This window comes from Clostridium sp. YIM B02506 (assembly GCF_022324845.1).
Lineage (GTDB): Bacteria > Bacillota > Clostridia > Clostridiales > Clostridiaceae > Clostridium_T > Clostridium_T intestinale.
The window spans coordinates 1-57,671 of sequence record NZ_JAKGTG010000017.1; the positions used below are offsets into that span (position 1 = coordinate 1).

Here is a 57,671-nt window from a genome sequence, read left to right on the forward strand (position 1 = left end):
TGGTTGAATGGTTGAATGGTTGAATGGTTGAATGGTTGAATGGTTGAATGGTTGAATGGTTGAATGGTTGAATATCATCCTTGGAATTTAACAGGAATATAATGGAGATGATATAAATTTAGTATAATAGTATTGACAAGTTTATTAGTGAATGCTAATATTTATTTAAACGTTTTATTAATACTATTTAGTAATATTATTAAAGTAAATATCAGGATTGTTACTCTCTTAGAGGCATTACCAAAACGACAATTATTTTGTCTTATTTGGAATACCTAGGAGAGTTTTTTTGTTTGTAAAGGAGAAAAATATGTTTGATATATTTAAAAAGAAAAAAGATAATGATTTATACGCACCAGTAACAGGAGAAACTATTGCACTAGAAAATGTACCAGATAAAATGTTTGCAGGTAAGCTTATGGGAGAAGGTATAGGATTTAGATTTGATGGAAATATAGTGTGTGCACCTTGTGATGGAGAAATTTCAATGATTGCGAATACTTTACATGCTTTTGGAATTACTACTACAAATGGAGCAGAGATTTTAGTACATATTGGTCTTGATACAGTGGAGTTAAATGGAAAAGGATTTAAAGTAATATCAGAAGCTGGTAAGAAGGTTAAAAAGGGAACCCCTATTATTGAAATAGATAGAGAGTTTATGGAACAAAATAATATTAACTTAATTACACCTATGATTATAACAAATAGTGACAATTTCAATTTTGATATTGAAGAAGGGGATAAACAAGTTATAGCTGGAGAGAGCAAGGTGATTCACTTTAAATAATAGGAGGATTATTCATGAAGGTTATCAAAAAAATCAATAATAATGTAGCTGTTTGCTTGGATAAGAAAGGTCATGAACTAATTGCCTTTGGAAAAGGAATAGGATTTCCCTCAATGCCTTATCATATAACAGATCTCAGCTCTATTTCTATGACATTTTATAAAATGGATAAAAGTTATTATAAGCTACTACAAGAAATACCGGAAGAAATATTTGAAGTATCAGCTATAATTGCTAAAAAAGCTCAGATGACTCTTGATTGTAATTTAAATCCTAATCTATTACCTGGGCTTGCAGATCACATAAATTTTGCATTAAAGCGTATGGAAAAGTTTAAAGAGATGAAGATGTTATTTTCTTATGATGTAGAAAAGTTATATCCATTAGAGACATCTCTAGGAAGATATGCAGTTAAACTAGTTCAAGAAAAATTGTCAGTGAAATTACCTGAGAGTGAAATAACTAATATAGCAATGCATTTTGTAAATGCGGAAGAAGAAAGTGTTAATGAGAAGGCGACTTTAGATGCAGAGCAATTAATTGAACAGATAACAGAAATTATTGAAGGTGAATTTGATACCAAGATTAATCGGAAAGGGTTTAATTACAATAGATTTGTAATACATTTAAGATATTATTTAAAACGAATCGAAGAAAAGAAACAATTTATAGATGATAATGGGGTACTTTTTAGAACTATGAAAGAAGAACTCCCTAAGATATATGAATGTGCAGTTAAGATCAGTACAGTTATTGATAAAAGACTGAATTCAAAAATTACTGAAGATGAAACATTGTATTTAATGATGCATATTAATCGTATTATAAAAAACAACACAATAATTTGAGGATTGTAACTCTAGCGGAGGCATTACCGAATTTGACACGAAAAATAATTGTGTCATTTCGGTTTTTATTTTACGTCAAAATAATTATTGTTTGTAAAATATAAATAAAAAGAGGAGAAGAAACATGGCGAAGAGAGAAAGATATGAAGAACTTGCAACAAAGGTTTTAGAGTTAGTGGGCGGAAAGGATAATATAAGTCATTTGGGTCATTGTATGACACGCTTAAGATTTAGTTTAAAAGATACTAGTGTTGTTGACTTGAACGAGATTCAAAAAATAAACGGGGTAATTGGAGCACAATGGTCTAATGATCAATTACAAATTATTATAGGACAATCGGTTGGAGATGCTTATAAATTAGTCTGCTTAAAAGCTGGAATATCAGCTGAAAAAGCTATAGATGAAAATTTAGATACTAAAAAGAAGTTTGGATTCGGAGCAGTTATAGATGGTATTTCTGGAAGCTTGATGCCATTAATACCAGCGTTAATTGGTGCTGGTATGTTAAAAGTTATTATCATTTTAGGTGAGATGGCTGGATTTTTAACTAAAGATATGCCTACTTATAATGTGCTAGCCTTTGCTGCTGATGCAGGATTTTATTTTCTTCCTATATTTTTAGGAGCAACAGCTGCAAATAAGTTTAAAACTAATATGGGTCTAGGAATGTTATTAGGTGCAATCTTAATACATCCTACGATTGTAGCTAATGTTGCAGGTGGAGTAGGAATGTCTATATTCGGTATTCCCGTTTATGGAGCAACCTATGCAAGTACTATTTTCCCTATAATTATGGCTGTATTTGTAATGTCATATGTTGAAAAATTCTTTCAAAAAATATCACCAGATTCAGTCAAAGCAATAGTAGTACCATTAGGAACTATTTTAATAATGTTACCACTAACACTATGCCTAATTGGACCAGCGGGTGCTTTTTTAGGAACTTATTTAGCAAAAGCAATTATGTGGTTATATAATACAACAGGTTTCTTTGGAGTTGCGCTTTTAGCAGCTGTATATCCAGTTTTAGTTATAACAGGTATGCATGGAGCGTTAGTTCCTTATATGTTCCAATCATTTGCATCATTTGGATATGAGCCGATTGTTTGTGTTGCAGGTGTGCTTTCTAACATTAATCAAGGAGCAGCAGCTGCCGCTGTAGCAGTAAAGTGTAAAAATAAAAGTACAAAATCAACAGCAGCATCTAGTGCCATTACAGCAGTTGTAGGTGGAGTAACAGAGCCTGCAATGTTTGGTATTAATATGAGATTAAAGAAACCATTATATGCAGCAATGATAGGAAATTTCTGTGGAGCAGCTTTTGCAGGTTTAATGAAAGTATACACATATGCATTTGCAGGAAGTGCGGGAATTTTTGGAGTTGCAGGTTTTATAGGACCAACAAAAATGAATGTGATTTATATGGGAATAAGTGTTTTAATTGGATTTGTAGTAACATTTATTGTAACCTTATTTATCTACAAAGGTGAAGATATATATTAAATAGATGGAGGAAAGAAAAATGAGTTTTCCAAAGGAATTTTTTTGGGGTGGAGCTACAGCTGCTAATCAATTTGAAGGTGGATGGAATGAAGATGGAAAGGGAGATAGTGTCTGCGATCATATGACAGGTGGTACTGTAGACAAACATCGTTATTTTACTAATGAAATAAAGAGCGACACACATTATCCATCACATGAAGCGATAGATTTTTATCATAGATATAAAGAGGACATAGCATTATTTGCTGAGATGGGATTTCGTATGTTTCGTATGTCCATAAACTGGACACGAATATTTCCAAATGGAGATGATGAAGTGCCTAATCAAAAAGGGATAGATTTTTATAGATCTGTTTTTGAGGAATGCAAAAAGTATGGAATTGAACCACTAGTAACTATTTCACATTATGAATTACCTTATAATTTAATGAAAAAATATGATGGATGGCTAAATCGTAAGTGTATTGACTTTTATATTAGATATTGTAATACACTATTTACAGAGTATAAAGATTTGGTTAAGTATTGGCTTACTTTTAATGAAATAAATTGTCTTACAATGAGTATAGGAGATATATTATCTGGTGGGTTTAAGTGTGAAGATGGTCCTGCGCAGGTAATGGGGCTTCCTGATACAAAAGAGCAGGTTGCAAAAAGATATCAGGCGTTGCATCATCAATTTATAGCTAGTGCAAAGGCAGTAAAGTTAGGTCATGAAATTAATCCTGAATTTAAAATAGGGTGTATGATTGCAGGGGGTTGTATATATCCATATAGTTGTAATCCTGATGATGTATTATTAGCTCAAAAGGAAATGAGGATGAACTATTTTTGTGGAGATGTACAAGTAAGAGGAGAATATCCACATTTTACAAAACGTATGTTTGAGGATTTAGATATTTCAATTCTTGAAGAAGAAGGCGATAGAGATATTCTAAAGAGTGGAAAGGTAGATTTCTATAGTCTTAGTTATTATATGAGTACTTGTAGTACTGTTGATGAAAACACATTAAAAACTTCAGGAAATGTTGTTATGGGAGTTAAAAATCCATATTTAAAATCAAGTGATTGGGGATGGCAAATCGATCCTAAAGGACTAAGATATTTATTAAATGAGTTATATGGTAGATATCAAATACCAATTATGGTAGTAGAAAATGGTCTAGGAGCAATCGATAAAGTTGAATCAGATGGGTCTATTCATGATAGTTACAGAATTGATTACTTACGTAATCATATAAATCAAATGAAGGAAGCAATCAATGATGGAGTGGAATTAGTTGGATTTACTCCTTGGGGATGTATTGATTTAGTTAGTATATCAACAGGGGAAATGAAAAAAAGATATGGGTTTATTTATGTAGATAAAGATAATGAGGGAAAAGGAACATTGAATAGACTACGTAAAGATTCATTTTATTGGTATAAAAAAGTGATTTCATCTAATGGAGAAGAGCTTGATTAATTATTTCTAAGAATTAAAAATAATAATTTATATATTAAGGAGTTGTAGCTTTAAGTTAATTAGGGCTCAGCTCCTTTTTGTTTTTTATAAAAGATGAATAATGAGTGAGAAGAAAAAGTAGACTACCCTATGTCAAAGTGTCAAAGTGTCAAAGTGTCAAAGTGTCATTATGTTGTTGTTTTGTACTTAGAAGGAATTTGATGAAACTCTAGAGCGAAGAGTTTTTAAAAATTATTTTGCGCAATTGCGCAAAACATCAAAACGACAATTGCGCAAAACCACAATTGATCAAGTTAATTAATTCAGAGAAGAAAATTTTGAGAAGGATGACTTTTTTAATCCCATCTTTCCTAGAGGGATACTTAAACTATGAAAACAAACCTTTAAATATAGAAGAGGTTGGTATAAAATGAGTATAGTGAGTTTCCTTAAAAGGAGAGAAAAGAATGATTCAGCTAATCGGAATATTAAAAGGAACAAGTGTAGATATAAGAGAAAAGTTTGTTATTAGAGATAAATATATATTAGATAAAGTTATTAATATTAAGGAATTCTGTAATGAAGTATTGATAATAAATACATGTAATAGAACAGAAATATACTTTGACTCTGAGGATTCAAGTCATGAGATTTTATATAAGATATTTGAAACTTTAGAATGGGATAAAGAATTAAGAGAATATATATTTCATATTAAAGAGGAAAAGGTTGTTAAGCATATAATGGAGCTTGCATGTGGCCTTCACTCTAAAATTTTAGGGGAAGATCAGATTCTTTCTCAGATTAAAGAAGCCTATGATAATTCTCTAAATGTAAAAGGGCTTCATGGAAATCTTCAACGTTTATTTCAAGAAGCGATAACTTGCGGTAAGGAATTTAGAAATGAGGCTAAGTTATATGAAATACCAGTATCTTATCCATCTATAGCCGTAAATAAGGCTGTTAAAGAAGGAATTAGAGACTTCATGGTAATAGGCTATGGAGACATGGGAAGCTTGTCTGTAAAGTATATACTAACTCATAATATAGATAGTTTATATATAGTAGTCAGAAATAAAAGCTCAGTAAAAAACATAGATGACAGCAGGGTCAAAGTTATAACTTTTGAGGAGAAAAATGAAGTGTTGAGGGATGTTAAGTGTATAATAGGGTGCACATCTGCTCCCCATACAGTATTAAAAAATAGAGAATTACCAAAAGGGGAAAGATATTTAATATTTGACCTCGCCATGCCTAGAGATATTGAAGAGAGTATAGCGTTAAGAGATGATGCTGAGGTTTATGACATAGACAGTATAGCTCTTATAGATGAAGAAAATAAAAAACTTAGAAAAGAAAAGATGAATAAAAATAGATTCATAATAGATAGATATATAGAGAGTTTTGAAACTTGGAAAGACATTAGGGAAATAACTCCTTACATAAAAAAGATGAAGGAAAATGCTAATAAGATAGCTGAAGAGAGAATAGAGTCTTTTAATAATAAGCTTTCATCTAAAGATCCTAAAAGGTTAGCAGATAATCTTATAAAAAGTACTTCACATTACTATGTAAATAGAGCTATTGAAGTTCTTAAAGAAGAGCGTTTAAAGGGAAGTGATGAGGAATGTCTAAGGATAATAGAGAAGATATTCATGAGTTAGAGTTTATGTTTCTTTCCCTGATTCCTAAAAAAATTAAAGTAGGGATTATAGGGGGAGGAAGAGCTGCGGCTATAAAGACAGCTAGTTTTTTAGAACGTGGATGTAATGTTGATGTTTTAGCAAAAGATTTTATTAATGGTTTTGAAAATTTTAATGAAGTTGAGCTTATAGTAGGTTCATATCAATCTGATTTTATTAAAGATAAACATATAATAGTAATAGCTATAGATGATGAGAAAGCTGCTAAGGAAATAATTTCCCAATGTGAAGAGCAGGCTAAGATATTTATAAATGCAGGCAATTACAGACATGGAAATGCTGCCATGTCTATTCAAGATTCCCTGGGAAATATTAATTTTGCTTTAAATACTAAAGGTGGAAATCCTAAAGCTTCTCTTATGATAAAAGAGGAAATAAAAAATAACCTTAAAGAATATGATGAATTTATTGGATTTATAAATAAACTTAGGAGTAAGGCTAAAGAATTTAATGAATATAAACAGGAAATAATAAGCTTTATTGCTACAGAAGATTATAAGTTTATGTGGGAAAAAAGAAAAGAAAAAGAATGTTTACTTTTATTTTTTAAAGAAGAGTTAGTACATAGATTATTTAATTAAGTGGAGGATATTATGAGTTTAATTATTGCTACTAGAAAAAGTAAGCTAGCTCAAGCACAGACGGAGCTGGTTATGGAATTATTGAATAAAACTCATGGAATTAATAGTGAAAAACTTCTTATAGTTACAGAAGGAGATAGAAGACTAGATGTAACTTTAGATAAGATTGGTGGAAAAGGGGTTTTTGTTAAGGATATAGAATTGGCTTTATTAGAAGAGAGAGCTCATGGAGCTGTTCATAGTATGAAGGATGTTCCTTATGCACTAGATGATGCCTTTATGATTGCAGCTGTTCCAGAAAGAGAAGATGTAAGAGATGTTTTTATATCAAGAGAAGGAATAGATTTTAAAGAGCTTAAAACAGGAGCTAAAATAGGAACCAGTAGTATAAGAAGAGCAGGTCAGCTCAAAAACTTACGTAATGATTTAGATATAGTTCCTATTAGAGGGAATGTTCAAACAAGATTAGAGAAAATGAAGACTCAAAACTTAGATGGAATAATATTAGCAGCTGCTGGATTAAAGAGATTAGGTTTAGAGGATATTATAACTACTTATTTTGATCCTAAGGAGATGTTACCAGCAGTAGGGCAAGGGGCATTAGGAATAGAGGTTCTTAAAAATAGTGATAAGAGAGCCTTGTTTGAAGCTTTAGACAATAAAGAAGTTAGATGTGTTTTAGAGGCTGAAAGAAGCTTTATGAGGACATTAAATGGGGATTGCCACACCTTAATAGGTGTATATAGCGAAGTTAAAGGGGATGACCTTTACCTAATTGGAACCTATGATATTGATGGAAAGATAATTAAAAAAGATATATTAGGAAATAAAGAAGATAACATAGACTTAGGAAAAAGATTGGCTAATCTTATATTAAAAGCTTAAGGAGGAGAACATGAGTAAAGTTTATTTAATTGGGGCAGGTCCTGGAGATGAGGAACTTATAACTGTGAAAGCTGTAAGAAAGTTAAAGGAATGTACAGCTGTTCTTTATGATAGATTAGTAGGAAATAATGTTTTAAATTATATAAATGATGATTGTGAAGTTTACTATTGCGGAAAAGAGCCGGGTTCACATTATAAAACTCAAGATGAAATAAATCAAACTTTAGTTAAATTAGCTAAAGAGGGGCATATAGTTGGAAGAGTTAAGGGGGGAGACCCTTATGTTTTTGGAAGAGGTGGGGAGGAAGCTTTAGAGTTAGTTAAAGAAAACATAGACTTTGAAGTAATTCCTGGTGTTACCTCTGCTATTTCTGTACTTAATTATGGTGGAATTCCTATAACTCAAAGAGAGATGTCTCAAAGTTTTCATGTAGTTACTGGAATGTCAGCAAGTTCACTAAAAGTTAATTGGGAGGCTTTAGCTAAGGAAAACGGAACCTTAGTATTTTTAATGGGGTTAGAAAATCTTGAGGATATAGTAGAAAGATTATTAGCTAATGGAAAGAGTAAGGAGTCTAAGGCAGCTATAATTATGAGAGGAACATCTTCTAAACAAAAGAAGGTAGTTGGAACCTTAGAAGATATACACTCTAAAAGTGTAGAAGCTGGATTAAAGTCACCATGTATAATTGTAGTAGGGGATGTTGTAGAGCTTAATGAAAGTTTAGACTGGTATGGAAATAAACCTTTATTTGGAGCTAATATTTGTGTTACACGTTCTAGAAATCAAGCATCTAAGCTTAGAGAAACTCTAAAGGATTTAGGCGCAGAGGTTACTGAAATAAACTCCATAAGATTTAGGGATACTTCAGATAACTTAAATCCTTATATAAATAAATTAGAAGATTACAATCATATAGTTTTTACTTCTGTAAATGGGGTAAATTACTTTTTTGATTATTTAAGAAATATAAAATTTGATGTTAGAAAACTAAAAGCTAGCTTTAGCGTTGTAGGAAAAGCAACTTCAAAGGCGTTAACGGATAGAGGAATAATTCCAGAGCTTATGGCTAGAGAATTTTTAGGCGAAGGATTGTTTAAGGTTTTAGAACCTAAATTAAATAAAGGGGAGAAGGTATTAATACCATGTTCTCTTCAAGCTAGGGATTACTTATCAGAAGAAATAAGAAAGCTTGGATTAGAAGTAGATAAAGTTTCTATGTATGAAACAATAAAAGGAGAAATCAAAAATCCAAGAGCATTTGAAGAAGTTGATATGGTACTATTTACAAGCCCTAGTACAGTAAACAGCATGATAGAAATGGTAGGAATAGAAGCTTTAAAAGATAAAAAGGTTGTAGCTATAGGACCAATAACTTTAAAAACACTTATTGAAAATAAAATAGATGCTGTAGTATGCAAGGAACATAGTGATGATGGACTTATAGAAGAGATAAAAGAAATATGGAGGAAGTTAAAGTGATAAAGAGAGGAAGAAGATTAAGAGTAAATAAAGCTACTAGAGCACTAGTTAGAGAAAACAGCTTAAGCTCAGATGATTTTATATACCCTATATTTGTAGTAGAAGGAGAAAATATAAAAAATGAAATAAGCTCTCTTCCTGGGAATTATCATTACTCTATAGATAGATTAGAAGAGGTAGTTAAAGAAGTTAAGGAAGCTAAAGTAAGAGGTTTAATGCTTTTTGGTATACCAGAACATAAGGATGCTTGTGGTTCAGAAGCTTATAATGAGGAAGGAATTGTTCAAAAAGCTATAAGAAAAATAAAAGAATTAGATAAAGATATATTAGTTATAACAGATGTTTGTATGTGTGAGTATACAGATCACGGGCATTGTGGGATAATACATGGAACTGATGTTGATAATGATGAGACTATAGAGTATATAGGGAAAATAGCCTTATCTCATGTTGAAGCTGGTGCTGATATGGTGGCTCCTTCTGATATGATGGATGGAAGAATAGGTAAGATAAGAGAGGTATTAGACAAAAATAATTATAAACATATACCTATAATGGCTTATTCGGCTAAATATTGTTCAGCTTTTTATGGACCATTTAGAGAAGCTGCAAATTCAGCACCTCAATTTGGAGATAGAAAAACCTATCAAATGGATCCAGCAAATTTAAGGGAAGCTATAAGAGAAATGGAGCAGGATATTGAAGAGGGAGCAGACATAATAATGGTTAAACCTGCTTTATCTTATTTAGATGTTATAAGAAAGGCTAGAGATAATTTTGACTATCCTATAGCAGCCTATAATGTAAGTGGTGAATATGCTATGGTTAAAGCAGCAGCTAAAATGGGATGGATAGATGAAAAAAGGATAGCTCTTGAGATGCTTTTATCTATGAAAAGAGCAGGAGCAGATATAATAATAACCTATTATTCTCTAGAAGCAGCTAAATGGCTTAAAGAAATGTAATTTTGCTAATAAAGGAGTGGTATTGTGAGTAACAAAGAAATATTTGAAACCTCAAAAGAATATATGCCTGGTGGAGTTAACAGTCCAGTTAGAGCTTTTAATAATGTAGGGATGAATCCTCCTATAATAAAAGAGGGCAAGGGAGTTTACATATATGATGAAGATGAAAAAGAGTATGTGGATTTTGTTTTAGCTTGGGGGCCTATGTTTTTAGGACATTGTGATGAAGATGTAGTTGAAGCTATTAATAACACTTCAAAAAGTGCTATAGCTTTTGGTGCACCTACAAAGCTTGAATTAGATTTAGCTAAGTTTATGTGTGAAACCCTAGATAATGTAGAAATGGTGAGAATGGTTAACTCAGGTACAGAGGCAACCATGAGCGCTGTTAAGCTTGCTAGAGGATACACAAAAAGAGATAAGATACTTAAATTCTCAGGCTGTTATCATGGACATTTTGAAGGATTTTTAGTGGAGGCAGGTTCTGGGGTACTTACTACTGGGATTGCAGGAAGTGCAGGTATTCCAAGAGAAAACATAGAAAATACCTTGGTAGCTGAATATAACAATATAGATAGTATTAGAACTGTATTTAATGAAAAAGGAAAAGATATTGGTGCTGTTATTATAGAACCTGTAGCAGGAAATATGGGAGTTATAAAGGCTAATGATGAGTTTATGGTTGAACTTAGAAGTCTTTGTGATGAATACGGAACTCTATTAATATTTGATGAAGTAATGAGTGGATTTAGGGTAGCTTATAAGGGTGCACAAAGTTTATTTAAGGTAAAGCCTGACCTTGTAACTTACGCAAAGATAATGGGTGGAGGACTTCCTTGTGGTGCTTACACAGGAAGAAAAGAGATAATGGAGATGCTTTCCCCAATGGGACCAGTATATCAGGCAGGAACAATGTCTGGAAATCCTATAGTTATGGCAGCTGGTTTAGCAACTTTAAAGAAGCTTCATAATAATCCAGAATACTATAATCATATAAATGCCTTGGGTGAGAGATTAGAAAAAGGAATTAAAGAAGCTTCAAAAGAAAATGGAGTTCCAGTAGTTATAAATAGGGCTGGAGGAATGCTTACTTTGTTTTTCACAGAAGGAGAAAAAGTTGAAACCTATGAAGATGTTAAAAAGTGCGATAAAGAAAGATTTGTAAGATACTTTAAACATATGCTTGAGCATGGTATCTATCTTCCACCATCACAGTTTGAAGCTTTATTTTTATCTGTAAAACATGAAGAAGCTCATATAGATAAGTTTATTGAAGCCTTTAAATCCTTTAGAGGGTAAAACCATGAAAGCTATATTAGTAGTAACTCATGGAACAGCTAATCTAGAGGGAGTAAATTCATCGTTAAAGCCATTGATTAAAGAGATTAAAAAAGAGTTTTCAGGGGATGAAGTTAGACTTGCATTTACTTCAAAATTTATTATTAATAAGCTTTTTAAACAATCAGGGATAAAGGTAAATAATCTTGAGGAAGAGCTTGAAGCTTTAATTGAACTAGGATGCACAGAAGTCTTTATACTTCCACTCCATCTTATACCAGGAAAAGAGTATCTTGATTTATTAGACGTTGTAGAAAGCTATAGAAATAGAATTACAGCAGTAGTAGCTACACCTTTATTAAGTGAGGATGAGGACTATATGAATCTAATAAACTCACTTGATCCATCAAAAGAGCTTAATTACGTCTATATGGCTCATGGAACTAATCATGAAGGAAATAGCAGCTATTTAAAACTTCAACAGGAGTTTATTAATAAAGGTTATGGAAAAGTTCTTATAGGAACCTTAGAAGGTACTACTACCTTAGAAGACATTATATATATGCTTAAGTCTAGGAATATAAATAAAATAGTCCTACAGCCACTGCTTTTAATGAGAGGTAAACATGGAACTAAGGATTTAGATTCTTGGGAAGAACTCCTTATTAATAATGGTTTTGAAGTTGAAAAAATTGATAAATCATTAGGTGAAATAGAAGAAGTAAGAAAACTATATATAAATAAGTTAAACAGCCTCTATAATTAATAGGGGCTGTTTTTATTAAAATAAATATCTTAAATTAAATCAAAAAAATCAAAAACACTTTGTATAAATACAGCTGGACCTATCCACAAAACATCTTCATCAACAGTAAATTTCGGGTGATGATGTGGATAAATAATTTTCTTTTGTGGATTATTTGAGCCTAAGAAAAAGAAAGTTCCTGGAACTTCTTCTAAATAATAAGCCATATCTTCTGAAACCATAGTAGGATTTTCTAAAATAAGAAGTTTTTCATTGCCTACTATTTTTTCAGCGGACTTAATTAGGAGATCGGTAGTATTAGGATTATTATTTACAGAGGGACAGATTCTTTCATATAAAGCCTTAACTTCTGCACCATTTGCTTTACCAACTCCTTCACAAATCTCAACTACTCTTTTTTCTAACATATCTCTATCTTCAGGATATATGCTTCTTATAGTACCTTCAAAAGTTACTTTTTCAGGTATGATGTTCCAGCTAGAGCCACCATTTATTGATCCTATAGTCACAACAACAGGATGATGTGGATTTGTCTCTCTACTTACTATTTTTTGTAATGAAGATATTATTTCAGATGCAATTAAGATAGGATCTACAGAGAGGTGAGGCATAGCACCATGACCACCTTTTCCTTTCACAGTTACAGATATTTTATCTACAGCTGAAGTTATATAACCAGATTTAACCCCAATCATACCAAGTTTAACCTCAGGGAATAAGGCTCCTATATGAAGACCTAATATAAAATCAACCTTAGGATTTTCTAACACTCCTTCCTTTATCATAGCTTCTGCTCCAGAAGAAATTTCTTCAGCCGGTTGAAATATAAGTTTTACATTCCCTTTTAATAAATTTTTATTTTCAGATAAAATTTTTGCTGTTGCTAAAAGCATGGAAGTATGAGCATCATGACCACAGGCATGCATACAATTATTTTTAGATGAAAAAGGTAATTTAGTTTTTTCTTTAATAGGAAGTCCATCCATATCAGCTCTTATTGCTATAGTTGGTCCATCTGAAATTCCTTCTATTATAGCTACAATTCCAGTTTTACTTATGGTTTTGTAGGAAATGTTCATCTTAGTAAGTTCGTCAGTTACATATTTGTGTGTTTTTTCTAATTCCATTCCGAGTTCAGGTATCTCATGAAGATCTCTTCTCCATTTAACTATATCAGCTTGAATACCCATACATATATCAATTACGTTCATAAATATCAGCCCCTTAAATATTTAGTTATTTCGGTAAATTATACTATAAGATAAATTAATTTGTAAATTTAAAAAAATCTATAACACATACTATGCTAAAACTCAGGACAGGATATATTTATATGGATTTAAGAGGTGAAGGAAATGAAAAAAACTTTAGCTAGAATATTATTTTTAATTTTAATAGTTATAAATATTCCTAAAATTACATCAGCTACGGAAGAGCGAGATTATTTAATAACAATGAAACAAGATTTACTTACCTTAAAACTTGCATATCCTGAACATGTAAAGTCAGTAGAAAAAAATGGTGATAAAGTTTATTTAATTATGAAATCAGGAAAAAAGGTCTTATATGATGATAAAAGAAATAAAACCCATGATGACAAACTTCAAGATCCAGATTTACAGGATATGATGGAACAAATATATCCTTTAGAAATGCCTAAAGAAATAATGAAAAAAGATTTTGATCCAGGAAGAGCAAGGTCTTATGAGATTTTTAATGAAGTATATGGAGATTCTAAAAAGGCTATAGAAACTAATCTAATAGCGCTTCAATATGGGTATACCAATTATCAATTTAATAGTAAAAATGGTGCAAAAACTTCTTTAGAAACAGCGCTAAAAGAAGTTATGCCCTTAGCAAAAAGCAGAGGAGATATAGGAGGTATACTTTATCCTGCAAGTGGAACCTTTAACTATAGAGTTATATCAGGTACAGGAAGATTAAGTCCGCATTCTTATGGAATAGCAATAGATTTAAAAAGCGATAAAAGAGATTATTGGAAATGGAGTTCAGAAAAGGATGGTAACTCTAGACTTCTACAATATCCTAAAGAATTAGTTGAGGCTTTTGAAAAAAATAATTTTGTTTGGGGAGGAAAATGGGGACATTTTGATATTTTACATTTTGAATATAGGCCTGAAATTATATTAAAAGCTAAATATTTTGGTAGTTGGAGTGGTGAAGAGGGAAGTTGGTATAAGGGAGCTCCAGAAGATGAAGCCACTAAGGAATTTATAGAAATTATAAATGATAATTTAAAATAAACAGGTTAAGAAAGGAGAAGTATCTATGAGCTTGCCTATAAAACGATACAGGAAAGCAGTAAATAAGTTTATAGTTTTCACATTATTTCTTTCTCTAATTAAATTAAATATTCCACAGGCAGCAAATACAGAAAGTGTAGACCAAGAAGTTTTAGACTTTGTGGAAACCATATTTGTAAGTAAAAATAAGGCTGTTTTAGAAAAAGATTTAGAGCTTATAGATACCTTATATGCAACTGATACAAAATACGGTCAATGGGCATATGAGTATGAGGAGAGAAAGGTTAAGTATATAAATAACTGGGCAGAAAAACAAGGAATAAAATTTGTAGATATAATACCTAAAATAGTAGTTAGAAGTTCTAAAAAAAATGGAACTGAAAAATGTTATTTTAATATACTTTGTAATACTGAATATAGGTATGTGTATGAGGATAAACCCGATGAGGTTAATAGCTCTAGAATAGGAACATATCATTCGATGACATTAACAAATAGAGATGGTCAATGGATAATAACAAAAGAGTGGTATACAGACCCCTTTGCTGATTCATTAAGTTTAGAAAATATAAAAGCTCAAGATATTAAGGAGTATATAGCAGCTCAGCCAGGGAGAGACATGTCAGAAATAAATGAGAGAAGAAAAAATGCAGTAGCTTATGCTATGCAATACTGTGGTGCAGCTACAGCTCCTGAATATGGATTTAAGTATAATAAGAAATACAGAGACTTTAATCCTGAGGGTGGAGACTGCGCAAATTTTGCTTCTCAGATATTAAGTGAAGGTGGAAAATTTAAAAAGAATGGTACTTGGAATTATGATAAAGGAAGTGCTACTGGTCCTTGGGTAAATGCAGATAAATTTACATCTTATATGATAAATAGCGGTAGAGCTTCAATTATAGCTAAAGGTAGTTATGAGAAGGTTTATAAAGCATCTTATAAACTACTGCCAGGAGATTTTGTGGCTTATGAGAAGAAGGGTGATATAACTCATATTTCAACAGTAACTGGAGCAGATTCGAAAGGATATTCCTTAGTTACATGTCATAATACAGATAGAAACAATGTACCATGGGATCTTGGATGGAGTGATAAAAAAATAAAATTTTGGTTAGTAAGAGTACATTATTAGAGTTAAGTTAATAGTTAAAAGAGAATGGTTAAAAGTTATTGTTGAAATTCAGCTTAGCTGAATTTCTTCATTTACTATTCACTTTTAACTATATAAATATTAACTGTTACCCCTAAAAGGAGATTTTATAAAAAGAGATATAATTAGACCTATTAAAGATAAAATAGCTGAGATAATAAAGGTTAATTTTAAGTTTCCGGCTGCGGCCGATATAAGTGGACCAACTAAGGCTGCTATACCATAAGCTTGATACATTAAGCCATAGTTTGAACCTAGGTTTTTAAGCCCAAAAAAGTCCCCGGTTATAGTAGGATACACAGATAAAAAACCTCCAAAGCAGAAGGTTACTCCTCCCAAAGTTAAAAAGTAACTTATTATATTAAGGGTTAAAACACTCTTAAGTATCATGCATACTGTAGTGATTCCAAATAATATGGTTATTACCTTTATTCTTCCTATCTTATCTGAGAGAGTTCCCCAAAAAAGTCTTCCAGTAGCATTAAATATAGCAACAGCAGATACAGCAGTAGCGGCTGCTTTAGAAGAAAGACCAGCTAATTCAATTCCTATGTCCCTAGCTAAGCCAATTACTAAAAGTCCACTCATAGTTCCAAATAAATAAGCTATCCATAGAAGAGGGAAATTCTTAGTTTTCACCATTTCCATAGGTGTATAGTTTTTATTAATGGCTACAACCTTGTTTTTAATAGTTAATGACTCATCAGGTAAAGATAATAAGTTAGAGCCTATAAAAATCAAAACTAAATTTATTATAGATAAAAACAAAAACGTCTTAGAGATTCCCAGAGAAGCTAATAAAGCTTGAATTAATGGGTTGAAAACTAAACTTCCAAGGCCAAAAGCTCCAACAGAAATTCCAGTAACTAATCCTTTATGATTTGGGAACCATTTTATGCAAGTTGATAAAGGGCATACATAAACGAAGCCAATACCTATACCAGCAACAAAGCCGTAGTATATATAGAAATCTAAAAGAGAGGTTGATTTTGAACATAAAAACAAACCAATAGAATAAAAAGCTCCACCAATCATTGCTACAGGCTTAGGACCAATTTTGTCTTGAAGTTTTCCAGAAAATATAGTCACAAAAGCAAACACAAATACCGTTATAGAAAAAGTGAGGACAACCTTGCTTTTTGAAATATCAAGATAGGTAGCAATAGGTTCATTAAAAAGACTCCATGAATAAATAGAGCCAATACACAATTGAAGCAAAACAGCTCCAAGTACTACTAAAAAGCCTTTTGTTTTTAATTGTTTCATATAAAACTCCTTATTATTGATAAGATTAGTTAATATATTATCATAAAATTATGGATTGTAATATATTTTTTAATAATTATTTAAGGATAATTATTGTCTATTTTAAGTTATAATAATGAAATATAAGGAAATAAATATAATTCTTAGGGGGATGAAGATGGAAGAAAGAGAGACATACGTGTATATTGAAAAGGATCAAGAAGTTAATGAGTTTAAAAATGTAGATAAAAAAGCAGTAAAGTCCTGGAGGACAGCAAGAGTTATAACATTCCTAATATTTTTAGCAATATTTATAGGGGTAAGAATATTTATAAAAAACTGGGATGAGACTTTTGTTTTAGTAGCTACTATAATTCAAGGGGTTATACTACTCTTGCTTGCTCTAAATGCTTTTTTATATCCTAAAATAGAGTACAGGCAGTGGAAATATAGTATTACAGAAGATAAAATTGAGTTTTATCATGGAATATTTTTTGTACAGCACACTATTATACCAATGCTTAGAATCCAACACATAACCGTTAATCAAGGTCCTATAAATAAGCTATATAAAATAGCTACTGTAAGTATATCAACAGCTGGAGGAGTATTTGGATTAGTAGGACTTCCAAAAGAAACAGCAGATGAAATTTGTGATTACATAAATAATAGGGTAATTAAAAAACTCAAGGATAGAGCAAATGAGCAAGAGCAAGTACTAGAGGAAGAGATACTATTAGAACCCCAGGAAACGGGGGTAGATAATAATGGATAAACCTCAAAGAAATCACCCATCAACCATAATATCTCAGACGTTTAAATACATAAAAGGTAACTTTTTTATTTTTATACCCATGGTTTTAAATAATGAAATTTTAGTTAGCATTGCTATTGGAGCAGGCATATGCATGCTGATGGCAATATACAGTATATTAGTTTGGTATACTAAAAAGTTTTATTTAAAAGAGAACATGCTATATTATCAAACAGGAATAATCAGTAAAAAAGTATTAACTTTATCTAAAAATAATATTTCAACCATAGATATAGGACAAAGTTTTCTTCAGAGAATCATAGGTATTTACAGGCTTAAGGTTGATAGTGGAAGTACTACTTTAGGAAAAGCCGAAGTAGATATAGTTTTAAATAAAGAGCGAATAGAATATATAAAAAGTGTAATAGAAACAACTACAGATTCAAAAATTCAGAAAGCTAACACTGTGCAAGACAAAGAGAGATCAAAAGAATTTAAATGCACTAATAGAGAACTATTTATATTGGCTTTAACAAAAAATAAACTTGGCTTAATAGTAACACTTATTGTATCTTCCTTTACATTTTTGGATGATTTATTAGATACACTAAAACTAGACATAAGCAAATATGTAGATAAGTACTTTAACATAGAAGATGTAATTAAAAAATCTATGGGAGAATTGGTTGTATTTTCAATTCAATTATTTACAGTAATTTATATCCTCTCATTTATAGTATCTGTCATAGTAACATTTATTAGATACTACAACTTTATAATATATGAACAAGATAATAAACTAAACATCCAATATGGTTTAATAAGCTTAAAAAAATACACATTACCTATTAAAAATATACAAGCTATAAAATTAAAGCAAACGCTTATAAATCAGTGGTTTAAGCAATATAAGGTTGAAGTGGTTACAGCAGGTTATGGAGATGAAGAAAAGGAAGAAGCAATTTTTTATCCCTTAACTGATAAAGGGAAGTTAAACATATTAATAGATACTTTAATTCCAAATTTTAATTTTGAAAATATTGAGCTAAAGTATCCTCCTAAAAAAGCAATGAAAAGATTCTTTATATTTCCAGTAATTTTTAGTATTATGATTTTTCTAGTGATAAGTTTCATATTCCACAAAGCAGTTTTTATATTTATGTTTATGCCAATAATAATATTTAGTTGTTATATAGAATATAGAAACAACACAATGGGATATGATGAAAGGATATTTTATGGAAGCTTTGGAGCCTTTAGCAAAACCTCCATAATAATTAAGATGAATAGTGTTCAATCAATAACAGAAACAACAAACTATTTCCAAAGAAAAATGGGAGTGTGCAATTATAAGATAGATTTCTATTCGAGTAAATTAATAGACATATTAGCAATAAAAAATATGCACATAAGCCACTTCAGAGGTATAGAGAAAAATATAGAATTTTAGTGGATAATATTGACATATAAATAATAAACTGATACTATTACGTTATACGATATAAAGTATAACGTAATAAGGCGGTGAGTTTATGAATTTAGAAGAAATGGGTAAGTTCAAGGATATTTCTTTATTAATACTAATTAGCCTAGCAGAAGAGGATAAGCATGGTTATGCCATTATGGAAGATCTGAAAAATAATTTCTCTATCGAGCTAGGGGCAGGGACATTATATGGAGCTATATCAAGATTAGAAAAAAATAATCTTATAAAGCCTGTGATAACCGAGGATAGGAAAATTCCTTATACAATAACAGAAGAAGGAAAGAGACTTTTAAGTTTTCAGCTAGAGCATATAAATAAGATAATATCTACTGGAAAAAGTAGATTGAGGTTAACATGAGGCTTATAGACCTCTTAATTCTTCTTTATCCTAAGGAATGGAGAGAGAGGTATGGAGAGGAGATTAAGGACGTAATTAAAGAGTCAGGAAATATAAATATAGCTCTAATATTTGATATATTAAAAAATGCTATAAGTACTCATCTTCATCCTGAATCTTATAAAAGGATTAATCCTCAAGGCAGACATCATGATTTAAAACTTAATATAAGAAAGTTAATAGCATCCTTTGGGTTAGGTTTTATATTAATGACCGTAGGAATATTAGTTGCAATGGGTATTTCATCAAGATATCCTTATAGGATACAAGATGTTCTTTTAATAGAAGGATTAATAGTAACTGTAATAGGCTTTTTCTTAGTTATGGGAGGTAACTCATCAGGATTAGACATGACATCCTTAGGATCTCAAGGATCTCAATACTCATCCTATATGAACTTAAGAGCTACAGAAAAAGAACGAAGTACAACTAAATTTTATGAGAACTTTACTAAGCAGGGTATTATTAGTACTACCTTTAATGGACTAACCATTCCACTTGGAGGAATATTAATTGTAGTCATAAGTTATCTAATTTAAAAGTATGTAAAAAAAGCTTTGCATCAGCAGCTTTAAACTACTAATGCAAAGTTTTCTATTTTAAGCTTTCAGCGGCCTTTTTAGCCCATTCAGAGTCTTTATATATAGCTCTTCCCACACCAATAAGATCAGCTTTCTCTTCTTGTAAAAGTTTCTCTGCTGCTTCAGGGGTAACTATACCACCTGTAAGAACTACTGGAATAGATAATGCTTCTTTAAGAGCTTCAGTAAGTGGCCAGAAATAACCTTCTTCATTAGCTCCAGGAACAACAAATCCTCTAACTCCACCTGAAACATCTAGAATGTTTATTCCTGCCTTTTCAAACTCAACTCCAGCTACTAAGCTGTCTTCAATAGTAACTCCACCTTCTGTATAGTCCGAAGCACCTAATCTTAATAATATAGGGAAGTTTTCCCCCACAGCTTTTCTAACAGCCTCAATAACTTCAAGATGAATTCTTATTCTATTTTTTACATCTCCACCATAAGAATCAGTTCTTTTATTAGTTAATGGTGTAAAGAATTGATGTAGTAAATATCCATGAGCTGCATGAATTTCTACCCCATCGAATCCAGCCGCTTTTACTCTAGAAGCAGCTTCTCCAAAAGCTTTAACTATACCTTTTATTTCATCTACAGAAAGCTCTTTAGCTACAACACCTTTAGAGTTAGCAACAGAAGAAGGCCCTACTGAAGGGAAGCCAGTAACTTCCTCTGAGGTTTGAATTCCTGCATGGTTAATCTGCATAACAGCCTTTGAACCATTTTTATGGATGATATCAACTAAGGCTTTTAGTTTATCTATATCAACGCCTTCACTTACCGAAAGTTGATTTTTGTGAGCTTTTCCTTTAGGGCTAATATAGCTATGTTCTATTACAATTAGGCCTATATAACCTCCTTGAGATTTATCATCATAGTATTTTAATATATCTTCAGTAACATTTCCGTCCGGAGCTTTTCCAGTTGCCATAGGTGGCATAACTAATCTACTGTTTAAATTTAAAGAACCTATTTGTATTGAGTTAAATAATTTTGACATATGATACCTCCATTAAAGAAATTTTATGCAAACACCACTTGGAACAGTGTATTCTTGATCAAGTTTAGTCATTTTTCCAGTATTTTTGTCTCTAGAGAATATAGTCATATTATCGCTACCTTCATGAGGAACAATAACATAATTTCCTGTAGGATCTATGATGAAATCTCTAGGGTATTTACCTTTAGTTTCTGTTATTTCTACTAAAGATAAAAGAGAAGTTTCAGAATCTACAGCAAATACAGCTATAGAATCATATCCACGATTGGAAGTATATAAAAATCTTCCGTCAGATGAAATATGTATAGCAGATGCTTTGCTTTTACCATTAAAGTTTTCAGGTAAAGCAGATATCTTTTGAACAATTTCAAAAACATTATTAGAAGGATTATACTTTAGTACAAATACTTCAGAAGTTAGCTCACTAAGTAAAAAAGCAAAGTTTTTATTAGGATGGAAGGTCATGTGTCTTGGGCCAGAGCCACCTTCAAACTTTACAGTAAGAGAAGAATCCTCAACAAGATTCCCATCTTTATAATCATAAACTACCATTTTATCAATACCTAAATCTATGGCAAGAAGTTTTTCTTCATTAGGAGTAAGACCTACAAAATGAGCATGAGCTTTCTCTTGTCTATCCTTGTTTGGACCAGTTCCTTCATGAAAAACTCTAGATGAAGGATCACATAAAGAACCATCCTCATTTAATGGATAGCAGTTTATCTCACCAGTGTGATAATTAGCAGAAAATAAATAAGAATCATCTTTATTAGTAATTAGATGACAAGGGGAAGATCCAGGGAAAAGTTTATAGTTTAGAAGAGATAGGCTTAAATCATCTTTATTTATTAAATAAGCAGCAACTCCACCCATATCTCCATCTTTCATTACTGAATATAAATATTTTTTGTTTGATGATATAGCTATATAAGTTGGATTACTAAGCTCTCCAGCTACATTTATATTATTTACTTCTCCTAAATTTGCATTAAAAGAAAAATTATAAATACCCTTGCTATCACCTTTAGTATATGTTCCTATAAATCCTTTTAAAATTTCCGTGTTTATTTCCATAGAAAATACCTCCCATAAAATATATAATCTAATTATATCATAGTAAAAATTTGAGGTGACTACAATGAGAGAATGTAATTGTGGAAATTGTAAAAATGAATTATGCGTAAGGAAGGTTCCTATATTTTCATTTCTTTCAGATGAGGAACTACTTGCCATAAAAAATTTGACAGGACATAGAGAATATAAAAATGGTGAAGCTCTTTGTCATGAAGGGGAAAAATCAGAAACTTTATTTATAATAAATGACGGAAAAGTCAAACTTTCTAAAATAACTAAAGATGGTAAAGAGCAGATAATACATATTTTATCTAGTGGAGACTTCTTTGGTGAATTAAGCCTTTTTAATGAAGGAGAAACCCATAACTTCTCTGCATTTGCTATAAGTAAGGTGAAAATATGTACCTTAACTAAAGAAGATATGCACCAAATTATACTGAAGAATCCTGAGATTTCTTTAAAAATCCTTACTGAGGTTACAAAAAAGCTAGCTCAGACAGAAAATTTAGCTCAAACCTTAGCTACAAATGATGCTGAGATAAGAATAGCTCATATGCTTCTGGAATTTTCTAAAGACTATGGAGCAAAAAAAGAAGATGGTATAGAAATAAAACTTCCGATAAATAGAGAAGAGATGGCTAACTATACAGGACTTACAAGAGAAACTATAAGTAGAAAGTTATCTAAGCTTGAGGAATTAGAAGTAATTAAGATGGTTGGAAACAAAATAATCTTTATAAAGGATGAAGAAGGACTTAGGGATTACGTAGAATAATTATTAAGGAGGAGACCAGTGAAGAGAGGGTTTTATTTATTAATTGTTTTAATAATACCTTTAATTTTGACTTCATGCAGCTCAAAAGAACCTAAATTATCTATAAAAACGGACATAAAAACCTACATGTTAGAATTATCTTCAGTACAGGGAATTACAATGACTCCAGAGCTAGAGATAAAAGAACAAACTAAAGATATAGAATACACTTGGAGCACCACAGAGGGTGGGTTTATAAATACAATAAAAAATGAATCTAAAAAAGAAATAACTAATACAGGTGAAGCTGTATTATGGAGTCCAACTTTAGATACAAAAAAAGAAAAATCAAGTTTAATTGAAGTTACTTTAAAAGCAAAGAAAAATGATAAAGTTATAGCTGAAAGTAAAATAACCATCGAAGAAACAAAGGGAGTATATAAGGTAATTGAATAAAATAAATTTTAAATTTAAGTAACCAGCAAAATTTGCTGGTTACTTTTTTATGATTCTAATGAAACTCTTGAGAAGAAGAGTTTCTACACATCTATTCGGTAGACGCTCTTCTCAGCGTCAGTCTAATCATTTTTTTGAGAGAAGTCAAAAGGAATTTAATGGAGCTGAAGAACGCTCCTACAGAATAGAAGTGTACAAATTTAGAAACGTAGAAACGTACAAAATTAGAAGGAATTTAATGGAGCTTGGGAAGAAGCTCCTACAGGGCAGAAGTGTATAATTGCGCAATTGCGCAAAACATCAATTGCGCAATTGCGCAAAAGAGCAAAAGAATTTAAATTTTATAGCTTTTTTAAAATTGTGACTTGAATCATATTTTAATCTTTTAATACAAGTTATTATTAGTTCATAGAAAACAAGAATTTTTGGAGGGTGTTAAAAATGAGTAGAGTTATAAATGCGAATCAAAAACTTGGAGAGGTTGTTTCAATATTTCCTGATTCTAGTAAGATATTTAACGAAGTAAAGATAGATTATTGCTGTGGAGGACATGATAGTTTAGGTGCTGCACTTAAAGATAAAGGATTAAATGTTGATTTGTTTGTTGATAAGTTAAATGATGAATACGAGAAGTTTTTAGAAAGCAATAAAGAGTATAAGGATTGGAGAAAAGAAAAACCATTAGACCTAATAAAGCATATAGTAGATACACATCATCAATATACTTATAGAGAAATAAAAGAAATTGATGGACTATTATTGAAAATTTTAAAAGTACATTTTAACCATAATGGAGAAGAACTTCTAAAACTGCACAAACTATTTGGAAGTTTAAAAACTGAGCTAGAGGAACATTTAATTAAAGAGGAAGAAAATTTATTTCCACTTATGGAAGAGTATTTTTACAGTAAAGATGAAGTTAAAAAAGCAGAATTAATTAAATATATTGAGGAAACAGAATCAGAACATGATGGAGCTGGGGACATTCTTAAGGAAATGGAAGAACTTACAAGAGACTTTACTCCACCAGCAGGTGCTTGCACAACTTTTAAACTTGCATATCATAAGTTACATGAATTAGAAAAAAACTTGTTTATGCATATCTACAAAGAAAACAGTGTTTTATTTGAAATGATTTAATTAGGAGGGGTTTGAGATGAATAAAGAGAGGGTAGAAAACTTATCGCATATATTAAAGCGATTAAATACAGAAGGTGCCACAGAAGAAGTTAGAGGGGAAGCTTTAAAGATAGTAAAAGAAATCACTCCTATGGAATTATCTGTAGCAGAACAAAACTTAATTGAAGAAGGAATGAAACCAGAGGATTTAAGAGGACTATGTGAGATTCACATGGAAGTGTTAAAGGATGAACTTGAGAAGTTAAAGACAAAAATATATCCAGGACACGTAGTTAATACTATGGTGGAAGAACATGATGTTATATTAGGCTTTTTAACAGAATTAGAAGAGTTAAATAAAGCCATACAAGGGTTTAAGGACTATGATTCTACTAAGGAAGAATTCGCAAAAATTATAACTTTAGCAGATAATATATTAGAGGCAGAAAATCACCATCAAAGAGAAGAAAATGTATTGTTTTTAGAGATGGAGAAGGAAGGCATAACTGGACCTACTAGAATTATGAAGATGGAACATGAGGATTTAAGAGCTAAAAAGAGAAGGTTAAAATCTTTAGGAGAAAATATAAAGTATATTAATTTTGAGGCATTTAAAGCAGATTTAGATGAAACAGCTAAATACATTATATTTAACTTAAGAGATCATATATTTAAAGAAAACTATATATTATATCCATCAGCTTTAGAGGCAATAAAAGATGAAGCAAGATGGACAAATATGAAGGAAAAGTGTGATGAAGTGGGATATTGTGGATTTACTCCTAACTTTTAAAAGGTTGACATGATAAAAAATTAACTATATAATTTGTTTATAAAATTGTATAAGGTCTTCAGGGCAGGGTGAAATTCCCTACCGGTGGTAAAGCCCACGAGCTAATTTTTAGCATGATTCGGTGAAATTCCGAGGCCGACAGTAAAGTCTGGATGGAAGAAGATGAGTAAAAGGTATTATTAAGCTTACTTAATAATACGGCTATTTCGCATTTATAAGCTCTGAAATTTTAGGATTTCAGAGCTTTTTTATTTGTTGTAATAGGCTTTATTTACTTTTGGTTTGTTGTGCCCTGAGCGTTTGCTTGGGGTATTTTTTATTGTCTGAATCATTACTTGCCTTGAGATTTTTGTTAGGAGGAATGTTATGGATGAAAAGTTTATGAAAAGAGCACTAGAGTTAGCTAAGGAAGGAGAAGGAAAAGTAAATCCTAATCCTCAAGTTGGTGCAGTAATAGTAAAGAATAACAAAATAATTGGAGAAGGATACCATGAGTTTTATGGTGGAAATCACGCAGAGATAAATGCAATAAAAGATTCTAAGGAATCCCTTAAAGGTGCAACTATATACGTAACATTAGAACCTTGTCATCACTACGGCAAGACACCTCCATGTGTTGATTCCATTATAGAACATGGATTTTCTAAAGTTGTTATAGGACAAATAGATCCTAATCCATTAGTTGCAGGAAAAAGTATAGAAAAGCTTAAGAAAGCTGGAATAGAGGTTAAGGTTGGGGTCTTAGAAGAGGAATGCATAAAACTTAATGAAGTGTTTAATAAATACATTTTAAGTAATGAGCCTTACGTGCTACTTAAAGCAGCTATGAGTTTAGATGGAAAAATAGCCACAACTTCTGGGGAATCTATGTGGATAACTGGAGAAATTGCAAGAGAAAATGTGCATAAACTTAGAAATAAATATTCAGCCATTATGGTTGGAGTAAATACAGTTATTAAAGATAATCCTTCACTAACATGTAGAGTGCCTAATGGTAGAAATCCAATAAGAATAATAGTTGATAGTAAGCTTAGAATTCCAATAGACAGTAGGGTTTTAGATATTAGTAATGAATCCAGATGTTTGATAGCAACTACAAAAAAAGCTCCAAAAGATAAGATAAAACAATTAAAAGATAGAGGAATAGAGGTATTAATATTACAGGATAAAGATGAGCGAGTTGATATAAGGAAACTTATAGAAGAGCTTGGAAAATTAAAAATAGATAGTGTTTTGTTGGAGGGAGGAGGAACCTTAAACTTTTCTTTTCTAGAAGCAGGATTAGTAGACAAGGTAGAGTTTTATATAGCCCCTAAAATAATAGGTGGAGATAAGGCTAAAACACCAGTTGAAGGGGTTGGAATTGGAGCCTTAAGTGAATCTTTTAATATTAAGAACATATCAACAAAGTTTTTGGGTGAAGATTTATTAATTGAGGGATATTTAAGGAGGGGAAGGTATGTTTACAGGAATAGTTGAAGAAATAGGAACTGTTGTAGATTTTGAAGCCTCACAGAATGTTTTGAGAATAAAAGTACAAGCTTCTAAGGTCCTTGAGGAAACTTATTTAGGAGATAGTATAAGTACGAATGGGGTTTGCCTCACTGTTACAGATATAGGGAAAAATTATTTTTATGCAGATGTTATGGGTGAAACTGTTAGAAGAAGTAACTTAGGAACTCTTAAAAAAGGAGATAAAGTTAATCTTGAAAGAGCCATGGCTGCAAATAGCAGATTTGGAGGACACATAGTAAGTGGACATATAGATGGAAAAGGAAAGATAACATCCTATGAGAAAGAAGGAAATGCTGTTTGGATCACCATAGATGCTGATAGAGAAATCTTGAAATATGTTGTTGAGAAAGGTTCGATAGCAATAGACGGAATAAGTTTAACGGTAGCTTATGTTGATGAAAAGAAGTTTAAGGTATCTATAATACCTCATACAAGCGAAGAAACTACTTTACTTAAAAAGAAAATAGGTGAAGAAGTAAATCTTGAGTGTGATGTTATAGGAAAGTATGTAGAAAAGTTACTTGGATTTAACAAAAAGAATGATGAAAAGAAATCTATAACCATGGATTTTCTAATAAATAACGGATTCTAAGGGAGGGTTAGATATGTACAAATTTAATACTATTGAGGAAGCAATACAGGATATTAAAGAGGGTAAGATAATAATAGTTGTTGATGATGAAGATAGGGAAAATGAAGGGGACTTACTTATGGCTGCTGAAAAAGTAGAAGGTGAGCATATTAATTTTATGGCAACCTTCGGAAAAGGACTTATATGTGTGCCAGCAGAAGAAACTTTATTAAGAAAATTAGATATTAATGAGATGGTTGAAAAAAATACTGATAATCATGAAACTGCTTTTACTGTTTCTATTGACCATAAGGATACAACCACTGGTATTTCTGCATTTGAAAGAGCAGATACTATAAAACATTTATTAAATAAAGAATCAAAGGCAGAGGATTTTAGAAGACCAGGACATATATTTCCATTGATTTCAAAAAAAGGTGGAGTTCTAAAAAGAATAGGACATACAGAGGCAGCGGTGGATTTAGCAAAGTTAGCAGGATTTAAAGGCGCTGGGGTTATATGTGAAATAATGAAGGATGACGGAACAATGGCAAGAGTTCCAGACTTAATGGAATTCTCCTCAAAGCATAATCTAAAAATAATAACCATTGCTGATTTAGTAGAGTATAGAAGACATAGAGAAAAACTTATAGATAAGGTTGTAGAAACTTCAATGCCTACAAAGTATGGAGATTTTAAGATAGTAGGGTTTATAAATAAGTTAAATGGAGAACATCATGTAGCACTAGTTATGGGAGACGTAAAAGAAGGTGAGCCTGTTTTGGTTAGGGTTCATTCTGAGTGTTTAACAGGAGATGCCTTGGGTTCAAAAAGATGTGACTGTGGAGAGCAATACGATGCTGCAATGAAAAAAATAGCTGAGGAAGGTAAGGGAATTCTTCTTTATATGAGACAAGAAGGAAGAGGGATAGGACTTATCAATAAATTAAAAGCGTACAAGCTTCAAGATGAAGGATTAGATACAGTCGAGGCAAACTTAGCATTAGGATTTCCAGAAGATATGAGGGACTATGGTATAGGAGCTCAAATACTTAAAGAACTTGGAGCAACAAAGTTAAGATTAATGACTAACAACCCAAGAAAAATATCAGCACTTAACGGCTATGACTTAGAGGTAGTTGAGAGAGTACCAATTCAAATGAACCATAATGAAAAAAATAAATATTACTTAGAAACAAAAAAAGAAAAAATGGGTCACTTATTAAATATTTAAATATAAGGAGAGAATAAAAATGATAAATTATGAAGGAAATTTAGTAGCAGAAGGATTAAAATTTAGTATAGTTGTAGGAAGATTTAATGAGTTTATAGTATCTAAACTTTTAGGTGGAGCTATAGATGGACTTAAAAGACATGGTGTAAAAGAGGAAGATATTGAAATAGCTTGGGTTCCAGGAGCTTTTGAAATACCATTAGTAGCTAAAAAGATGGTTGAAAAAAATAAATATGATGGAGTTATATGTTTAGGAGCTGTAATAAGAGGAGCTACACCACATTTTGATTATGTATGTGCAGAAACCTCTAAAGGAATAGCCAATGTTTCTTTAAACTCAGGAATTCCTGTAATATTTGGTGTACTTACAACAGATAGTATAGAACAAGCTATAGAGAGAGCAGGAACTAAGGCTGGAAACAAGGGATATGATTCAGCAGTTTCAGCAATTGAGATGGCTAATTTATTAAAAGAAATAGGTTAGGAACATCATAAGAACCGATGTAATAAATAATTAAGAGTATATGTTTTAATATGAGGGTTAGCTTTAAATAGCTGACCCTTTATTTTATTAAATTTGTATTAAATTAGCGGCTAATATGTTTGCTTAAGAGTATAATATGAATAAAGTGATTACGTATTTATTAATATCTGTCTTATGGGAGGAGTAAAAGTGGAAAAATATATAGAATTAAAAGATGTTAAGAAAAGCTATAAAATGGGAGAAGTAGAGATAAAAGCAGTTGATGGTGTTAACTTTTCTATAGATAAAGGTGAATTTGTAATAGTTGTAGGGCCAAGTGGAGCAGGTAAGACAACTGTACTTAATATTTTAGGGGGAATGGATTTCCCAACCAGTGGAGAAATAACAGTAGATGGCAGTGAAATAGAGAAATATAATTCTAGGCAGTTAACTACCTATAGAAGACATGATATAGGTTTTGTGTTTCAATTTTATAACTTAGTTCAAAATCTTACAGCTATTGAAAATGTGGAATTAGCTTCTCAAATATGTAAAAATCCATTAGATCCAGAAAAAGTATTAGATCAAGTGGGGCTTAAGGAGAGAAAATTTAATTTTCCGGCTCAATTATCAGGTGGAGAGCAGCAAAGAGTTGCTATAGCTAGGGCGTTAGCTAAAAACCCTAAACTTTTGTTATGTGATGAGCCTACAGGAGCATTAGATTATAATACTGGAAAATCTATATTAAAACTTCTTCAAGATACTTGTAGAGATCATGGAATGACTATTATTGTTATTACTCATAACTCAGCTATTGCACCAATGGCTGATAAAGTAATAAAGGTGAGAAATGGAAAAGTTCATAGCGTAACAACAAATGATAATCCAATACCTGTAGAAAGGATTGAATGGTAGGAATGAAAAGAGCATATAGAAAAAATATATTAAAGGATATAACTACGAGTAAATCAAGATTTTTATCTATATTCATTATTGTAGCTATTGGGGTGTCCTTTTTTGCAGGGGTTAGAGCAACTAGCCCTGATATGAAAATTACTGCAGATAAGTATTTAGATGATAGCAATGCATCAGATTTAGATATTTATTCGGCTACTGGTTTCAAGAAGTCTGACATAGAGAAGGTAGAAAATACAGATGGAGTTGAGAAGGTTTATGCAGGTTATACTTTTGATGCTTTGGCTGTTAATGGGGAAAGTGAAATACCTATAAAAGTACATTCCTTAAAGATAGGAGAGGAAACTGTAAATAATCCTATATTAGTAGATGGAAAACTTCCAGAGAATAATGAGGAAGCAGTAACAGAGAAAAGATTTCTTGAAAAAGAAGGTTTAAAAATAGGAAGTTCAATAGAACTTAAAACAAAAAATGAAGTTAAGAAATTTAAAATAGTAGGGACTGTTAATTCATCTTTGTATATGAATAAGAGTCAAAGGGGAAATAATTCTTTAGGAAATGGAACTACTCAAGCTTTTTTTCAGATTGGTGAAGAAGCAGCCTATGAATTAGCCATTCCTAAGATGCCTAACATTCCTGGATTAGAAGTAGAAAAAATATATAATGAACTATCAGTAATAGTTAAAGATGCTAAGGCTGAAAATTATTTTACAGATAAATATAATGATATAGTTAATCCGGTAAAAGAAAAAATTAAGGATATAAATAAGGATTGGTACGTACTTGGAAGAGATACCAATATAGGAATAAGAGGGTTTAGCGATGATTCAGAAAGAATAGGAGCAATAGGTAATGTATTTCCATTAATTTTCTTTTTAGTTGCAACCCTTGTCTGTTTAACTAGTATGACTAGAATGGTTGAGGAGCAAAGAACCCAGATAGGAACATTTAAAGCCTTAGGATATGGAAAGGGATCTATAATCTTTCATTATTTCTTATATTCTTTTCTGGCAAGTATAGGAGGAAGTGTTTTAGGGGTATTAGTAGGCTTTAGACTTTTCCCTAATGTAATCTTTAATGCTTATAGAATCATGTATGAGATTCCTGACATTATATCACCTTTTAATGTAGAGTTAGCTGTTACTTCTACAATAGTTGCAGTTTTATGTACTACACTTGCGGCTATTTTTGCCTGTGCCAAGGAGTTAATAGCAGTTCCAGCAGTACTTATGAGACCTAGAACTCCTAAGGCTGGGAAGAGAATACTATTAGAGCGAGTAGGTTTTATATGGGGAAGGATGTCTTTCACCAGTAAGGTTACAGCGAGAAATATACTTAGATATAAGAAGAGATTTTTTATGACAATAATAGGTATATCAGGATGTACTGCATTATTAGTAACAGGTTTTGGACTTAAAAATTCAATTATGTCAATAACAGACAAACAATTTAATGAGATATATAAATATGACATGATTGTTCAGTTAAAATCGGAGATTGAGGAAAGTAAATTTCTTAATTTTAAAGAAGACTTAAAGGATTATAAAACCTTAGATAATACTTTGATGATTTTCCAAAAGAATATTGAAACAACTAATGAGAATGATAAGGAAGTGGACAGTTATTTATTTATACCAGAAAATAAGAGTGAAATTAAGAACTTCATTAAGTTAGCTCATAATAATGAAGACATTGAACTTCCCTCAGATGGAGTAGTAATTACTGAAAAGCTCTCTAAACTTTTAGAGGTGTCTAAAGGAGATAATATTGAGATAAACTTAAATGATAAAAAAGTTAAAGTAAAGATAAGTGGAATTACGGAGCACTATGTAATGAACTATATATACATGTCTCCAGAATATTATAAGGAGCTATTTGATGTCCCAGTTAAATATAATGGATTTGTAGGAACCACTACAGATAAGAGTAAAGATGGAGAAGACTTTTTATCTAAAGACCTTATGAAGAATACTGATATAGGTTCTGTTAGCTTTATAACAAATACCAGTGAACGTTTCCAACAGACTATGGGAAGCATAGATTCAGTGGTGGTGGTTTTAATAGTATCCGCTGCTGCATTAGCATTTGTAGTTATGTATAATTTAACTAATATAAACATAAGTGAAAGAATAAGAGAATTAGCAACCATAAAGGTTTTAGGATTTTATGATAGTGAGGTAGCTGCTTATGTTTATAGAGAAAATGTAGTTTTATCTATAATAGGAACCATCTTAGGATTATTTTTAGGTATAGGTCTACATAGGTATGTTGTAGTAACTGCAGAAATAGATATGGTAATGTTTGTCCGTACAATTAAAGCTATAGATTTTGTTTACTCAGCCATATTAACAATAATATTTTCAGGACTAGTAAATATAGTAATGTACAGAAGGCTAAAGAAAATAAACATGGTGGAATCCTTAAAGAGTGCAGAATAATCTTAAAAATAGATATAAATAGACTTATAAGATAAATTAAAGAGCTGTTTTTAACGGCTCTTTTTAATTAAATAATTACGCAGGCTGGGAGCATTCAATAATGTACCAAGAATTATTTTTTTCTTCTACAGTAAATGTAATTGGAGCCCTAGATCCACCAGCAAGATTATCTTTGGAATCTTTTATAATAATAGAATGGGCGACTTTTATTGATATCAATTCATTAGAATAACTTTGGGAAACTTCATCAAGATCTAACTCTATTTGGAAAGGACCCTCATAATACTCTAAGGCATAAGTGTGGTATATATTTGTTTTTCTAAACACTTCATAAGGCATATATTGAGACAAGGTTTCAGAATATCCCTTATCTGTAAGGAAAGCTTCTTTTATTATAGAATTGAAGGAGCTTGAATCTATATATTTAACATTAGTAGTTGAGTTGTTAATTTTAGAGTAGCTAGAGTCAATAAATAATATAGAAAAAATAAGAGCAATTATAAATAGGGGGATTTTAACTTCTTTATGCTTAAACATAATAACCTCCTCAATATATTCCATTTATTAACTAATATTATAGCATGTTAATAGATTGGAAGTTCACTAAAGATATATTTTATAATATAATATATACAAAATTAGGAGGTGATTGTTTTTGTTAAAGGTTGATAGCATTATTTTCGATTTAGATGGTACTTTATGGGATTCGCTAGAAACTTGTTTAGTGGCTTGGGAAGAAGCTTTAAATGCTTTTGAGTATATTAAAGAGCCAATAACAGCAGAGGATCTAAGAGGAGTATTTGGATTGCAGCATGATTTGATAGGAGAAAAATTATTTCCTTATTTATCAAAAGAACAGAGAGAAGAAGTCATAGAGTTATGTTATAAAGAGGAAATAAAATTAATAGCAAAACAAGGTGGGGCTCTATATGAGGATTTAGAAGAAACTATAAATAAACTTAAAGATGAGTATAAGTTATTTATAGTTAGTAACTGCCAGGCTGGATATATAGAAGCCTTTCTTGAATATCATAACTTAAAGGATTTATTTTTAGATTTTGAGTGTTCAGGAGCTACAGGTAAATCTAAAGCTGAAAATATAAAATTAGTAATACAAAGAAACTCTTTAAAAAATCCAGTTTACGTAGGTGATATCTTAGGTGATTATGAGGCTGCGAAAAAGAATAAAATACCCTTCATTTATGCTGAATATGGTTTTGGGAATATAGAAAAAGTTGAATACAGAATAGAAAATTTAAAAGGATTGCAGAATTTAAAAGAAGTATTGATAGGTCATAACTAGATGGTTACGGCCTGTTTCTGTGTAAATGATTACTGAGGAAATTTGACCAAAATCCCCCTATATATTAATATTATAGTATAGAGTAATTTACTATAAATTAAAGAAAAGAGGGATGAAAGATGAAAAAGATTATTTGTGCCATTATGTTATCTCTTTCTGTATTATTTATGTTTGGATGCAATAAAATAAGTGCAGCTGATAAAGATAATAGTAGCCAAAATGACACTGTTAAACCTGATACTGACAATCCCGATAATGAAGAAACAAAGGATAATGGGGGTACTGCTTATAGCATAAAGGATATATATCCTTTTAATGATAATGTGGTATATGAGTATGCAGGAAACGGAAATGAATATGCTAAATACACAGTATGGGTAGATTATATAGATAATAATAGAGCTCAAATCAGAAAAAATAATGGAGGGACAGAGCTTGTAACTGTATTAGAAAATAAAGATGGAGAGCTTAGATCAGTATTATCTCGAGAAGAAACTTATTTTAGAGAAAACTTTACAACAAAACAAGGCAAAGTAGAAGAGGTTTTTTTAAAGGAACCTTTAGTTAAAGGGACTTCTTGGACAGCACCAGATGGAAGTAAGAGATATATCTCTAACACAGAAGTTGAGATAACAACTAATGTAGGTAAGTTCAAAGCATTGGAAGTAACAACTGAAGGTAAAAACTATAAGAAGTTAGACTATTATGCAGCTAAAAATGGATTAGTTAAAACTGTATATACTTCACAAGGTTCAGAAGTAACTTCAACTTTAGATGAGATTAAAAAGGATACTCCATTAGTTCAAAATGTTAGAATATATTATCCTAGCGGAGATGAAATGAAGCTTTATTATGTGGAGAAACAATTAAGCTTTAAAACAAATGATATAACAAGATTAACTTTAGAGAAACTATTTAAAGAAGTACCTAAAGATAATGTAGGCAGTTTACTAGGCCCAAATGTAAATATAAAGAGCTTATATTTAAATAATGGAGTTGTTTATGTTGATTTTTCAGAAAATCTTGTTAAAGAAATGAATGCAGGGTCAAGTTATGAACTAAATATACTTCAAGGGATAACCAATACTTTAGGAGCATATTATGGAGTAGATAAAGTTTATATAACTATAGAAGATAAACCTTACAGTTCAGGTCACATATTAATGAAAAATGGTGAAACTTTCAGTGTGAGCTTAGGTAATTCAGAGAAATTAAAATAATTAATATAGAGCCATCTCAAAAATAAATTGAGATGGTTCTTTTATAAATTGGAATTAAATTGAAATTAATATATAATGTATATATCAAATTAACATAATAACAGCAATAATTTAGGATAAGGGGGACGATGACAGTGAAATATATTACTTCAAAAGTATCTCCTTGGGTTCTTACTTTCTTATGGGAGAAGATTTAAGATGAAGATAAAATCTATGGTAAGTAAATTAAACTTTTTATTTGCGATTTTGGGGATAATAATACTCCTAATATCAGGTCATGCATATTACCAATTAACTAATGAAAAGTTAAGCATTAATACAACAGTAATTATATTATTTATAACTTTAGCTTCTGTTATAACAGCTGTTAGAGTAAATAGAAAAAACACAAAATACTTTTTGATAGGTTTGTCAGTAATTTCGTTAATTATTTATGCACTTTGGAACTTCTATGCAAAGACTACTCCTATTAGTGATTATCAAATACTTTTGGAAGGTGCAAATAAGATTATTGATGGAACTTTTAAACAGGAAAGTTTCGATAAAACCAATTATTTTTATTTTTATAATTTTCAAATTGGATATACTTCCTATCTTGCATTAATAACCAAAATATTTGGAGGCAAACTTATATTTTTTAAAATATTAGAATGGATATATCTTATAGTAACTTCCATAATGATTTATAAGATTTGCGAGGATAGGTATACAAAAGATATCGGAGCTATAGGGTCTACATTATATTCTTTATATATTCCTAATATAATGGGGTCTTCGGTTATAAACAACCAGCATATAAGTGGCGCATTAATGGTAACATCTTTATATTTTATTCTAAAAAATGATAAAAAGTCAGCAGCAATTGGAGGAGTATTTTTAGGATTAATGCAGATATTTAGGCCTATAGCTATAATTATTATCATTGGAGTGGCTATTACCTATGTATGCAAAGTATTTAGTAAAACTATGTATTTAGAAATACTAGGTATTTTGGTAATCTATATACTTTGTTTTACTATGGTGGTTAAATTAGTTGATTTTGCTTTTGTTAAGACAGAGATAGCACCAAAGGCTATAAGTCAAAGTAATGCAAAGTATTTTAAATTTGTATTAGGGCTTACAGATGAAGGTGTATATAAAATCCCTACAGAAAGTGCTAGGAAAACACAAGTTTACTTTGATTTAGAGAGATTAAATTTTGATTATGATGCTTATAATAAGGAATGTCTCAAGGTAATAAAAAATTCTATAACAAATTATAAAGAAACTTTTCCATTCATTAAAACTAAAATGTATGACTTCTTAGGAAAGAGGGACAATCAGTATTCTTTTTCTCTCTCTGAAGAAAAAATTACTGATAATACCTTTAGGCTTTCAGAAATAGGTAATCTACAATATTTATTTCTGATAATAGGTGCACTTGGAGCTCTTTTAGGTAAATTTAAAAGAAATAATAAAGAAATAGATATTATATGTCTTTTATTTATTGGATTTACATCAGTGCATATTTTTATAGAAACTCAAACTAGATATAGATACGAGATGTATATATTATTGGTTATTTTAGCAGGTGAATTTATATCTAGGTTTATGAAGAAAACTAAATCTGTGTTGTAAGGAGAGAAAATTTATGAGGATTGGAATTGTTGGATTAGGAGATATAGCTAAAAAAGCATATCTACCAGTACTTAGTGAAAAAGAGGATATAGAATTAGTTCTTTGTACTAGAAATAAAACTACTTTAGAAAATCTTTCGACTAAATATAGAATAAATGAGTATGTACAGACAGTTGATGAACTTATAAATAAAAAAGTTCAAGCTGTTTTTGTTAGCACTGCTACGGAAGCTCATTTTGAAGTGGCTAAAAAGCTTATTGAAAATGGAATAAATGTTTATATAGATAAACCTATTTCATTAAATTTTAAAGAAACAGAAGAGATAGCTAAGTTAGCTGAGAAAAATAAGGTTATAGCTATGGTAGGTTTTAATAGAAGATTTTCTCCTATGTTTAGTAAGTTAAAAGAACATGGCAAAGCAGATATAATAATAATTCAAAAAAATAGATTTTGTCTTCCTGATAATACTAGAAGATTTATTGTGGAGGATTTTGTTCACGTTGTGGATACCTTAAGATTTTTAATGGGTAGAGAAGTTAAGGAACTAGAGGTTAGATATTTAAGGAAAGAAGGAATGCTTCACAATGTAGTAATTCAATTGATTGGAGATGGATGTACAGCTATAGGGATAATGAACAGAAACAATGGAATTACTGAAGAAATATTAGAATACATGACTGCTGGGAATAAATATATAGTAGATAATTTCGTGGAGACTTGGCATTTACATGATAAGAATAAAAGCCTATCTAAGTTTGGAGATTGGGAACCAACGTTATATAAAAGAGGATTTTATCAAATAGCAGATCATTTTATAGATTGTGTGAAAAATAATAAGATCCCGAGTCCATCTATACAAGATTCGTTAATAACTCATGAGATATGTGAAAAGATTGTGATGAAAATAGAAGAGGACAATAAGCATTAGAAATTTTTATCCACATCATTAATAAAACCTATTTTACTTATAAAAAGGTAAAGAGTATACTTTGTTTGTATTGTAAACAGTATTAAGAGGTGGATTATATGGATAAATTAAATAGTGAATTATTAGAAGAAATTAAGGATTTTAAAGAGGTAGGATATAAGTTTTTAAATGGAGAAATGAATAAAGCAGATTTTAAAAAGGCTTCAGGTGGTATGGGGGTTTACGCCCATAGAAGTGGAAAGGAATTTATGATTAGGCTTAGAATTATGTCAGGTATAGCTTCTAAAGAGCAGCTTAAATTAGTTTATGATTTTGCAAATAAATATGATTTAGAAGGGATTCACCTTACAACTAGGCAGGCTATACAATTACATGGACTTGATATAGATGGTATATGTGAAGTAATGGTAGAGGCTTTAGAGAATGGAATTTATACAAGAGGAGCAGGGGGAAGTTTTCCAAGAAATGTAGCGATTTCTCCTTTATCTGGTGTAGATGTAGATGAAACTTTTGATGTAACTCCTTATGCTATGGCTGTTAATAGACATTTTATGAAGAAAATTACTAGCTATAAATTACCTAGAAAGCTTAAGGTTGCTTTTTCCAGCAGTGATAAAGATGCTTCACATGCAACAGTTACAGATCAAGGTTTTTTGGCAGTTAAAGTAGATGATAAAGAATATTTTAAAGTGTATATAGGTGGAGGATTAGGAAGAAATCCAAAGCTTGGAGTAGAACTTGGAGAACTAATAGAACCAAAAGATATTTTATATCATGTTGAGGCTATAACTAATTTATTTATGGCTGAAGGAGATTATAAAAATCATGGAAAAGCCCGTGTCAGATACATTTTAGACAGAATGGGTAAAGATGATTTTATAAAGTGTTATAAAAAACATTTAGAAGAAGTTAAGAAAGCTGAGAACTTGCCTTTAGACTTGGAGATAAAAGAGATAAAAAAAGAAGGTAAGGAAATTACAATAAATAATAAGAGAATTATAGCTCAAAAACAAAAAGGCTTATATAGCGTGTACTTCCATCCAGTAGGAGGACAACTAAAATTATCTGTGTTAAAAACTCTTATAGATGAAATAGAAAATATGGATGATGTTGAAATAAGACTTACCATGGAGGAAGGTTTATATATAAGAAACTTAAATGGGGAAGAAGCTGAAAAAATAGTCAGTCTTACAGAGGGGTTAGGTGGAGAAACAAGGTTAGAACAATCTGTTGCTTGCATTGGTACACCTATCTGTCAAATGGGAGTTTTAAATGGGCAAAAAACTCTAAACGAGATGATAGATATGTTTAGGGCTGAAGGTATAAAGGAAGATTTGCTTCCAAGAGTACATATTTCAGGATGCCCTAATTCCTGTGGAGTTCATGAAGTTGGGAATATAGGTTTTTGCGGAAAGATGAAAAGAGTTGGAGATGGACCTAAAAATGTTTTTGAACTTCACATTAAAGGTGAACTAGGTGAAGGTAAAACTAGAATAGGTGACTATTATGGGGACATACTTCAAGATAAGGTACCAGAATTTTTATTAGAATTAGCTAAGGCTGTTAAGCTTAATGGGACAGAATTTGAAGCCTTTATTACAGAAAGTGAAGATGAATTTAAGCAAGTGTTAAATAAGTTTTTAGTGTAGGAAAGTATTTGTATAAGTTTGCTTTTTGAGATATAATTTCATTAACAGAATAACAAGAGAAGTTATGGTATTTATTTCCTGGGAAATAAATTTAAAAGGGAAAGAGGTTAAAAGCCTCTACAGCCCCCGCTACTGTAAAGGGTGACGAATTCTAATGAACCACTGGTTTTACTGGGAAGGAAGAAGGAGGATGAACCCTAAGTCAGGAGACCTGCCTAATTTTTTATAGCTAATCCTTCGGAGGGAAGGAAAGTGATATAAGAATAGGTGGAATTATATTACCATTATATTTGTCTTGCACTTTTACCTCTATCCAAATGGATAGAGGTTTTTTTATAGGAGTTGAAGGAATGAAAAAAGCAATCTTAATTACAAGTTTTGGAACATCCCACTTAGATACTTTAGATAAAACCATAGTGGTTATTGAAAAAGAAGTAGAGGAAAAATATAGAAATGAATATGATATTTTTAGGGCGTTTACCTCACATATGATAATAAAAAGTTTAAAAGATAAGTATGATATGAATGTAATGACACCAGAAGAAGCTTTAAAAAATCTTAAGTTATGTGGATATGATGAAGTTGTTGTACAACCGCTTCATATAATTCCAGGAGAAGAATATGACTATATAAAGAGAGTTGTAAATAGCTATAAAGAAAGCTTTAAGAATTTGATTATAGGACGACCTTTGTTATACTTCCAATCAGAAGAAGTTAATTTAGATTACGATGATTTAATTGATGAGCTTAAAAAAGTTATGCCAAAGGGAGAGAATGTTCTATTAGTAGGACACGGAACCAATCATCCAGCAAGCTCTTGTTACGGTTGTCTTCAAAATAGGTTTAGAGAACTAGATTATGATAATGCATTTGTAGGAACGGTTGAAGGTTATCCATCTATAGAAGGGGTAATTAAAACTTTAAAAAAATATAATGTTAAAGAAATAAATTTAACACCATTCCTTTTGGTAGCAGGAGACCATGCTAAAAATGATATATTTTCTGAGGAAGAGGAATCTTGGTATCTAAGACTTAAAGAGGAAGGCATAGAGGTTAAAAAGATATTTAAAGGTTTAGGAGAATATAAAGAAATCAGAAATATATATTTAAGACATCTAGAAGAAGCTATTAGTGGTAAATATGAAGGAATGGGTGAAAGTAAAAAGGGAATTATGAATTAAAATAAGGAGGTCCTTATGAAATCAATAATAATTGCATCTAACTGTTCAGGTGGAGGAAAAACTACATTTACTTTAGGTCTTATGAGATTACTTAAAGATAAAGGATATGATATTGCACCTTACAAAATTGGACCAGACTATATAGACCCAGCTTTTCATGAAAAGGTAACAGGAAATCCTTCTAGGAATCTTGATTATTTCTTGCAAGGAGAAGATGGACTTAAAGCAGTTTATTCAAGAGGCAGAGGAGAAATAGGAATAATAGAAGGTGTAATGGGGGTATATGATGGTATGGGATGCACCTCAGAAGCATCAACAGCACATGTGTCTCAGCTTTTAGATATACCTGTGATTTTAGTGCTTACCCCTAGAGCTTCAAGTGTTACCTTTGTTTCTGAAGTTAGTGGAATATTAGAGTTTTCAGGCACAGACTTTGCAGGAATAATACTCAATAATATAACTGAAAGTCATTATTCATTATTAAAAACTATATTTGATAAGAAGATAGATGTACCCCTTTTAGGATATGTACCTAAAGATGAAAGAATATCATTAAAATCAAGGCATTTAGGATTAGTTCAAAGTTCAGAAGTAGAGGATTTAGATGAAAAAATATCCACAATAGCAGAGCTTATAGAGGATAATGTTGATGTTGATAGATTACTTAACTGTTTAGTAGAAACAGAAAGATTTAATGATAATTTTCACCTAAGAAAAAGGGGACTAAAAATAGGAATAGCTAGGGATAAGGCTTTTTCATTTTATTATAAGGAGAATATAGAACTTTTAGAGGAAATAGGAGAGATTAAGTATTTTTCACCTTTAGAGGATGAAAAGTTGCCTGATAAACTTGACTTCATATATATAGGTGGAGGTTACCCAGAGGTTTTTAGAGAAGAGTTATCTAAAAATACAAGCTTCATACAAAGTCTTAAAGATAAGCTTGAAGACGGACTGCCTTGTTATGCAGAGTGTGGAGGCCTCATGTACCTTATGGAAGAAATAGAAGGGGAGAAAATGGTTGGAGTATTTAAAGGAGAATCAGTTATGACTGATAAACTAAATAACTTTGGATACACCTTTATAGATGTTAAAGAAAATTCCTTAATAAGAAGAGCATTAAAAGTAAGAGCACATGAGTTTCATAAATCAACTATAAATTCTGACGAAGAGAAGGTTTATACTTTAGAGAAAAGAGCTTATGATGGAAGCTTGAAAAGCTGGAAATGTGGATATATTAAGAAAAATACTTTAGGAGCATATGCTCATATTCATTTTTTCTCAAATATAGAGTTTCTTAAAGAAATAATTAACAGTTGTAAGGAGAAGAGCCGTGGAGTACATTAAGAATCCAATGGAAATAGAGCAAAGAAGTTTTGAAATAATAGGGAGTGAGATGGGAACTCATAACTTTACTGAGGAAGAACTTTCTATAGTAAAAAGAGTTATCCATACATCAGCAGATTTTGAATATAAAGATTTAGTTTATATAAGAGACGGTGCTATAGAGGAAGCTAAAAAGCTTCTTAAAAGTGGAGTAAAGATATACACAGATACAAACATGATTGCAGCTGGTATAAATAAAAAAGCTCTAAAACAGTTAGGCTGCGAGGTTATAACCTATGTGTCTCTTGAAGAAGTAGCTAAAAAAGCTAAGGAAGAAAAAATAACTCGTTCAATGGCTGCTGTAGCTAAAGCATCAGAGGAAGGTGTAGAGTTTTTCGTATTTGGAAATGCACCTACAGCATTGTTTAATCTAAAGAGCTTATATGAAGAGGGAAAAGCTAATCCTAAGTTTATAATTGGAGCGCCTGTAGGATTTGTAGGGGCTAGGGAGTCTAAAGAAGAAGTAGAAAAACTTGATATTCCTATGATAACTATAAGAGGAAGAAAAGGTGGAAGTAATATAGCTGCAGCTATAGTTAATGCTCTTATGTACATGTTGGTGGAGAGAGAATAATGTTAGACATGTATGTAAATGCTGGAGGGAAAAAGCTAAGATGTGGTTATACCACTGGTTCTTGTGCAACTGGAGCTGCAAAGGCTTCTACCTTAATGCTATACAAAGACATTAATTTAGAGTTTATAGATATTGATACTCCAGCAGGAATACCACTTAAGCTTCCTATAAAAACTATAGAAAGAGGAGAAAACTTTGTTTCTTGTTGTGTAGTAAAAGATGGGGGAGATGACCCAGATGTAACCCACGGAATAGAAATATGGGCAACAGCTAAGAAATCGAAGGATAGATATTCTCTAAAAGGTGGAAAAGGTGTAGGAGTAGTTTGTGGAGAAGGTCTTTATATAAAAAAGGGAGAAGCTGCAATAAATCCAGTTCCAAGACTTATGATAGAAAAAGAAGTAACTAAAGTTCTTCCAGAAGATAAAGGGGTAGAGATAACTATTTTTGTTCCAGAAGGGGAAGAAGTAGCTAAAAGAACCTTTAATCCTAGGCTTAATATATTAGGTGGAATAAGTATACTTGGAACCTCTGGAATAGTATATCCTATGTCAGAGGAAGCCTTAAAAGAAACTATTGAAATAGAAATGAAAGCTAAAGCTGCCTATTATGATGAGTTAATATTTATATTTGGAAATATGGGAGAAAAATTCGGAGAATCCCTGGGTTATGATAGAAACAAGATGGTTACTATATCTAATTATGTTGGATTTGCTTTAGAAGCAGCGAGATACTATTCTGTTAAGAAAGTTACTATAATAGGACATATAGGGAAACTTGGAAAAGTAGCAGCTGGTGCCTTTAATACTCATTCTAAAGTTTGTGATATGAGACTTGAAGTTATAGCACTAGAATTAGCTTTAATAGGAGCGCCACTAGAATTAGTGACAGCTGTTTATAATGAAAAAACTACAGAAGGTGCTGTTAGAATAATTCCAGATGAATATAAGTCTATATATAAAACTATAGCTCTAAAAGCAAAAGAAAAAATGGAGCAGTATGTGATGAATGAATTAACCTCAGAGGTTGTTTTATATTGGGGAGGAAAAGAAGCTAAACTTCTATTTAATAGTGAGGAGGAAGAAACTTGATTACTTTAGTTGGACTTGGACCAGGAAGTAAAGAATACATGTTGCTTAAAGCTATGGAAACTTTAAATAATAGATCTATAGTTATAGGGTTTTCTAGAGCCGTGGAAAGTTTGGATTTTATATCTACACCTAAGGTAGCGGTGAATAATTTAAAAGGTATAATAGAGTTTATAGAAAATAATCCTTCTGAAAATATAGGTATAGTAGCTTCTGGAGATCCCTGTTTTTATGGTGTACTTAATTATCTTAAAAGAAATATTAATGAAGAAATCACTGTAATTCCTGGAATAAGTTCTTTTCAGTATCTTATGAGTAAACTAGGAAAGTCTTGGCAAGAAGCAAAATTATCTTCTCTCCATGGACGAGAGGGGGATTTTATAAAAGAAGTTAGAGAGGTCAACTTATCTATATGGCTGACGGATAAGATAAATAACCCAACTAAGCTTGCAAAACAACTACATGATGAAAATATAGAATGTACCATTTATGTAGGAGAAAATCTTTCTTATGAGGATGAGAAGATAACTATAGGAAGTCCAAAAGAAATAGAGGCAAAAGAGTTTAGTGAATTAAACATAATGGTGGTGGAGAGAACGTGAAATTCATAAAAGATGGAGAGTTCATAAGAGGAAAGGTTCCTATGACTAAAGAAGAAGTAAGAATTCTTTCCATAGCTAAATTAGAGTTAGAAAAAGATGATAAGATGTTAGATGTTGGAGCTGGAACAGGCTCAATATCTATTCAAATGAGTAAATTCTGTAAAGAAATAACTGCTATTGAAAGAGATGAGGAAGCGTACGAACTAATTCTTCAAAATAAAGCTAAATTTAGTTGTAATAACTTAGATATAATTAAAGGAGAAGCTTTAGAAGAATTACAAAAGCTTTCTTCAGAAAGTTTTGATGGAATATTTATAGGTGGAACAGGTGGCAATTTAGAGAAGATAATTGAAGAAGGACATAGAATATTAAAACAAGAAGGAAGAGTAGTTTTAAATTTTATTACTTTGGATAATTGTTATAAAGCTTGCGAGACATTAAAAAGACTTAATTATGAAGTTGACATAACAGAGGTTCATGTAAGTAAAAATAGAAATAATAGTTACATGATGATGAGCAATAATGGAATATATATTGTGAGTGGAAGAAAGGAAAAAATGCATGAGTAAACTATATGGAATAGGGGTAGGCCCTGGAGATTCAGAACTATTAACTTTAAAAGCAGTAAGAGCTATAGGAGAATCCCAAGTAATAGTAGCACCATCTTCAGAGGAAGAGGGAGAAAGCATAGCCTACGAAACTACAAAGGAATTTATAAAAGAAGGAACTGAAGTTATAATAGCTCATTTTCCAATGGGTAAAAAAAATACTGATGGAAAGGTACTAGAAGCTTATGAAATTATAAAAAATAGGCTTCAAGAAGGGAAAATAGTAAGTTTTTTAACTATAGGGGACCCTCTAGTATATTCTACTTATGTTCATTTATTAAGATATATACAAGAAAGCGGATTTAAGGTTGAAACTGTACCAGGAATAACTTCTTTCTGTGCATCTGCTGCACTAACTGGAACGCCAGTAGTTATGGGAAATGAACCTCTTTTAGTACTTCCAGCAAGAAGAATTAATGATATAAAAGATGAAAAGTATGTTGTAATAATGAAGGTTTATAAAAGAGAAAAAGAAGTATTAGATGTACTTGAAGAAAAGGGCTTTAACTATGTTATGGTTAGAAAAGCAGGGAGAGAAGGTCAAGTAATTACATCTAGTAGAGAAGAAATATTATCAGAATGTGAGTATATGTCTTTAATAATAGCTAATAGATAGGAGGAAATAGCATGGTTTACTTTGTAGGGGCAGGACCTGGGGATGTAGATTTAATAACCGTAAAGGGAAGAGAACTTATAAAAACTTGTGATGTAATTATTTATGCAGGATCTTTAGTTAGTCCTAAGCACTTGGACTTCTGCAAAGAAGGTTGTAAGATATATGATTCTGCCAGCATGACCTTAGAAGAGGTTATAGAAGTGATGAAAGAAAATTCTCAAGGAGATTCTATAATAGTAAGACTTCATACAGGTGATCCCTCTATTTATGGTGCTATAAAAGAACAGATGGATGAACTTGAAAAGTTGAATATAGAATATACAGTTGTTCCGGGAGTGAGCTCATTTACAGCAGCGGCTTCTAGTATTAAAAGAGAGTTTACTCTTCCATCAGTAAGTCAAACTGTTATATTAACAAGAGTAGAGGGTAGAACGCCAGTACCAGAAAATGAATCTTTAGAAAGCTTAGCTTCACATAAGGCATCTATGGCATTGTTTCTTTCGGTAGGAATGATTGATAAAGTTGTTGAGAAGCTTAAAAAAGGTTATGGAAGAGAAGATGTTCCTGTAGCTGTTATAGAGAGAGCTACTTGGGAGGATGAGAGAATAATTATAGGTACACTAGAGGATATAGCAGTAAAGGTAAAGGAAGCTGGAATTAAGAAGTTTGCTCAAATATTGGTTGGAGATTTTATAGACAGTGAATATGAAAAATCTCTACTATATGATAAGACGTTTACTCATGAATTTAGAAAAGGAGTAAAATAGATGATTTATATCCTTAGTGTTTCGAGCTTAGGCGATATTTTGGGAGAAAAGCTAAGTAGGAATTTCAGCAGCCTATATTTCTCTAAAGATAAGATTAAAGCAGTTGGTCTAAATGAAATAACAAAAGAAGCTATGGAGAAAGCAAAAGGAATAATATTTATCTCATCTACAGGAATAGCTGTAAGGGCTATTGCAACCTATTTAAAAGGAAAAACAATAGATCCTGGAGTTGTTGTTGTAGATGCTAAAGGAGAATATGCTATATCTCTTTTAAGTGGACATTTAGGTGGAGGAAATGAACTTGCTATAAAAGTTAGTGAAATTCTAAAGGCTATGCCAATTATAACCACAGCTACAGATTCTTTAGGTGTAAAAGCACCTGATATGATAGCTAAGGAAAATAATTTATTAATATCGGATATTAAAAAAGCTAAGGATATATCAGCTTTTTTAATAGAAGGGAAAAAAGTTGTATTTGAAGATGAAGATAAAATTATAGATATTCCTAAAGGATATATTGAATGTATTGAAAGTAGTGAGAACTTACCTAAAGTTAAAGTCACTAATAAAATAAGTGGTTCAGAAGCTTTAGTTTTAGTAAGAAAAAATGTCATCTTAGGAATCGGTTGTAGGAAAGATGTACCTAAAGAAAAAATGTTAGATTTTATAAGAGAAAGTTTAAAAGAGTACGGATATAGAGAAGATTCCATATTAAAAATATCCACCATAGATTTAAAGTCTAAGGAAGAGGCTATCTTAAATACTTCTCAAGTTTTTAGCCTTCCTTTAGAGATTCATTCTAGGGATGAGGTTAGGAAAATAGAGCATTTATTTAAGTGTAGCGATTTTGTTAGAAAATCTATAGGTGTTGGAGCAGTTGCAGAACCCTGCGTTTATTTAAGTGGGGGAGAAATTGTTGTTGAGAGAATATCAAAAGAAGGAATGACTCTTTGCATAGGAGAAAGGAGATAATAGATGGGTAAATTATATGTAATAGGTATAGGACCTGGTGGATTAGATCAAATGTCTATAAAAGCAAAAGAGGTTTTGGAAAAGGTTGACGTAATAGTAGGATATGTTAAATATATAGATATGGTAAAACCCTTAATAAGGGATAAAGAAATATATTCAAATGGAATGAAGGGTGAAGAAGCTAGATGTATAGAGGCTTTGAAACTTTCAGAAGATAAGGATGTTGCAGTTATAAGTACTGGAGATTCAGGGATTTATGGAATGGCTGGGCTTATATTAGAACTTAAAGAAAATAATCATGATGTAGAAGTTATTCCGGGAATAACGGCATCTTCAGCAGCGGGATCAGTACTTGGAGCACCACTTATGCATGATAACTGTAATATTTCACTTTCTGACCTTATGACGGATTATGAACTTATTAAAAAGAGAATAAAATTGGCTGCAGAAGGTGATTTTATTATTTCTTTATATAATCCTAAATCTAAAGGAAGACCAGACTATTTAAAAGAAGCTATAGAAATAATAAAAGAATTTAGAGATGATTCTACACCTATTGGGATAGTTAAAAATGCTTTAAGGGATGGACAAGAAGCTTATCTAACAACTATAGGTGAGTTTACTGATGAAAATGTAGATATGATGAGTATAGTTATCATAGGAAATTCTCAAAGTTATATAAAAGATGGTTTTTTTATTACCCCTAGAGGATATAAACTGGAGCAAAAAAAATGATAGGAATAATTGTTGGGACTTCAGAAGGAAGAGAATTACTTAAGAGATTAAATGAGTTTACTGAGGATATATTTGTATCTACAGCTACAACTTATGGTGGAGACTTATTAAAAGAATATAAGTATAAAATTCTTAATACAAAACCTTTAAACAAGGAAGAACTTGAAGAGAAGTTTAAAGAGTTAGATATTAATTTGCTGATAGATGCCTCACATCCTTACGCTGTAGAAGTTTCAAAAAATGTAATAGAGGTATGTAGTAAATTAGATATTGTTTATTTAAGATATGAAAGAAAAGGTATATTAGAAGAGTTCAAGGAATGCTCACAGGTAAATATAGTTTCTAATTTTGAGGAACTAGAAGAAAAACTAAAAGTATTTGATGGTACTATCTTAAATACTACAGGAAGTAAAAGTGTTGAAAAAATACTGGCAATGAATTTAAAAAATAGATTCATGCATAGAGTACTGCCATCAGTAGATGTCATGAAAAAGATGATAGAACTTGGAGTTAGCCCCGATGATATAATAGCCCTTAAAGGATCTCACTCAGAGGAATTTAATAGAGCGTTCCTAAAGGAATTTAATTGCAAGGGAATATTGATGAAAGACTCAGGAAAAGAAGGCGGAACTAGAGAAAAGATAATGGCGGCACTTAAAGAAGAGGTAGAGGTCTTTGTAATAGATAAAGAAAGAATTAAGTATTCTAAAGTATTTTACGATTTTTCAGAACTAGTGAGTTTTGTAAAAAACTATGTGAGTACATAAATTCGTAAATATATATTTAAATATTTATATATTTATATATTTAAATGTGCAAATGCTTATCTGCATATCTGAACATTTAATCATTTGCACATTTGAGCAAAAAAAGCAACTGCAATAGTAGCTAAAAACTACTGGTGCAATTGCCTTTTTTATTTTGAATTTTGACTATTCATTTTTATAGCTTTTTTAGTACAGCTATCTACGGCCTCTATGACAGAACCTCTAAAATTATTTTTTTCGAGAGTATAAACAGCTTCTATTGTTGTTCCACCAGGAGAACATACCATATCCTTTAAAGCTCCAGGATGAAGATTTGTTTCTAAAACCATTTTAGCTGAACCTAAAACTGCTTGAGCAGCTATTTTGTAAGCTTTGTCTCTTGGAACACCTTGAAGAACTGCTCCATCTGCCATAGCTTCAATAAACATATAAACAAGTGCAGGAGAAGAGCCACCTATAGCAAGAGTTTTATCTATCATTGCTTCAGGAATAATCTCCGTTTTACCTATACTATTAAACATATCTGTTATTAAGGCAAACTCATCATCTGTAACAGCTGAATTTCTACATAATAAAGTTATGCTTTCATTAACAAGTGCAGCCGTATTTGGCATAGTTCTAATTACTTTTATGTGTGAAAAGAAATTTTTCTCAACGAAATCTATGCTTACTCCAGCTGCTATAGTTACTATTAAAACATCTTCTTTTATATAGTCCTTAATTTCTTTAATTACATCACTATAAAAGTGTGGTTTAACAGCTAAAACTAATATATCTGACTTTTTAGCAACTGATATATTATCCCCAGGATAGATTTCTATTCCGTATTTATCACGGCAAATATCAAGTTTATTTTTAGATGGGTTTGATGCAATAACATTTTCTTTAGAAATAAAGTTAGATGTTATTATACCTCCGATAATGGCTTGAGCCATATTTCCACACCCAATAAATCCAATAGTTTTATTCATAAAATAGCCTCCTTTTTCTAAATATATTTTATCATAAAGGAGGCTTCATAATTAACTAAATCTGAATAAATCTAAGGCTAAATTACCATATTGGAATGTGCTTATCAAAGATTCACCATCTTTAGAGTGATCACCTGCACCCATAGCAATGAGTAGAGGGATAAAATGTTCATTTCTAGGAACCGCTAAAGATGCACTTGGAGCTAAACTTTCATATTTAAAAAGTTTATCAGTATCCCATTCTTCTATAGCTTTCTTAATCCAATTATTGAAATCTAAAGCCCAAGAATATATAGAATTTTCTTTATAGAAATCAACCATTCCAAGATTGTGAACTATACCACCACTTGCAATAATTAATATGTCTTCATCTTTTAGTGGAGATAGAGCTTTACCTATTTCATATTGGAACTTATTAGGTAGCTTTGGATTAACAGACATTGTTATTACGGGAATATCTATATTAGGAAACATAAGCTTTAGTACTGACCAAGCCCCGTGATCAATACCCCTAGAAAAATCTAACTTACTATCAATATTATTTTGGGTTAAAATACTTTGAATTTTTTTAGCTAATATTGAGTCAGAACTAGCTGGATAGTTTACCTCATATAACTCCCTTGGAAATCCATAAAAATCATATATCATATCGTAGGGTTTCATTGCACCTATTAATTGTATATCTGATTCCCAGTGAGCTGAGAAGATTATTATGGCTTTAGGTTTATTTATAGTTTTAGCATATTGCTTTAAATATTCAGTATATTTATTATTTTCGAATACTAGAGTTGGAGCCCCGTGGGCTACAAAAATACTTTGATTCATAGGAACACATCCTTATAAAAAATTATTGACTTACTATTTGTTAGTTAATATTATAAGATAATAAATTGAGATTTACAATAGTAAAATTAAAGAAAGAAGTAAATTAATTTGGTATAATAGGAAATATATGTTGACAATAGAATTTGAGATTGTTATTCTTTAAACTAAGCATAGAGATAATGAATTTCAATTGAATTTAAATATAGGGAGAGGTTAGAGTGAGCAGTAGTAAACAAGGTAGCATATTTAGTCTTAATTCTATAAAGAAAAAAATGATTTTAGGCTTTTTGTCGGTGATATTAATAAACCTTATAGCTTTTTTAGGGCTTGAAATCTTCAATTCCTATAAGCAAATGAAGGAAGAAGCATTAGATAAAAGTTATGCTTATGCAGAACATATTGAAAAGGTAGTATCACCTATAGGAATAGAGCAAACTGAAAAGTTACAAGAGAAAATAAAAGAATTACTTGAGCAATATCCATTAGTTGATTCTGTAGGAATAGTTAATGATAAATTAGTATATGTTGCAAATACTAATAAGGGATTAGTGGGACAATCATTTAATAATGAATATACTAAAGATTTAATTTCAAATAATAAAGCATTAAGTTTTTCATTAGAGGAAAACTCAGAAGCAAATTACTATTCGGCAGTTCCTCTATACAAAACAGGTTCTTCAACAAGTTTTGCAGGGTCAACAGATGCAGTATCATCAGCTACAACTTCAGAGGAAAGTGGGACTGATGGAGTAGCAGCAGCAAGTGCAAAGGTTAATATATCTGGATTAGTTATTGTGAAGATGGATAATGAAGCAATGCTTCAAGGGCTAAAAGAAAAGATAGTTGATATATCAATAATATCGATTATAGTATTTTTAGTATCTATAGGTATAGCTGTAATCATATCTTTAAGTATAACAAAACCTTTAGTAAAGATACGAGATTACTTAAAGGAAATGGCATTAGGAGATTTAACCCAAGAAATAAATATAAGGTCAAAAGATGAGCTTAAAGATTTAAGTTTAAACATAAGTAGTACAAATGGAAGTTTGAGAAAAATGATTTCTGATATAAAGGTGGTTTCTAAGGACATAGAGGAATATTCAAAAGAACTTAAATTATCTTCAGAAGGGGTAGCTAGTGCTAGTGAAGAAATAAGCAGTACAATGAATAGCGTAGCTGATAGTACTTCAGTACAAAATGATAATCTATCTGAAGCCATGAATAAGCTTAAAGAATTAGCTTATTCATTAGAGGAAATTAGTTTGGAAATTAATACAATGGAGAAAGAAAGCACATCAATTAGGTCTATGGCTGATGATGGAACAGAAAAAATTAATTATGTAGTAAAAAGCATGGAGGATATGCGAGAATCTTTTGAAGAAATGTCAAGTGGAATAAAGGTTCTAGATGATAACATAATTGAAATTAATTCAATAAGTGAAACTATAAATAATGTTGCAAAGCAAACCAACTTACTTTCTTTAAATGCAGCAATTGAAGCATCAAGAGCAAATGAAGCCGGAAATGGTTTTGCAGTTGTTGCAAACGAAGTTAAAAAATTAGCAGAGCAAACATTAGAATCTTCAGAAATTATAGCAAAACTTATAAAAAATATATCAAATAATTCAAAAATGGTATCAGATACAGCTATGAAATCTATAGATAAATTTGAAGAACAGTCAGAAATAGTATCTAATACAATTGTTGCATTTGATACTATCGTTAATCAAATAAATGTAGTAATTCCTAAAATAAATAATGTATCAGCGATAATAAAAAATACTAATACAATAAAAGATAAAGTGATGAATAATGTTCAGAATATAAGTTCAGAATCAGAAGAACTATCAGCTTCTGTAGAAGAGGTCACTCAATCAGTAGAAGAACAGTCAGCTACAATTGTAGACTTATCAGGACTATCTGATAGGCTTCATGAAACAGCTAGAGATATGATTGAGGCGGTAAAACATTTTAAAATTTAATAATAAAAATAAGGTTGTTTTCAATTGATGGAAATAACCTTATTTTTATTTAAATTCAGTTTAAAAAAGTTGTGTAGAATTATAATAAATAAAGAGATGTGAAATCAATATGAGCAAAATACTTATAGTTGATGATGATCCATATATTAGAGAGTTAGTAAAGGTACTTTTGAAAAATGAGACAAGAATTTGTTTCTAATGTTTCCCACGAGATTCAATCTCCTCTAACTTCCATAAAAGGTTTTGCACAAGTATTGAGAAATAATAATTTGAGTGAAGACGAGAGGGTTCATTACTTAAATATTATTGAAACTGAAAGTACTAGATTATCTAAGCTAGGGGATAATTTGCTTAAACTAGCGACTTTAGATTCAGATCAGGTTGAGCTTCAACTTAAAAGCTATAGATTAGATAAACAGATAAGAAGCACTATATTATCTCTTGAGCCTCATTGGGAAAGAAAAAATATTAAATTTGAAATATTTATGGATGAAGTAGAGATAATAGGAGATGAAGGAATGCTTAATCAAGTGTGGACTAATTTAATTCATAATAGTATAAAGTTCACAGAAGAAAATGGACAAATAAAAATATATTTAAGCCAAGTTCAAGATAAAGTTGAGTTTAAGATAATAGATACTGGAATAGGAATTAATGAAGAGGAGCAACTGCATATTTTTGAACGTTTTTATAAAGCTGATAAAGCTAGAGCTAGATCAATTGGGGGTAATGGATTGGGTCTTTCAATAGTAAAAAGAATTATTGAAGTTCACAAAGGTTCAATAGAGGTTCAGAGTGAGTTAGGTAATGGAAGTACATTTACTATTTATTTATCTAGTAAGTTTATTAAGTAGTTTAAATTCAGTTTATAAATATGATATATACTGTTGACCTTGACCTTAGGTTATGAATTATTATAGTAAATGTCAATTGTTATTGTAGCAATAAACAATTAGTAAGAATATAATTTTAGGGTGAAAATTAATTAGGTAGCTAACTAAAATTTTTGTGAACAAAACGATGTGAAAATATTTACATTAGTTAATTTAAACACAACAAACTATAAATAATATATAGATAAAGCAAGTAAATATCCTATTTGTATAATCTGAAATGATATTAATGTTTTATTAATAAATTGGAATTATAAAGATATTGACTAAAAATATTTATGGTGGTAATATAATAAATAGTTTAGTTGCCTAACTAATTGGAGGTGAGAGAAATAGAACAGAATTATGGAGAATCATTATATGGAATTTTTCATCAAGTTATAAAACTCAACTTTCATAGAGCCCATCAATTGTTGGAAAAGATAGGTCTTCATCCTGGTCAAGCTCATTTGTTAGGGGTAATAGGGCATGAAGAAGGAATTAGTCAAAATCAACTTGCAAAAGTTCTTAATATAAAACCTGCTACAGTTACAGGGATGATAAAGAAATTAGAAAAGGCAGGATTTATTAAAAGAAAAGTTGATGAAGCAGATCAAAGAGTTATGAGAGTTTACACAACAGAAATTGGCAAGGAATTAAGCTTAGAGCTTAAAAGTTATTATGATGGAATCAAAAAGGAATGTTTTAAAAATTTTACTGAAGATGAGCTAGTAATTTTCAGAAGATTATTAATGCAGATGAAAAGTAATTTAGAAGAAATTACAAATAAAAATTTAGATAACTGCAATGATTAATGTAAGACTATGTGAATGGAGATGAAGTGAATGATCAAATTATTTAGGTTTTTGAAAAAGTATTGGATTTCGGTCGTAGTTATATTAGTATTAATATATTTTCAAGTTATGGCAGAATTAAATTTACCCAATTTGATGTCTGATATAGTTGATACTGGAATAGTAAATAGTGATGTTGATTATATATTACAAACGGGTGGAAAGATGTTACTTGTGGCTTTAGGAGGAACTTTATGCTCAGTTGTAGCAGCATTATTTGCGTCCAAAGTTGCTATGGCATTTTCAAGAGATGTTAGAAGAGAAGTATTTACTCATGTAGAAGGATTTTCTCTTAATGAGTTTAACAAAATCCCAACATCTTCTCTTATTACAAGAACAACAAATGATATAACACAAGTTCAAACAGTAATGGTAATGGGGCTTAGAATATTAGTTATGGCACCTATAATGTTTGTTGGTGCGCTTATAATGGCTCTTTCTAAAGATACGTATCTAGCTAGAGTTATTGCAGCAGCTATTCCTTTAGTTTTAGGTATGATGATATTTGTAGCTGTAAAAGGAATGCCACTATTTAAAAGCATGCAAACAAAGGTTGATAAACTAAATCTAGTAGTTAGAGAAGGCTTAACAGGAATAAGGGTTATACGTGCTTTTAATAGAACTGATTTTGAAAAAGATAGATTTAAAGTAGCAAATAAAGATTTAACTGACACAGCTATTAAAGTTAATAAATTATTAGCAACTTTAATGCCACTTATGATGTTTATATTTAACTTACTGACTATAGGTATCCTTTGGTTTGGAGCAAATCGTATAGATTTAGGTGAAATGGCAGTTGGTGATTTGATGGCATTTATTCAATATGCTATGCAAATAATGATGTCTGTTATTATGGTTGCCATGATGTTTATATTAATACCAAGAGCATCAGCATCAGCAGTAAGAATAAATGAAGTTTTAGATTTAAAGCCAGAAATACTAGACCCTAAGAACCCTAATAATAAAAAAGTTGAAAGTGGGCATGTAGAATTTAAAAATGTATATTTTAGATACCCAGGAGCAGAAGAACCTGTACTTAGCAATATTTCGTTTGATGCAAGACCAGGTGAAACTACTGCTATAATTGGTAGTACTGGTTCAGGTAAATCAGCACTTATTAATTTAATACCACGTTTCTATGATGTGGAAAAAGGAAGTATATTAGTAGATGGTGTAGATATAAAAGATATGCTTCAAGAAGATTTAAGAAATAAAGTTGGAATAGTTCCTCAAAAGGCAGTATTATTTTCAGGAAGTGTTTCAGATAATATAAGATATGGTAAAGAAGATGCTTCAGATGAGGAAGTTAAACATGCAGCTGAGGTTGCTCAAGCATTGGATTTTGTAACTAATATGAAAGACGGATTTGACTCTTTTATTGCTCAAGGTGGGAATAATGTATCAGGTGGACAAAAACAACGTTTGGCTATAGCAAGAGCTTTGATTAAAAGACCTGAAATATATATTTTTGACGATAGTTTCTCAGCACTAGATTTAAAGACAGATGCTAAGTTAAGAGCTGCTCTTAAGAAAGAAACAGGAGACTCTACAGTTATAATAGTTGCACAAAGAGTAAGTACAGTAATGGATGCAGATAGAATAATAGTATTAGAACAAGGTGAGATTGCAGGAATGGGAACTCATAAAGAGCTTCTAAATAACTGTGAAATATATCGTGAGATTGTATCTTCACAACTTTCAGAGGAGGAGATATCATGAGTGAAATGAAGAATAAAGCACCTCAAAGAAGAGGCGGTGGTCCAATGGGTGGAGGCCCAATGGGCGGAGTGGTAATGTCTGGTGAAAAAGCAAAGGACTTTAAAGGAACCCTAAGGAGATTAATAGGATATTTAAAACCAAGAGCCGTTCATATAATATCAGTATTTTTAGTAGCAATATTAGCTACAATATTTTCTATAGTTAGTCCTAAGATAATGGGAAAGGCTACTACAAGATTATTTGAAGGTATAGTGGCAAAATATGAATATAGCGCAGTGAGTAAAGGTGTTACTGAAGCAGTAACCACTATGAAGGAGCAGATGGATGCTCAAAAGAAACAAATTGAAGAACAAATAAAAGCTAATCCTAAATTAGCTCCTCAAATACAAGCGCAGGCAGCAGAACAAATGAAGAAGGCGTTAGAAGCTCAGCAAACTCCTGAAGCAAAAGAACAGTCAGAAAAAGTTAAAGAAATATTAGAAAAATATCTTTCAGATGAGGATATCACAAAAATTAATACAGCTATGCAATCTGGAGATGTAGATACAATAAAAGCTGTATTTGGAAGTTATAAACCAGAAATAGACTTTGAGTATGTTAGAAATATATTATTATTACTTATCCTTCTTTATGCTATAAGTTCAGTATTTACATTTATTCAAGGCTGGATAATGTCAGGAGTAGCTCAAAATACTGTTTATGATATGAGAAATGATTTAAATAATAAGTTAGAAAGATTACCTTTAAAATATTTTGATGCTAGAACAAAGGGAGACGTATTAAGCCGTTTTACAAATGACTTAGATACTGTAGCGGCAACACTTCAACAATCATTAACTCAACTTATAACATCTATAGTTACTATAGTAGGTATACTTGGTATGATGCTCTCAATAAGTTGGAAAATGACACTTATAGCTATAGTTGTGCTTCCAGTGAGTATTTTTGTTATAAGACCTATATTAGGAAGATCTCAAAAATATTTTGCAGCTCAACAAAAGCATTTAGGCGAGTTAAATGGTCATATAGAAGAAATGTATTCAGGACATAATATAGTTAAAGCATTCGGAAGAGAAAAAGCATCACTAAAGAAGTTTAATGATGTAAATGAAGATTTATATAAATCAGGTTGGAAAGCTCAATTTATATCTGGATTAATAATGCCTTTAATGGGTTTTGTTAATAACATTGGTTACGTTGCAGTATCAGTAACAGGTGGATACTTAGCTACTAAAGGTTCAATAAGCGTAGGAGATATTCAAGCTTTCATACAATATATGAGACAGTTCTCTCAACCTATAAACCAAACTGCAAATATAGCTAATATAATTCAATCTACAGTTGCAGCAGCAGAACGTGTATTTGAAGTTTTAGATGAAGTTGAAGAAATTCCAGATTCAAAAGATGCAGTTGTTTTAGATAATGTAAAAGGTGAAGTTAAATTCGAAAATGTTGATTTTAGCTACAAAGAAGATTCTAAGCTTATAGAAAATATGAATATTGATGTTAAGAAAGGTCAAACCATAGCTATAGTAGGACCTACTGGAGCAGGTAAAACTACATTGGTAAATCTTCTTATGAGATTCTATGAAATAAATGGTGGTAAGATAACTGTTGATGGAGTAGATTTAAGAGATTTAAGACGTGAAAATTTAAGAAATATATTTGGTATGGTACTTCAAGATACTTGGTCATTCCAAGGAACTATAAAAGAAAATATAGCTTATGGTAGAAAGGGTGCTACTGATGAAGAAGTAATAGAAGCAGCTAAAGCAGCCCACGCAGACCACTTCATAAGAACTCTTACAGAGGGTTATGATACAGTATTAAATGAAGAAGCTTCAAATATATCTCAAGGACAAAAACAATTATTAACAATTGCTAGAGCAATATTAGCAGATCCATCAATATTAATACTTGATGAAGCAACAAGTAGTGTAGATACAAGAACAGAAGTATATATCCAAAAAGCT

55 protein-coding genes and 2 riboswitches (1 of these 57 running past the window's edge) are annotated in these 57,671 nt (G+C 31.1%); of the genes, 48 read left to right on the plus strand and 7 right to left on the minus strand.

Annotated features, from left to right (window positions below; all coding sequences use genetic code 11):
* The first annotated feature begins 310 nt into the window (after positions 1-310).
* From L1S49_RS13395 to L1S49_RS13445, 11 genes are all read left to right on the plus strand, one after another.
* Positions 311-790, plus strand: a complete 480-nt coding sequence (locus L1S49_RS13395) for a PTS glucose transporter subunit IIA (RefSeq protein WP_238905295.1) — start codon at positions 311-313, stop codon at positions 788-790.
* Between the two features lie 14 nt (positions 791-804).
* A complete protein-coding gene (locus L1S49_RS13400) occupies positions 805-1,638 on the plus strand; it encodes a PRD domain-containing protein (RefSeq protein WP_238905300.1) in 834 nt (277 codons plus the stop codon).
* A gap of 124 nt (positions 1,639-1,762) precedes the next feature.
* Positions 1,763-3,142 (plus strand): PTS transporter subunit EIIC, encoded by a 1,380-nt coding sequence (locus L1S49_RS13405; RefSeq protein WP_238905302.1) that lies wholly within the window; start codon positions 1,763-1,765, stop codon positions 3,140-3,142.
* Between the two features lie 19 nt (positions 3,143-3,161).
* On the plus strand, positions 3,162-4,607 hold the full coding sequence (gene ascB, locus L1S49_RS13410) for a 6-phospho-beta-glucosidase (RefSeq protein WP_238905305.1): 1,446 nt from the start codon (positions 3,162-3,164) through the stop codon (positions 4,605-4,607).
* A 446-nt stretch (positions 4,608-5,053) separates the two neighbouring features.
* Positions 5,054-6,250: a glutamyl-tRNA reductase gene (gene hemA / locus L1S49_RS13415; protein ID WP_238905307.1), complete on the plus strand. Its 1,197-nt coding sequence runs from the start codon at positions 5,054-5,056 to the stop codon at positions 6,248-6,250.
* Positions 6,214-6,870, plus strand: coding sequence for an NAD(P)-dependent oxidoreductase (locus L1S49_RS13420; protein ID WP_238905309.1), 657 nt, complete (start codon positions 6,214-6,216; stop codon positions 6,868-6,870). The genes hemA and L1S49_RS13420 overlap by 37 nt, the downstream gene beginning before the upstream one ends.
* Positions 6,871-6,882: 12 nt before the next feature.
* Positions 6,883-7,755, plus strand: a complete 873-nt coding sequence (gene hemC / locus L1S49_RS13425) for a hydroxymethylbilane synthase (protein WP_238905316.1) — start codon at positions 6,883-6,885, stop codon at positions 7,753-7,755.
* A 10-nt stretch (positions 7,756-7,765) separates the two neighbouring features.
* On the plus strand, positions 7,766-9,238 hold the full coding sequence (gene cobA / locus L1S49_RS13430; protein ID WP_238905318.1) for a uroporphyrinogen-III C-methyltransferase: 1,473 nt from the start codon (positions 7,766-7,768) through the stop codon (positions 9,236-9,238).
* Positions 9,235-10,203: a porphobilinogen synthase gene (hemB, locus tag L1S49_RS13435; RefSeq protein ID WP_238905320.1), complete on the plus strand. Its 969-nt coding sequence runs from the start codon at positions 9,235-9,237 to the stop codon at positions 10,201-10,203. The genes cobA and hemB overlap by 4 nt, the downstream gene beginning before the upstream one ends.
* 24 nt (positions 10,204-10,227) lie before the next feature.
* The gene (gene hemL / locus L1S49_RS13440) at positions 10,228-11,502 is read left to right on the plus strand and encodes a glutamate-1-semialdehyde 2,1-aminomutase (protein ID WP_238905322.1); all 1,275 of its coding nucleotides are present in this window, start codon (positions 10,228-10,230) and stop codon (positions 11,500-11,502) included.
* Between the two features lie 4 nt (positions 11,503-11,506).
* Positions 11,507-12,247 (plus strand): sirohydrochlorin cobaltochelatase, encoded by a 741-nt coding sequence (locus L1S49_RS13445; RefSeq protein WP_238905324.1) that lies wholly within the window; start codon positions 11,507-11,509, stop codon positions 12,245-12,247.
* A gap of 29 nt (positions 12,248-12,276) precedes the next feature.
* Here L1S49_RS13445 and L1S49_RS13450 read toward each other — a convergent pair whose 3' ends face one another.
* A complete protein-coding gene (locus L1S49_RS13450; RefSeq protein WP_021804191.1) occupies positions 12,277-13,458 on the minus strand; it encodes a M20 family metallopeptidase in 1,182 nt (393 codons plus the stop codon).
* A gap of 144 nt (positions 13,459-13,602) precedes the next feature.
* Here L1S49_RS13450 and L1S49_RS13455 point away from each other — a divergent pair, with 144 nt between their 5' ends.
* Entirely contained in the window at positions 13,603-14,511 is a 909-nt protein-coding gene (locus tag L1S49_RS13455) for a M15 family metallopeptidase (protein ID WP_238905326.1), read from the plus strand.
* Between the two features lie 25 nt (positions 14,512-14,536).
* Positions 14,537-15,646 carry an amidase domain-containing protein gene (locus L1S49_RS13460; RefSeq protein ID WP_238905328.1) on the plus strand — a complete coding sequence of 370 codons (1,110 nt, stop codon included), beginning with the start codon at positions 14,537-14,539 and terminating at the stop codon, positions 15,644-15,646.
* Positions 15,647-15,745: 99 nt separating this feature from the next.
* On the opposite strand, the gene L1S49_RS13465 is transcribed toward L1S49_RS13460, so the two are convergent.
* Positions 15,746-16,930 (minus strand): OFA family MFS transporter, encoded by a 1,185-nt coding sequence (locus tag L1S49_RS13465; RefSeq protein WP_238905330.1) that lies wholly within the window; start codon positions 16,928-16,930, stop codon positions 15,746-15,748.
* 157 nt (positions 16,931-17,087) lie between these two features.
* Here L1S49_RS13465 and L1S49_RS13470 point away from each other — a divergent pair, with 157 nt between their 5' ends.
* From L1S49_RS13470 to L1S49_RS13485, 4 genes are all read left to right on the plus strand, one after another.
* Entirely contained in the window at positions 17,088-17,684 is a 597-nt protein-coding gene (locus tag L1S49_RS13470) for a PH domain-containing protein (protein ID WP_238905331.1), read from the plus strand.
* Positions 17,677-19,113 (plus strand): PH domain-containing protein, encoded by a 1,437-nt coding sequence (locus tag L1S49_RS13475; RefSeq protein WP_238905333.1) that lies wholly within the window; start codon positions 17,677-17,679, stop codon positions 19,111-19,113. Before L1S49_RS13470 ends, L1S49_RS13475 begins: the two co-directional genes overlap by 8 nt.
* 82 nt (positions 19,114-19,195) lie before the next feature.
* Positions 19,196-19,507 carry a PadR family transcriptional regulator gene (locus tag L1S49_RS13480; protein WP_238905335.1) on the plus strand — a complete coding sequence of 104 codons (312 nt, stop codon included), beginning with the start codon at positions 19,196-19,198 and terminating at the stop codon, positions 19,505-19,507.
* Complete coding sequence (locus L1S49_RS13485) at positions 19,504-20,085, plus strand: hypothetical protein (protein ID WP_238905336.1); 582 nt, start codon at positions 19,504-19,506, stop codon at positions 20,083-20,085. The genes L1S49_RS13480 and L1S49_RS13485 overlap by 4 nt, the downstream gene beginning before the upstream one ends.
* 55 nt (positions 20,086-20,140) lie before the next feature.
* Here the strand turns inward: L1S49_RS13485 and L1S49_RS13490 are convergent, their stop codons facing one another.
* Both L1S49_RS13490 and L1S49_RS13495 read right to left on the minus strand, forming a co-directional pair.
* Positions 20,141-21,127 (minus strand): NADH:flavin oxidoreductase, encoded by a 987-nt coding sequence (locus tag L1S49_RS13490; RefSeq protein WP_238905338.1) that lies wholly within the window; start codon positions 21,125-21,127, stop codon positions 20,141-20,143.
* Positions 21,128-21,139: 12 nt separating this feature from the next.
* Positions 21,140-22,201 carry a lactonase family protein gene (locus L1S49_RS13495; protein WP_238905340.1) on the minus strand — a complete coding sequence of 354 codons (1,062 nt, stop codon included), beginning with the start codon at positions 22,199-22,201 and terminating at the stop codon, positions 21,140-21,142.
* Positions 22,202-22,265: 64 nt separating this feature from the next.
* On the opposite strand from L1S49_RS13495, the gene L1S49_RS13500 reads away from it, so the two are divergent.
* From L1S49_RS13500 to L1S49_RS13545, 10 genes are all read left to right on the plus strand, one after another.
* Positions 22,266-22,976, plus strand: a complete 711-nt coding sequence (locus tag L1S49_RS13500) for a Crp/Fnr family transcriptional regulator (protein WP_238905341.1) — start codon at positions 22,266-22,268, stop codon at positions 22,974-22,976.
* A gap of 18 nt (positions 22,977-22,994) precedes the next feature.
* A complete protein-coding gene (locus L1S49_RS13505) occupies positions 22,995-23,411 on the plus strand; it encodes a hypothetical protein (RefSeq protein WP_238905343.1) in 417 nt (138 codons plus the stop codon).
* A 441-nt stretch (positions 23,412-23,852) separates the two neighbouring features.
* The gene (ric, locus tag L1S49_RS13510; protein ID WP_181601814.1) at positions 23,853-24,551 is read left to right on the plus strand and encodes an iron-sulfur cluster repair di-iron protein; all 699 of its coding nucleotides are present in this window, start codon (positions 23,853-23,855) and stop codon (positions 24,549-24,551) included.
* A gap of 16 nt (positions 24,552-24,567) precedes the next feature.
* Positions 24,568-25,323 carry a DUF438 domain-containing protein gene (locus tag L1S49_RS13515; RefSeq protein WP_238905345.1) on the plus strand — a complete coding sequence of 252 codons (756 nt, stop codon included), beginning with the start codon at positions 24,568-24,570 and terminating at the stop codon, positions 25,321-25,323.
* A gap of 50 nt (positions 25,324-25,373) precedes the next feature.
* Positions 25,374-25,491: riboswitch (FMN riboswitch) on the plus strand.
* 198 nt (positions 25,492-25,689) lie between these two features.
* Positions 25,690-26,802, plus strand: a complete 1,113-nt coding sequence (gene ribD, locus L1S49_RS13520; RefSeq protein ID WP_238905354.1) for a bifunctional diaminohydroxyphosphoribosylaminopyrimidine deaminase/5-amino-6-(5-phosphoribosylamino)uracil reductase RibD — start codon at positions 25,690-25,692, stop codon at positions 26,800-26,802.
* Positions 26,783-27,430, plus strand: a complete 648-nt coding sequence (gene ribE / locus L1S49_RS13525; protein WP_238905356.1) for a riboflavin synthase — start codon at positions 26,783-26,785, stop codon at positions 27,428-27,430. The genes ribD and ribE (L1S49_RS13525) overlap by 20 nt, the downstream gene beginning before the upstream one ends.
* A gap of 13 nt (positions 27,431-27,443) precedes the next feature.
* Positions 27,444-28,643: a bifunctional 3,4-dihydroxy-2-butanone-4-phosphate synthase/GTP cyclohydrolase II gene (locus L1S49_RS13530; RefSeq protein WP_238905358.1), complete on the plus strand. Its 1,200-nt coding sequence runs from the start codon at positions 27,444-27,446 to the stop codon at positions 28,641-28,643.
* Between the two features lie 19 nt (positions 28,644-28,662).
* Entirely contained in the window at positions 28,663-29,127 is a 465-nt protein-coding gene (gene ribE, locus L1S49_RS13535) for a 6,7-dimethyl-8-ribityllumazine synthase (RefSeq protein WP_073020135.1), read from the plus strand.
* Between the two features lie 189 nt (positions 29,128-29,316).
* Positions 29,317-30,021, plus strand: a complete 705-nt coding sequence (locus tag L1S49_RS13540) for an ABC transporter ATP-binding protein (protein ID WP_343073979.1) — start codon at positions 29,317-29,319, stop codon at positions 30,019-30,021.
* Positions 30,015-32,459 carry an FtsX-like permease family protein gene (locus tag L1S49_RS13545; RefSeq protein WP_238905362.1) on the plus strand — a complete coding sequence of 815 codons (2,445 nt, stop codon included), beginning with the start codon at positions 30,015-30,017 and terminating at the stop codon, positions 32,457-32,459. The genes L1S49_RS13540 and L1S49_RS13545 overlap by 7 nt, the downstream gene beginning before the upstream one ends.
* Positions 32,460-32,534: 75 nt before the next feature.
* On the opposite strand, the gene L1S49_RS13550 is transcribed toward L1S49_RS13545, so the two are convergent.
* Entirely contained in the window at positions 32,535-32,996 is a 462-nt protein-coding gene (locus L1S49_RS13550) for a hypothetical protein (protein ID WP_238905364.1), read from the minus strand.
* 118 nt (positions 32,997-33,114) lie between these two features.
* Between L1S49_RS13550 and L1S49_RS13555 the strand changes: the two genes are divergently transcribed.
* The 16 genes from L1S49_RS13555 (at position 33,115) to L1S49_RS13630 (ending at position 48,472) form a co-directional block, all read left to right on the plus strand.
* A complete protein-coding gene (locus L1S49_RS13555; protein ID WP_238905366.1) occupies positions 33,115-33,762 on the plus strand; it encodes an HAD family hydrolase in 648 nt (215 codons plus the stop codon).
* A gap of 119 nt (positions 33,763-33,881) precedes the next feature.
* A complete protein-coding gene (locus tag L1S49_RS13560) occupies positions 33,882-34,982 on the plus strand; it encodes a GerMN domain-containing protein (protein WP_238905368.1) in 1,101 nt (366 codons plus the stop codon).
* Between the two features lie 198 nt (positions 34,983-35,180).
* Positions 35,181-36,599 (plus strand): hypothetical protein, encoded by a 1,419-nt coding sequence (locus L1S49_RS13565; RefSeq protein ID WP_238905369.1) that lies wholly within the window; start codon positions 35,181-35,183, stop codon positions 36,597-36,599.
* 13 nt (positions 36,600-36,612) lie between these two features.
* A complete protein-coding gene (locus L1S49_RS13570) occupies positions 36,613-37,527 on the plus strand; it encodes a Gfo/Idh/MocA family oxidoreductase (protein ID WP_238905372.1) in 915 nt (304 codons plus the stop codon).
* Between the two features lie 98 nt (positions 37,528-37,625).
* Positions 37,626-39,176, plus strand: a complete 1,551-nt coding sequence (locus L1S49_RS13575) for a nitrite/sulfite reductase (protein ID WP_238905374.1) — start codon at positions 37,626-37,628, stop codon at positions 39,174-39,176.
* A gap of 48 nt (positions 39,177-39,224) precedes the next feature.
* A riboswitch (cobalamin riboswitch) is annotated at positions 39,225-39,410 on the plus strand.
* A gap of 83 nt (positions 39,411-39,493) precedes the next feature.
* Positions 39,494-40,357: a sirohydrochlorin cobaltochelatase gene (locus L1S49_RS13580; protein ID WP_238905376.1), complete on the plus strand. Its 864-nt coding sequence runs from the start codon at positions 39,494-39,496 to the stop codon at positions 40,355-40,357.
* A 15-nt stretch (positions 40,358-40,372) separates the two neighbouring features.
* Positions 40,373-41,704 (plus strand): cobyrinate a,c-diamide synthase, encoded by a 1,332-nt coding sequence (locus L1S49_RS13585; RefSeq protein WP_238905378.1) that lies wholly within the window; start codon positions 40,373-40,375, stop codon positions 41,702-41,704.
* 7 nt (positions 41,705-41,711) lie between these two features.
* A complete protein-coding gene (locus tag L1S49_RS13590; RefSeq protein ID WP_238905488.1) occupies positions 41,712-42,317 on the plus strand; it encodes a precorrin-8X methylmutase in 606 nt (201 codons plus the stop codon).
* Complete coding sequence (gene cbiD, locus L1S49_RS13595) at positions 42,317-43,408, plus strand: cobalt-precorrin-5B (C(1))-methyltransferase CbiD (protein WP_238905386.1); 1,092 nt, start codon at positions 42,317-42,319, stop codon at positions 43,406-43,408. The genes L1S49_RS13590 and cbiD overlap by 1 nt, the downstream gene beginning before the upstream one ends.
* Positions 43,405-44,007, plus strand: a complete 603-nt coding sequence (gene cbiE, locus L1S49_RS13600; RefSeq protein ID WP_238905390.1) for a precorrin-6y C5,15-methyltransferase (decarboxylating) subunit CbiE — start codon at positions 43,405-43,407, stop codon at positions 44,005-44,007. Before cbiD ends, cbiE begins: the two co-directional genes overlap by 4 nt.
* The gene (cbiT, locus tag L1S49_RS13605; RefSeq protein ID WP_238905392.1) at positions 44,004-44,576 is read left to right on the plus strand and encodes a precorrin-6Y C5,15-methyltransferase (decarboxylating) subunit CbiT; all 573 of its coding nucleotides are present in this window, start codon (positions 44,004-44,006) and stop codon (positions 44,574-44,576) included. The genes cbiE and cbiT overlap by 4 nt, the downstream gene beginning before the upstream one ends.
* On the plus strand, positions 44,569-45,231 hold the full coding sequence (locus tag L1S49_RS13610; protein ID WP_238905395.1) for a cobalt-factor II C(20)-methyltransferase: 663 nt from the start codon (positions 44,569-44,571) through the stop codon (positions 45,229-45,231). The genes cbiT and L1S49_RS13610 overlap by 8 nt, the downstream gene beginning before the upstream one ends.
* A gap of 11 nt (positions 45,232-45,242) precedes the next feature.
* Positions 45,243-45,998 (plus strand): precorrin-4 C(11)-methyltransferase, encoded by a 756-nt coding sequence (gene cobM / locus L1S49_RS13615; RefSeq protein WP_021804226.1) that lies wholly within the window; start codon positions 45,243-45,245, stop codon positions 45,996-45,998.
* Positions 45,999-46,970 (plus strand): cobalt-precorrin 5A hydrolase, encoded by a 972-nt coding sequence (cbiG, locus tag L1S49_RS13620; RefSeq protein WP_238905397.1) that lies wholly within the window; start codon positions 45,999-46,001, stop codon positions 46,968-46,970.
* 3 nt (positions 46,971-46,973) lie between these two features.
* The gene (gene cobJ / locus L1S49_RS13625) at positions 46,974-47,705 is read left to right on the plus strand and encodes a precorrin-3B C(17)-methyltransferase (protein ID WP_238905398.1); all 732 of its coding nucleotides are present in this window, start codon (positions 46,974-46,976) and stop codon (positions 47,703-47,705) included.
* On the plus strand, positions 47,702-48,472 hold the full coding sequence (locus L1S49_RS13630) for a cobalt-precorrin-6A reductase (protein WP_238905400.1): 771 nt from the start codon (positions 47,702-47,704) through the stop codon (positions 48,470-48,472). Before cobJ ends, L1S49_RS13630 begins: the two co-directional genes overlap by 4 nt.
* 149 nt (positions 48,473-48,621) lie before the next feature.
* On the opposite strand, the gene proC is transcribed toward L1S49_RS13630, so the two are convergent.
* Both proC and L1S49_RS13640 read right to left on the minus strand, forming a co-directional pair.
* The gene (proC, locus tag L1S49_RS13635; protein ID WP_238905404.1) at positions 48,622-49,443 is read right to left on the minus strand and encodes a pyrroline-5-carboxylate reductase; all 822 of its coding nucleotides are present in this window, start codon (positions 49,441-49,443) and stop codon (positions 48,622-48,624) included.
* Positions 49,444-49,494: 51 nt separating this feature from the next.
* Positions 49,495-50,268, minus strand: coding sequence for a class III extradiol ring-cleavage dioxygenase (locus L1S49_RS13640; RefSeq protein ID WP_238905406.1), 774 nt, complete (start codon positions 50,266-50,268; stop codon positions 49,495-49,497).
* Between the two features lie 218 nt (positions 50,269-50,486).
* Between L1S49_RS13640 and L1S49_RS13645 the strand changes: the two genes are divergently transcribed.
* The 5 genes from L1S49_RS13645 to L1S49_RS13665 all read left to right on the plus strand — a co-directional run.
* Positions 50,487-52,253: a methyl-accepting chemotaxis protein gene (locus tag L1S49_RS13645; RefSeq protein WP_238905408.1), complete on the plus strand. Its 1,767-nt coding sequence runs from the start codon at positions 50,487-50,489 to the stop codon at positions 52,251-52,253.
* Between the two features lie 176 nt (positions 52,254-52,429).
* The gene (locus L1S49_RS13650; RefSeq protein WP_238905410.1) at positions 52,430-53,107 is read left to right on the plus strand and encodes a HAMP domain-containing sensor histidine kinase; all 678 of its coding nucleotides are present in this window, start codon (positions 52,430-52,432) and stop codon (positions 53,105-53,107) included.
* Between the two features lie 362 nt (positions 53,108-53,469).
* Complete coding sequence (locus L1S49_RS13655) at positions 53,470-53,940, plus strand: MarR family transcriptional regulator (protein ID WP_238905490.1); 471 nt, start codon at positions 53,470-53,472, stop codon at positions 53,938-53,940.
* Between the two features lie 30 nt (positions 53,941-53,970).
* Positions 53,971-55,698: an ABC transporter ATP-binding protein gene (locus tag L1S49_RS13660; protein WP_238905411.1), complete on the plus strand. Its 1,728-nt coding sequence runs from the start codon at positions 53,971-53,973 to the stop codon at positions 55,696-55,698.
* Positions 55,695-57,671, plus strand: the 5' portion of a protein-coding gene (locus L1S49_RS13665) for an ABC transporter ATP-binding protein (RefSeq protein WP_238905414.1). Its footprint extends 207 nt past the window's final position; only the first 1,977 of its 2,184 coding nucleotides appear in the window; it begins with the start codon at positions 55,695-55,697; the stop codon falls past the right edge of the window. The genes L1S49_RS13660 and L1S49_RS13665 overlap by 4 nt, the downstream gene beginning before the upstream one ends.

Coding starts and splice junctions, on each gene's coding strand:
- ribD (WP_238905354.1), top strand. CDS start 25,690: ATGGATGAAAAGTTTATGAAAAGAGCACTAGAGTTAGCTAAGGAAGGA.
- L1S49_RS13545 (WP_238905362.1), top strand. CDS start 30,015: ATGGTAGGAATGAAAAGAGCATATAGAAAAAATATATTAAAGGATATA.
- cobJ (WP_238905398.1), top strand. CDS start 46,974: ATGGGTAAATTATATGTAATAGGTATAGGACCTGGTGGATTAGATCAA.
- hemA (WP_238905307.1), top strand. CDS start 5,054: ATGATTCAGCTAATCGGAATATTAAAAGGAACAAGTGTAGATATAAGA.
- hemC (WP_238905316.1), top strand. CDS start 6,883: ATGAGTTTAATTATTGCTACTAGAAAAAGTAAGCTAGCTCAAGCACAG.
- L1S49_RS13640 (WP_238905406.1), bottom strand. CDS start 50,268: ATGAATCAAAGTATTTTTGTAGCCCACGGGGCTCCAACTCTAGTATTC.
- L1S49_RS13460 (WP_238905328.1), top strand. CDS start 14,537: ATGAGCTTGCCTATAAAACGATACAGGAAAGCAGTAAATAAGTTTATA.
- L1S49_RS13515 (WP_238905345.1), top strand. CDS start 24,568: ATGAATAAAGAGAGGGTAGAAAACTTATCGCATATATTAAAGCGATTA.
- ribE (WP_073020135.1), top strand. CDS start 28,663: ATGATAAATTATGAAGGAAATTTAGTAGCAGAAGGATTAAAATTTAGT.
- L1S49_RS13650 (WP_238905410.1), top strand. CDS start 52,430: ATGAGACAAGAATTTGTTTCTAATGTTTCCCACGAGATTCAATCTCCT.
- L1S49_RS13475 (WP_238905333.1), top strand. CDS start 17,677: ATGGATAAACCTCAAAGAAATCACCCATCAACCATAATATCTCAGACG.
- ribE (WP_238905356.1), top strand. CDS start 26,783: ATGTTTACAGGAATAGTTGAAGAAATAGGAACTGTTGTAGATTTTGAA.
- L1S49_RS13565 (WP_238905369.1), top strand. CDS start 35,181: ATGAAGATAAAATCTATGGTAAGTAAATTAAACTTTTTATTTGCGATT.
- cbiG (WP_238905397.1), top strand. CDS start 45,999: ATGATTTATATCCTTAGTGTTTCGAGCTTAGGCGATATTTTGGGAGAA.
- L1S49_RS13580 (WP_238905376.1), top strand. CDS start 39,494: ATGGATAGAGGTTTTTTTATAGGAGTTGAAGGAATGAAAAAAGCAATC.
- L1S49_RS13560 (WP_238905368.1), top strand. CDS start 33,882: ATGAAAAAGATTATTTGTGCCATTATGTTATCTCTTTCTGTATTATTT.
- proC (WP_238905404.1), bottom strand. CDS start 49,443: ATGAATAAAACTATTGGATTTATTGGGTGTGGAAATATGGCTCAAGCC.
- L1S49_RS13575 (WP_238905374.1), top strand. CDS start 37,626: ATGGATAAATTAAATAGTGAATTATTAGAAGAAATTAAGGATTTTAAA.
- cobA (WP_238905318.1), top strand. CDS start 7,766: ATGAGTAAAGTTTATTTAATTGGGGCAGGTCCTGGAGATGAGGAACTT.
- L1S49_RS13420 (WP_238905309.1), top strand. CDS start 6,214: ATGTCTAAGGATAATAGAGAAGATATTCATGAGTTAGAGTTTATGTTT.
- L1S49_RS13610 (WP_238905395.1), top strand. CDS start 44,569: ATGAGTAAACTATATGGAATAGGGGTAGGCCCTGGAGATTCAGAACTA.
- L1S49_RS13660 (WP_238905411.1), top strand. CDS start 53,971: ATGATCAAATTATTTAGGTTTTTGAAAAAGTATTGGATTTCGGTCGTA.
- L1S49_RS13550 (WP_238905364.1), bottom strand. CDS start 32,996: ATGTTTAAGCATAAAGAAGTTAAAATCCCCCTATTTATAATTGCTCTT.
- L1S49_RS13485 (WP_238905336.1), top strand. CDS start 19,504: ATGAGGCTTATAGACCTCTTAATTCTTCTTTATCCTAAGGAATGGAGA.
- L1S49_RS13500 (WP_238905341.1), top strand. CDS start 22,266: ATGAGAGAATGTAATTGTGGAAATTGTAAAAATGAATTATGCGTAAGG.
- L1S49_RS13400 (WP_238905300.1), top strand. CDS start 805: ATGAAGGTTATCAAAAAAATCAATAATAATGTAGCTGTTTGCTTGGAT.
- L1S49_RS13450 (WP_021804191.1), bottom strand. CDS start 13,458: ATGAACGTAATTGATATATGTATGGGTATTCAAGCTGATATAGTTAAA.
- L1S49_RS13405 (WP_238905302.1), top strand. CDS start 1,763: ATGGCGAAGAGAGAAAGATATGAAGAACTTGCAACAAAGGTTTTAGAG.
- L1S49_RS13570 (WP_238905372.1), top strand. CDS start 36,613: ATGAGGATTGGAATTGTTGGATTAGGAGATATAGCTAAAAAAGCATAT.
- L1S49_RS13470 (WP_238905331.1), top strand. CDS start 17,088: ATGGAAGAAAGAGAGACATACGTGTATATTGAAAAGGATCAAGAAGTT.
- cobM (WP_021804226.1), top strand. CDS start 45,243: ATGGTTTACTTTGTAGGGGCAGGACCTGGGGATGTAGATTTAATAACC.
- cbiD (WP_238905386.1), top strand. CDS start 42,317: ATGTTAGACATGTATGTAAATGCTGGAGGGAAAAAGCTAAGATGTGGT.
- L1S49_RS13465 (WP_238905330.1), bottom strand. CDS start 16,930: ATGAAACAATTAAAAACAAAAGGCTTTTTAGTAGTACTTGGAGCTGTT.
- L1S49_RS13395 (WP_238905295.1), top strand. CDS start 311: ATGTTTGATATATTTAAAAAGAAAAAAGATAATGATTTATACGCACCA.
- L1S49_RS13530 (WP_238905358.1), top strand. CDS start 27,444: ATGTACAAATTTAATACTATTGAGGAAGCAATACAGGATATTAAAGAG.
- L1S49_RS13445 (WP_238905324.1), top strand. CDS start 11,507: ATGAAAGCTATATTAGTAGTAACTCATGGAACAGCTAATCTAGAGGGA.
- L1S49_RS13495 (WP_238905340.1), bottom strand. CDS start 22,201: ATGGAAATAAACACGGAAATTTTAAAAGGATTTATAGGAACATATACT.
- L1S49_RS13490 (WP_238905338.1), bottom strand. CDS start 21,127: ATGTCAAAATTATTTAACTCAATACAAATAGGTTCTTTAAATTTAAAC.
- L1S49_RS13480 (WP_238905335.1), top strand. CDS start 19,196: ATGAATTTAGAAGAAATGGGTAAGTTCAAGGATATTTCTTTATTAATA.
- L1S49_RS13585 (WP_238905378.1), top strand. CDS start 40,373: ATGAAATCAATAATAATTGCATCTAACTGTTCAGGTGGAGGAAAAACT.
- ric (WP_181601814.1), top strand. CDS start 23,853: ATGAGTAGAGTTATAAATGCGAATCAAAAACTTGGAGAGGTTGTTTCA.
- L1S49_RS13630 (WP_238905400.1), top strand. CDS start 47,702: ATGATAGGAATAATTGTTGGGACTTCAGAAGGAAGAGAATTACTTAAG.
- L1S49_RS13455 (WP_238905326.1), top strand. CDS start 13,603: ATGAAAAAAACTTTAGCTAGAATATTATTTTTAATTTTAATAGTTATA.
- ascB (WP_238905305.1), top strand. CDS start 3,162: ATGAGTTTTCCAAAGGAATTTTTTTGGGGTGGAGCTACAGCTGCTAAT.
- L1S49_RS13590 (WP_238905488.1), top strand. CDS start 41,712: ATGGAAATAGAGCAAAGAAGTTTTGAAATAATAGGGAGTGAGATGGGA.